Below are 57,671 nucleotides of genomic sequence, written 5' to 3'. Positions count from 1 at the left end.
TCGCGTACAGGGCATCAGCGCTCGCAGAATCACCCACCGCAAACTTCAGGTAGCGGGTATCAGACACGGTCGAACCGTCAGACAGCTCAGCGCTCGCGGTAACCTTCAGCAGGTACTCGCCGGGGGCGGTGAACACCCAGTTCGCGTGGGTGTGAGTGTTCTTCTCAACCCACAGCTTCTGCGGCTCACTCTTGGTCGAGGACCACAGCACCTGCGGTGCCGAGAAGTTACCGTTCTCCAGGTACAGGCTGAACGTGCCGGGACCACTCACCTGCTCCAGGGTCAGGTTCACGCCGCGGTTCAGCTTGGACACCAGCTGCGGATCCTGAGTGTTCCAACCCGGCCAGATCACGCCCTTAGTTTCGGTCTGCGGAATCACGTACACCTTAGAGCCGGCGGGTGCGCCCACGAAGGAGTAGCGCGGGTCGTTCGGCACCTCAAGGATCGCCTTATCGCTGCCGCGGTAGATGACCTCGTCCAGGCTGCGCCAGACGGGGGTTTCGCCGTGGTCGTCGTGGAGCATGAGCTCAAACTTGCCGTTGTTGAAACGAGGACCCATATCCACGTGACCGGCAGAAATTTCGGTGCGGCCGGATGCGACCGGCTGCTCCGCCGACAGGGTCTGGGTGAGGGCGCGCTCGCCGCGGCTGAGGTTGCTGTCGCTCGGCTGAGTTGAGGCACTCTCGGTGGTTGCCTCAGCGGTTGCCGGGGTGGTCTCCGCGTGTGCCACACCCAGGGGTGCGAGCATGAGGCTGGCGCCCAGAGCCAGGGTGGGTAGGGCGCGGCTACGTGAGGAGCGGGAGGGGGTGGTTGAGTTCATCATGAGGACTTCCTTGGATCATGACCGAAACGGTGTGTGAAAGATTGTCTATATGCTGATACGGCTATATGAGCTTGTGGGGAGCTTAAAACCGGGTTATGAGGTGCTTGCCTCCGAGCAGCTAGCACCCGAAGAATCGCCGCCAGAACTAGCCCCCGAGCACAGCGCAATCGTGTGAGCATTCGCCAACATCATCTGCGCGTAGTGAGGAGCCTGTGCATCCAGAGTGTCCGAGTAGAGCACCCCGGTACGCACCTGAGCTTCCCGAGCCAGCTCCGTCAGAACCGGTGAACGCATCGCCGTGGACTTGTCCAGATAAATCGCTGGAACCTTCAAATCCTCGACCGTGCGACGCAGACGCTGACGCTGCTGAATACTCGGCTCGCCGCTGGCGCTGGCACTCACAAAACCGGCAATGTGCAACCCGTAGGTGCTCGCCAGGTAGCGGTAGCCGTCGTGCGTGGTGACCAGGTTGCGTGCCGACTCCGGCAGACCCCCGTACACCTGACGCAGCTGAGCGTCCAGGGCGTCAAGCTCCTTCATGACCTGCTCGGTGCGGGTCGCGTACTCGCTCGCACCCTCCGGATCGGCGGAGGTGAGCGCGTCACGAATGACCTGCACGCTCGCCTTCGCGTTCGGTACCGAATGCCAAATGTGCGGGTCAATCTCGCCGTGCACGTGCTTGCCCAGAACGGCCTGCGCCAGCAGGTACACCTGACCGCGATGCTCTGAAGCACCCGACCGCAGGAAACGGTAGCTACCGCCGGCGGGCACCTCCTGCAGGGTGCGGGAGGGGACCGCGACCACGGTGCGGTTCAGTTCGTACTCTACGGCACCCTGGGAGGAATCCGCGCGAAGCACGAGCCTGCCGTCGCCGGTACGTGCCGTAATATCGGCGTGACCTGCAGAAAGAACCTTGATGTCCGAAGCGGAAACGTTCTGTTCCTTCGCCAGACGGTCCACCAGCTGTTGCGGGTCACGACCGACCGCGCAGTACAGGGTGCCGCGCGAAGAACGCACCGACTCCGGCGCATTGACCGCGGTGGCGCTCAGCTCAATCGCGTACTCGCCGGCATCACTAAACGCCCACGACAGGTGCGTATGCGCCTGCAACGGAAGCTCCAGCGAACCCATATCGCCGGTACGGATCGCGGTGTCCCCCTCACGGGTGAGGTTCACGCCGCGTGCATGCGAATCGCACAGCATCTCCACCGCACCGAAGGTCTGCGTAATGAACGCCGCCAACTGCGCATTCGACGAATCGGTAGAGGTGCGCGCCCGCACGCTGTGCACCTCAAAGCGCATGCCCGCATCCGAAGAATCGGCGGGGGCAGATTCGTTCTGCCCGCCCTCTTCAACGCGCAAACCCAGCCAGATGGAGTCCAGGGAGGCATCCTCAACAATGGCTTCCAGCTTGCCGCCGTACTGCTCAATCTTCTCCGCAACCGCCACGGACACAACGCCGGCGGGCAGGTTCGCCTCAACCATTTTGCTGAGCTTACGCTGCTCCAGCAGCAGACCGTTCGTCAGGGCGCAGCGGGCGTAGGCGACATCGCGGATATCGCGCAGGCTCGGCTCATACGAGTGCGGGTCAGCACCGGCGGGCACCAGGGAGTGCACGCTGGCGCGCTCCCCGGCAATCTGCTGAGCCAAGTCCGCCAGGATCGGGGTCGTGGCGACCACGCGCATCCGGTCGGAGGAGACGTTCACGGTGCTGGCGCATCCGCTCAGTGCGAAGGCACCAGCCCCCACCCCCGCACCCACCGCAATGCGGGAGGCGAGGGTGAGGGCGGTACGCCGACTATAAGCGTGTGTGCGGTTGCCGGTATGCCCGCTATGCGGTGTCACCGCTGCGGCCCTTTCGGCGTGCCGAACGCAGAATCATGGCACCGAGCGCCAGAGCGAGAACCGAGGTGCTGACCATGAACGGGTCGATGACCACACCGGTGTTCGGCAGCTTACCCGCCGCGGCCGCCTTCTGGGCGGTGGCGAGCTCCTGGCTGGTCAAGGCGCAATCCTCGCCGGAGGCGGTCTTGCCGACGATGCGCACCTTGGATCCGTCGGGCTTGGTAACGATACCGGTGGCTTCGTCCACGGTGCCGTTGACGGGGTTCTTTGCGGTGCTCTTCTCGCCGCCGTTGTTGGCGCCGTTAGCGTTGCCGCCGTCCTGCTTGGTTTCTGCCGCACCCTGTGCGTTGTTGCTTGCCGGGGCGTTATCGGGGTTGCCGACGGTGAAGTGCAGAACCGATTCGCTGCTGACCTGCTGGCCGTTCTTCAGGCGTGCCGTCCAGCCGATGGTTACGGTGTAGCGACCCTCAGCGGTGAACACCCAGTTGCTGTGCTGGTGGGTGTTTGCGGGCACCTGGAAGGAGCCGCCGCTACGCGAATCGAAGACCTGCTGACCGGCGGAACCGAAGTTGCCGGAGAGGAAGGTGGACATGGTGCCGGGGCCCTCAAAACCGTTGAGGCTCATGGTGACGGGGCCGTCGAGCTGCTTGAGCAGTTCGGGGTCCTGGGTGCTCCAGCCGAGCCAGGGCACGCCCTGCTGCTGGGTTGCACCGATCATGTGCACGGGGGTGCCCGCCGGGGCGATGTTCTCCATGCCTGCGGGCAGGTTGATCTTCGCGGCGTCATTGAGCACGAACTCGAGGGCGCCGGGGGAGACGTGGCGGGCGGGGCTGGTGCGGTCGTCCTTCACGCTGCTGGTGAGGTTGCCGCCGTTGAGGATCGGGCCTACGTCGAAGTGGCCGTGGGTGACTTCTTCACGGCCGCTGTGCTCGGCGGTGTTGACCACGGCGAGGGTGGGGATGCTGGTCGGTGCCTGGGCTGCCTGGTTGCTCTGCTTGTTGTCCTTCTGAGCGTCCTTGGAGTCCTTAGAGTCCTTGGCATCTTCGGCGGGAACCTCGGTGGCGATGCACTGCTGGTTCAGGCTGCCGGGCAGACCGGAGGACAGCACACCGTTACCGGTAATGCCGCCGCCATTGCTGGGCGCGCTGATGTTCTGGGCGTTGGAGCCCTTCACGCTGGATCCCTTCGCGCTGGTGGCGTTGCTGTCCTTGTTTTCACCCTTGTCAGAGCCGTTATTGGTGTTGTCGGTGCCGCTGATGGCGGTTACACCGGATCCGCCCTGGGATGCCTGCTCACCATTCGCCGCCGCCTTCGCACCGTTCGGGTCGGTCACCTGTGCGGCGTTCTGACCGTTCACGGATCCATCCACGCGGCGAATACCGGTGGATGCGCTCGCCTCAGCAGATGCACTCGCCTCAGCACTTGCGGAGGTAGATGCGCTGGGGCTGCTGGTGGCGCTCTCGGTAGCGGTGGAGGTCGCCTCGGGGGTAGTGGTCGCCTCGCTCGTGGCGTCCTTGGTTGCTTCCTTTGCGGCGTTCTGCGCGTTCAGGAGCTTGAAGCCTTCCTCAGCGTTAGTGCCCACGGCGATGGTGTAGGTCGCCTCGGAGCTGACCGGGGTGCCGTCGGCAAGGGTTGCGGTGGCGCGGAACGTCAGCTGGTAGATGCCTGCGCGGGTGAATGCCCAGCTGAGGTGCTCGTGACCGCCAGCGGTGATGGTGTGCGGTGCGAGCTGGTCGTTGGTGCTGAAGACGCGCGGGTTGTCGCGGCCGGATTCGGTGAAGACTTCGGCACGGCCGCCTTCGGGTACGCTGCTACGCACGAGTTCAAGGTTGATGGTGTTGTCCTTGAGCGCGCCGGGGCGGATTCCTTCCGCGCCGAGGCCGGGGTAGAGCAGGCCGCGGGTGCGGGTGGAGGGAATGTAGAAGATGTCGGTGCCTTCGGGGGCAATGTAGTCGTAGCCTGCTACGACCTTGGTGTGTGCATCCTCGACGTCGGGCAGGTGGAAGACGGTGCGGGCGGGGTTGAATCGTCCCTGCTGGCCGGGGCCGGTGTCTGCGAGGGTGGCGAGGGTGAACTGGTTGCCGTCGAGGAATGCGTTGAGCATTTCGGTGTGTACGCCCGCGATGACGTAGTCACCTTCGTAGTTGACGTAGGCGCGCGACTCGGTACCTGCCTGGGTGCCGGTCTGGTTTTCCTGCGCCTGTGCGGCGGTGAAGGTGCCGACCTGGGGGAGGGCGAGGGGTGCCCCGAGTGCGAGGGTGCATCCGAGGGTGGTTGCGCTGAGTAGGCTCAGGGGTTTGGTGCGTCCTTGCATGGTGGCTCCTTGGATGACTGCTCGTTGGCTGGCGCGTTGCCCGTTGCTTTCGGGGCTTGCCCGGTGCTGGGCCCGGCGGCCTGTTGCCGGTTTCTCCCCTGCGTCCGGGGTGCGCTCTGCCGTGTTTTTCTCTTTGTGGATGTACGTGGTGTGCGTTTTTGGGCGCGCCTCGGCGCACACGTGTTTCTGGGAATCACTATACTCACTTAGGTTCTAAATGACAATTATTTGCAAAAGAGCTACCCTAGGAAATAGAAAAATGAGAAAGGTTGTCATGAACTCTCAGAAGCAGACCCAACGACGGGTCACCACACACACACCCGCACTCTTCATCCCCGGCGGCAAGCCCGCCCTCCGCCGCGCAGCCGCATTCCTCTCCGCCGCAGCACTGCTCGCGCTCGCCGGTGCAGCCCCCTCCCTGCCCGCCGCAGCAGGCCCCGACGACGGCAAAATCGTCACCACCAAGGGCCACGTTGACGCCCCCAAGGCATACTGGGACGAGCAGAACGGCACCTTCGTCCTCATGAACGAGGCGAACCCCTACAAGACCGGTGCAGACACCTACGAACTGGACAAGACCGTCAACTGGGTCGGCAAGGGCTACAGCACCAGGGACGGCAAGTCGCAGTACACCATGACCCTGGGCGACTCGCCCTCCCTGGCGTTCCTCGGCGAACCCGGCCAGACCCTCTACATGGCACCGCACCTGACCTACGGCAACCAGGACCCCATCTGGGCTGGCCTGGGCGCTTCCACGAAGGTGCCCACCGAGCGTTTCCGTGACGGCGTGTTCGCTACCGACATTCTCTCCGTTGAGGGCCCCGGCCGTATGGAGCTCTTCCGCTACAACCCGGACGACGCCCCCGCCGACGTGTACCGCATGCTCTCCAGCAGCTCGACCGGCTGGCACTCCTGGCTGCTCGACAAAGGTAGCCACACCCACAACACCACGACCTTCACCCGCCCCGGCCGCTACGTGGTCACCTACCGCACCGTGGCGCGCTCCACCGACGGCCGCATCATTAGCTCCAAGCCGTCGAAGCTGGTCTGGCAGGTTGGTGGCATGCAGCCCGTGCTCGGTGACGGCACCCCCACCGCCGTGCCCACCGTCGACCGCTACAACGCGGCACCCGTCGGTGACCTGGACGCCGCAAAGTACGTGCTGTCCGTGGCACCGCACCGCCTGGACGCCGACCCGGCTAAGAACAAGGACGCCGACGACAAGCTCAGCGACATCACCTTCACCGCCGCGAACAAGAACCTCAAGGGCACCCTGACCCTGTACAACAACGGCTACTTCCTGACCGACCTGCCGGTCGTGAACGGTACCGCCACCTGGTCTGAAATGCTCGGTAGCGAGGGTTCCCAGCTGCAGGCTGTCTTCACCCCCGACACCTCCGATGCGAACAGCGCGGAGGCGTCCCGCTGGATCTCGCACAAGCTCACCTACGAGCCCGGCAAGGCTGAGAGCGTGTACAGCGATGACGGTAACGGTTCCTGGCCCGAAGAAATCCCGGATCAGGCGAACACCGTACTCAGCACCCAGCAGTACACGCCGACCAGCATGGACTACGACGTGACCGTCACCCCGAACGGCAACGGCTTCAGCACCGTTGAGGTCCGCTTCAAGGACCCGAAGGTGCGTGGCTTCATGCGCGGCGGCTTCTACGCCCAGGATGACCCGGTCTACCCGTACCTCGACCTGGAAGGCTCCGTCGAGGATGGCGTGGCACGCTTTACCTTCCGTGACGAGTCGTTCTACAAGGGCACGGCTCTGCGCGTGAAGATGCTGACCCACCCGGATATGAACGCTTCCGCCTCCACCACTGAGGTTGCGGCGAACTACGAGCCGGGCACCAAGTACACTGCGCACGGTGCGTTGGCTCCGGATAGTGCACCCATTAGCGATGCGCCGAAGCCTGCTCCGGTGGATCCGTCGCCGAGCGCTGAGCCTACCGTCGCGCCGACTGAAGCTCCTAGCGCTGAGCCGAGCGAGGCTCCTTCCGAGGCACCCAGCGAGGCTCCTTCCGCTGAGCCCAGCACCGTTCCGTCGGTGTCCCCCAGCGAGGTTCCGACCGTGCCCGCGGTGCCGACCGCCTCCGCAGAACCGAGCGTGCCTGCTCCGGCGCCCTCCACTCCGGCACCCTCCAGCCCCGCGCCCGCGAACCCGACCCCGAGCGCCCCTGCTCCGACTAGCCCGGCACCGTCTGCACAGCCGTCCACCCCCGGAACCCCCGGTAACCAGTGCGTGCCTGGCCAGATTGACGGCCGCACCAAGATCTCGCACGGCCACCTGGACATCCAGGCGACCCTGAAGGACCGCCAGCTGTCCGTGGGTCTGCGTGATGACAGCGGCATCATTGACGCTGATTCGACCGTGCGCCCGCTCGATTCGGTCGTGTGGACTGTCAGCGAGAACGCCCGCCGTGTGCGTACCGAACGTATGGCTGATGAGAAGCTGAACTTCATGGGCCCGGTCGGCACCGCCTTCTACGGCCTGCCGCAGACCCAGCAGAGCGGCCTGCCCTGGCCCGGCTACAACACGCAGGACATTGACTACTCGCAGCTGCGCGGCCCGGTGCGCCTGCACGTGGTGCCGAAGGTCATGCCTGAGGGTGCGCGCTTCGGCATGTTCACTGAGTCGCTGAACGGTGCGGATGTACTGCTGGATTCGACGACTGGCAAGACCACAATCGACATTGATTACGCGACGCACGCGCATGCGAACTGGGTGTTCTCTGAGCCCGGCCAGTACATGTTTGATGTGCACTATTCCGCGACTCTGGCTGATGGTACTGAGGTGAACAGCCCGGTGCAGCAGCTTGCGGTTGCTGTGGGTAAGAAGGCGTCGGATGCGTGCTCGTTTGAGACTGCCGTGCCGAAGGACCCGAATGCGGCTAAGGACGACTTTAGTGGTGTGCGCCGTGTGGATTCGGCAACCCCGGGCGGTACCGCTGGTGCTAACCAGCCCGGCTCCGCGCAGTCTGGTGCCGCGCAGGGTGGTCAGTCCGGTCAGGCTGGTGCTTCTGGCGCTGCCGGTGATGTGAACGCGCAGGGCTCCTCTGAGGGTTCGGCTGATGGTTCTGCTGGCGGCGTGTACCCGGGCGGTATCTCCGGCGGCGGTACTGGTGGCGGCTCCCTGGGTCAGTCTGGTGTGTCTGCTGCGTCGGGTGGCGTGAGCTCCCAGCAGGGCGGCCTGGCACGTACTGGTTTCGGTGCGGTGTCTGTGGCTGTGGGCGGCGCACTGGTGCTTGGTGCCGGCACTGCGATGGTGCTGCGTTCTCGCCGCCGCGCTTCTTAGCGCTCGCCGCGTGAGGACACGCTGATACGATAAAGCCCCCGCGGCTGAGAGGATGACTCTCGGCTACGGGGGCTTTCTCTATTCGGTGCTCCAGGAGTTATCTGGACGATTCAGATGCGTAGTGCTCACTAAAGATATGGTTGAGGGGCGCTCGCAGGCACGGCGGCTGCCGCGTGTGTGCGAACGCCCCTCCGTCTCGAAATGAGGCTTTTATCGGACCATATAAATGGGTTTACTTGTCCATTTCGTAGACCCAGCCGCCAGCGTTGCAGTAACGCTTACCGTCCTTCTCAGTGATGTAGTAGCCGGGCTCGTGGTTCTCGCACTTCTGGATAACCTCACGGGCCTCTCGGTTAGACTTCTCAAGGTTCGCCGCACGAATCTGGAAGAAAGCAAAGGTCGCAATATATGCCACCAGAACCAGCACAAGAGCGGTAATCGCCATGCCCTTACCCTTGCCGGTGCCGTTCTTAACCATGACCAGAGCGATCACAGCGAAAATAATGGTCGGGATGGTCAGGAACGAACCAATGACAAAGATGCCGGTCAGGGCGGAGATAATGCCCAGGACTAGTGCGGTTACTGCCGCCCACTTCTTTTTCGGTGCCTCGACGGGTGCGCCGTATGCGGGCTGTGCGGCGGGTGCCTGCTGGGTGAACTGCGGCTGCTGCGGTGCAGCCGGCTGCGGGGTGTTTTCAGACATGAAAGTCCTCATTTCGTGTGTGGTTGGTGAATATCCGGAAGCGCACCACCTGCAGGTGGCGTACCTTTCCCAAGGATACTCTATGTGCTTGAAAGCTCTGACAAGTTGAATTGTCGAGTACTTTGATGGTCTATGGGTTAGGTGGCTAAAAAGTTAACTCGGTGCAAGGCTCGGGTGAAGACTGGGCGACCATTCACCGGCAGGTGGTGACGGCGCTCAGGTGAGTAGCCGCTGGCATAGAGAAAGCCCCTGGGCTGAGAGATAAGCTCTCAGCCCAGGGGCTTTCTCTATGCAGTGCTACATGTCAACGTCGGCGAGGCCGGTGACTTTCTCTTTTTCCCTGAAGTACGGGACTGTATCAGGGCCACTATCTAGAGCATCCACCCGAGCAACATCACTCGGATTATTCATGTCAGGCCAGCGGTCGTTCTCAATCCTGAACCGCACAATCGCCATTAGACGATAATTCTTGTGGATAATCGGAGAGAAAGCAGCAATCAGCTTCCCAGACTTGCTATAGAAAGAGACGAGGTCCTGACTATCTACAGCAAGTGCCTTATAGTATTCGATTCCGTCAATAGCGTTGACCGGGTACACGGTTGTACGCGCCGACCACATACGCTGCTCAATACCTTCAGGGGAGATCTTCACATAGGCAACATGGACATACCAGGCGTACAGCATGAACATAATTGACATAAGTATCCCACCCAGTTCATACCAAAAACCTGGAGACCCCTCCTCAACAAGATGGAGAAAGAAACCAAGACACGGGAACCCAGGGGTAAATATTGTTAGAAGAGCCTCTGCCTGATTAACCCGTCGGATATACGCGCCTTGGCGGCGGCGCTCCATATCCTTCCAGCGCTGAATCTCATAGTTGGTAATGATGTAGAGCGTCCCGGTTACCGAGATGAAGGCCAGGATGCCCCAGATAATAATCAGGAAAATGCGCATGACGGGTTCTCGTTTCGTGTGGTTGGTGAATATCCGGAAGCGCACCACCGGCAGGTGGCGTACCTTCCCCAAGGATACCCCGGTGCGTGAATCGTCCTAGACCGTGCGCTTTGGCGCACAAGGCTCCTCAACCCGCGGGGCTCCACGGTTTAGCTGGCTGCAGGTTCAGCCTCCGGGTCCTCCTCATCTTCCTTCTCGGGGATAGCAACACCCACGGTCACGTACCTCTTCACCAGCAGGTACGAGGCGATCACCGGCACCACATACACCAGCGACAACCCGCTACCGGACTGCACAACATCAACGGCAAGACGGACCGCCGCCAAACATCCACCCAAACCCACCAGGGCTACGCAGAAGCCACGCAACACGCCATACCCGGCAGTGCCCTCCTCAAAGGTCGACGCCCACAGCTTGAACAGGGTGCGGCGCACAAAAATCAGGAAGACCGGCACCAGGCACAGCACCACCGAAACACCCACAGGCTCATAACCGGCAGTAGCGAACGAAACCACCGGAATAACCAGGCAGAAGAGCACCATCAGGGCGCTCACACCCAGCACCACCGCGCGCACATACCGGTTGATGCGCTCCATACGGTGTTGGTTAGGGATCTCGTCGTTCGGCTGCGCGGCATTGTAGAAGAACAGCAGCAGAACCAGTGCGGACGCCGCCACATACCAGGGCGCGAAATTGATGCCGTCCACCTGCGGGGTGGAGGCAACCTGCGGGACACCCACCAGGGAGAGAGCAGTGAGCAGAACGATCGCGGCAACGCAGAACGTGCCCACCGTCAGCAGAAAGTAATGGTACGCGCCGCCGTTCTTTGCATCCTGCACACCGTGCTCACGCGTGCCGTCAATCATCACGACGGAAAACAGCATCGCGGAGATGGATAGGATGCTCCACGCGTACTCGCCCGTCATGACGGGGACAAGCAGGAGGAGCAGGGACGCAGAGAACAGAATCCACAGGAGTACTCGCTGCAGTGTGGGTGAGGACGCGATGGCCTCTCCAATAAAGTCGATAATAAATTCGCCGATAAAGCTCACGGTGGGATCCTTTCTGCGGGGGTGGGGTTACTCTTTGATCTCTTCAAAGCGGAGGACGCTGAAGTCGAATTCATCGTTGCGGGTTAGCAGAGACTTATATGCCCTGTATTTCTTGCCCGTCTTGAAGTTCTGGAGGTAGGGGTAGATACGTTCTCCATCGGGGGCGTTCGATGTTGTGATGATTCCGCACTCTTCCGTTTCGAATTCACCGGATATTGAGTAGGGGTCCTCATGTTCAACGATTTCTACTGACGTAACAGTGCAGATAGTGGAGTCGTTGTACGGATTGACATAAGAAATGAAATATAAGGATGCGGGAAATGCCAGAAGGCACAACATCAGTAGGATTCTCTCGCAGTCACGCCAAATATCGCTAGCCTTTGAACGAAGAAAATTCTTGAAAGCGACTTTCTTTGTGGGCTTCTTCGTGATAATAGATTTTTTCTTTGGGTAACCATTTTTCTTTGAACTGTTTCTTTTCTTTGAAACATTCTTTTTCCTTGGGGAGTTCTTTTTCACTGCTTTTCACCTTCTTTCTGGGCTAGAGGCTGTTGCTCTGTGATATCTTCAAAGCGGGTTGCCTCAAAGAGCTGCACTCATGGTGTGTACGTCCTTGTGCGGTAGTGGTTGGTGAATCATGCTCGCTACGGCGAGGTGGCGGGCACATCCTTAGCCTATCGCACGGTATCTGACCAGAAGGTTAACTCGACGCAATGCTCGGGTGAAGACTGGGCGACCATTCATCAGAGGGCCGGGCCCTGTGTGTGACCACCCGATTTCCTGAGATGCCCCGAGGGGGAGCCTACCCCTCCTGAATTGTTGAAGGTGAAGGGTGGCGCGAAATGGTTTGCCGATTTCATATGGAAAGCCCCGGACGGTGCGAGTTGAAAACTCGCACCACCCGAGGCTTTATTTAGGGCTCATGAGCTGGTTATTCTTTGATTTCTTCAAAGCGGATGGCAGTGAAGCCTGTTTCATCGTTACGGGTATCGAAGGACTTATAGGCCCTATATTTCTTACCCGCCTCAATGCTGTTGAGGTAGGGGTAGATACGTTCCCCATCGGGAGCGTGCCACATCGTGATAGTTCCGCACTCTTCCGTCTCAAAGACACCGGAGATTGCGTAAGGGTCCTCGTGCTCAATAATTTCAACCGACTCGATAGTGCATATTTCAGAGTCATTATTCGGGTTGTAATGAGTCATGAAATATAAAAAACCAAATACGGCGATAACACCTACACAAAATATGATGGCTTCACGGTCATACCAAATATCTCTTCCTTTTCTGCGAAGATACTCTTTGAAGGTAACTTTATTCTTCTTTTTCTTTGAACTATTCCTTTTCTTCGAAACATTATTTTTCACCGTGAATCACCTCTTTCCAGTGTAGAAATTTACAGCTTCACTAACTCATTCTTTTTCGCGGCGTGTCTCCTCACGCGCCTGCTGACGCTCCAACCTACGCGCCTCATTACGAGCAGCCCGGCGGCGGTGCTTCTGACGCTCACTCTTCGTCTGCCCAACGATGTACTTCGTTTCGCACAAGTCATAAAACTGGGCATAAATATCGCGCGAAGAACCATACATCCCCACCACGTTCATCACATCCAGGCCGTCCTCCTCAGCCCAACGCCCGTGATCGTCACGGTACAGCACCTGCGCCATGAGAATCGTCGCATCAAACTGATACGGGTCAAAACTACAAGTGCGCTTACCCATCTCAGTGCTGCCAATACGCAAGAACCCGTTCTTGCCGTTGTTCTCCACATGGGCAAACGTGATGGAGGGGTAGGTGAAAGTGCGTTCCTTCCACCGCCAATTACGCCACCGCACATGATCCTCACGCAGTTCAAGGTAGAAGGCGTAGCAGTGGTTTAGAGGGATGGCACCCAGCAGACCAAGAGACACGACGCTAAAAATGAGGCCAGAAATTGCAACAGTAAATTGTTCTGTTCCTGGTTGCTCATCCCCGAGGCCAAGAGACAGCCAAATAAGCGGCATACCAACAAACCCGAGAATAGTTACAAGCCAGAAGAAGATATATGCCAGGATGGGCCTCTTCTGCCTCTTATTCAGGGTGGGTTTGCCGAGCTTAATGCGGTAGCCCGGTATCAGGGCGACGATAAGCCCCCAAAGGGTTCCGGTTTCAGCAGCGTTCATAGTGTGTACGTCCTTGTGCGGTAGTGGTTGGTGAATCGTGCTCGCTACGGCGAGGTGGCGGGCACATCCTTAGCCTATCGCACGGTATCTGACCAGAAGGTTAACTCGACGCAATGCTCCGGTGAAGACTCGGCAACCACTCTGCAGATAACCCGAATCTGGGCTTAACCACCCAATTTCCTCGGCTACTCTGAGAACGAACCCGCACCCTCCGCATCGTTGCCGGAAGGCTGCCGGTCACCGATAAAACAGAAAGGGTAGTTGACCACCATGATGATGAACTACACCATGATTGCCCTCTGGGGCGTAGTAAATGTCCTACAGATGTACAAGATGGTCCGGTCCATCATTGTCTACGAAATCAACCGACGCCGAGACAAGAAGCTGTACGCCAAAAACATTTACATTACTCGAAGCGACCGCTCCGAAATAATTGTGCTTGCCGTCGCGCTTCCCATGACCCCTGCTCTGATGTTTATGGTGCATCTGCTGGGCGATATAGGATTCCATTTTCTATATGATGTCGGAGCTTTCCTCTTCACGTGCTTTCTTCTATATGTCTTTAACGAAACCGCTGGTTCTTACACTAAAATCTCGCCGGAAGGATTCGAAGAGGACAATGGGCACGACAATAAAACCTTCTACCCGCTCAACGCGATCGATAAGGTCACGTATACGCAGAGTTCCGACAGTGAAATTTCAGACTCCGTCTCCTTCGACACGAAATCGGGTAAGCGCATTGCGCGTTTCGGGCCCATCTATGAGGGCTACCCCCTCCTCGCAATGACCCGATTCAGGATCGAAAACGACCGCTGGCCAGACATTGGCAACCCCGAGGACACCGCCCAGATTAATGCCTGGGCGAACCGCCGCTCTACCCTCCGGTACTTCCGCTACGGCAAGATTTCTGGCCTCGCCGAAGTAGACATGTAACCCGCAATTCAGCCCGTATTGAGTGCGTGCCCGGCGTGTTTCTCAACCAATATTTCCGCAATTTTTCTGCCAGAAAAACGTGGACTAGCCCGCATGGTCTAACCCTCAACTAGAAGGTGCACTCTGCACGTAAAAACATTAACGTTGAGGCTTACAATAAAAAAGGTTTAACGCACAGCGGCACGCCGTGCGCACACCACGTCACTTCACAGAAACACCGACCCCGAAAGGCACACCATGGCCACCAAGAAGCCCGCACGCCTCACCCGCCGCGCAGCACTCGCCGCCGCAGGCGCAGGCGCAGCAACCGCCCTCGGCGCACTGCTCACCCCCGCACAGGCAACCACCTACCGCCCCACCGTGCGCCGCACCCCCTACAACGGCTACTACTCGCACCGTTACGGCCGCCGCGGCCGCATCGTTATCAGCGACTACTACGGTAGCTCCTACAGCCACTACTACTATTACGGCGGCTAAAGAATCCCAAGCCCAATAAACATATACTGGAAGACGGCACTACACTCACGTAGTGCCGTCTTCCCGTTAGATGCCGCAGGCATCACCCGCACCACGGTGCGGAAAATGCACCACAGATAGAGAGAACCCATGAAGAACGTAACCCGCCGATCCGCCCTCGGCCTGCTCGCAGCAACCGGCGGCGCAACCCTCCTCGCAGCCTGCGGCGCTCAGCCCCAGGCAACCAGCGGCAACGCATCTGCTTCCGCGTCGACTTCTAAGACCGCACGCACCGACTACTCCGGCGTTGCAACCCTCGACGGCTACACCTCCAAGCCTTCCGACTACCAGCCCGCAACCCGCACCGAGCCGTCCAAGAACGCCCCCGTGCCCGTGAAGCCCGCCGTTGCCAACGAGAACAGCGTCGAGGGTCTGTACCAGTCCATCGCATTCTTCGGCGCAGCCATTGAATACTACATGCGCACCGGCAAGACCGAACCCCTGCGTGAATGCGCGGTTGACAACTCCGAGCTGAAGAACATGCTCGAACCCGAAGAAGGCACCCTGGGTGCTGGCCTGCAGCAGGGCAAGATTTGGATGCAGGACCCGTCCGTCACCATCACCATGCTCACCGCACAGCCCGAGCGTGATGGCGACGCCTACAACTGGAATATCCGCCTGACCATGGACAGCGGTGAGTTCATCGCAAGCAAGGACCGTGTGGAGAACGCTTCCTCCGATTCGGACCGTAAGAACGATGTGGAGCGCACCCTGCACGGTGTCTACGAGAACGGTGCGTGGAAGCTGACCGGTATGCGTACTTCTTCCTCTTCGTCCTCGGCTTCTGCTTCCTAAAAGCTTCAGCCTAGAAGCGCGTAGCTTCTACACCTAAAAGGCGCCCGCTCCGTGGAATAAACCCACGAGGCGGGCGCCTCTCTCATGCGGTGAAGGACCTACCCTGCTTTTACCTATGCAGAAGCAAGCTTCGCCTCAAGCTCCTTCACAATCTTCGCGTGTTCCTTCTCAGAGATAGAAACCTTGAAGAAGAAGGCGAGGAACGAGCACACAATAATGGCCAGCGGCACATAGAAAGCAGCCGTGTTGAACGTCTGAATGTTCTGCGCGGTGAGGCTATTAGGACCAGTGCCACGTAGACCAGAGCCAAGTTCTGCGGGAAAAGAATGAACAGAATGTAGGCGGCAATCATCACGCCTTCCGGCATTCTTAAAGGGACCAAACAAAGATGTATACGAGAGGAAGGAAGACATGTCTTCCACCGAACAAACGACTCCCGTAGTCTCCTCCCAGTCACCCTCAGCAGCGTGGCTTGATGACCCCACTGTGTACGCTGTCAACAGGGAAGCAGCGCACTCCGACCATCACTCCTCAAACCCCCAGCAGAGCCTCAACGGCACGTGGGCTGTCCGCACTGCATGGGCCTCAGAAATTGATGTCACCACCGCAGAATTCGCCGCCCCCGCCCTCGACGAAAGCGACTACCAGAGCATCCCCGTCCCCGCCACCCTGGAAACTGAGGGACTCTGGCGCCCCGCCTACGTCAACATCCAGATGCCCTGGGACGGCCACGAAAACCCCGAAGCTCCTCACATCCCCGAGAAGAACCACGTAGCCCTCTACCGCAAGCACTTCACCCTGGAGGGCGACCTCAAGAAGATGCTGAGCGAATCAGGCCGCATCACGCTCGCCTTCGAAGGCTTCGCAACCGCAATTTACGTGTGGGTCGACGGCATCTTCGTTGGTTACGCAGAAGACGGTTACACCACCACCTCCTTCGACATCACCGATATCGTCAGCAAGGGCGCAGAAGGCAACCACACCCTGACCGTCGCATGCTACGAATACTCGAGCGCTTCATGGCTGGAAGGCCAGGACTCGTGGCGTTTCCACGGCCTCTTCCGCGCTGTGAACCTGGTAGCCCGCCCCGCAGTCAGCATCGCCTCCCTCACCGTTGAAGCAGACTACGATGCACCCACCGGCGAAGCACACCTGGACGCTCTCGTCACCCTCAATGGTGAAGAAATCAAGGCGTACACCCTGCAGGCCAGCGTCCTTGACGGCACCCAGGTCATCTGGTCTGGTACCGTCGCCGCCGAAGACGCATCCGTGCGCATCTCCTCCGATGCTCTCGAGGGCATTTCCCCCTGGTCGGCTGAATCGCCCTCTCTCTACACGCTGACGGTGGACCTGCTCCACGACGGCAAGACGGTAGAATCCACCAGCCAGCGCGTCGGATTCCGTCGCTTCCGCATCGAGAACGGAATCATGACCCTCAACGGTCACCGAGTCCTCTTCAAGGGTGTCAACCGCCACGAGTTCCACCCGCGTACCGGCCGCGTCCTGACCGTTGAAGACATGACTTCAGAGATTCTCTTCTGCAAGCAGCACAACATCAACGCTATCCGCACCAGCCACTACCCCAACGATTCACGCTTCTACGCCCTGGCCGACGAATACGGTATCTACCTGGTCGACGAAGCAAACCTGGAAACTCACGGCTCCTGGTGCACCCCCGGTGACATCCCCACCCCCGAGACCACGATCCCCGGCTCCCGCATGGAATGGGAAGGCGCCTGCGTTGACCGCGTAGAATCCATGATGCGCCGCGACTACAACCACCCCTCCGTAGTGATCTGGTCGCTCGGTAACGAAGCATACGGCGGCGAAGTATTCCGCTCCATGTACCGCCGAGTCCACGAACTGGACCCCAACCGCCCCGTACACTACGAAGGCATCACCTGGCACCGCGAATTTGATGACGTCACTGACATCGAATCCGGTATGTACACCCACACCGATGTCGTCGAAAAGTACCTGTCGAACGACCCCCAGAAGCCCTTCATCATGTGCGAATACATGCACGCAATGGGCAACTCGGTCGGCGCTATCGACGAATACGTCGCACTGGAACGCTACCCCCACTACCAGGGCGGTTTCATCTGGGACATGATCGACCAGGCACTCTGGCACCCCGGTGAGAACGAAGGCGCCCCCGAATACCTCGCCTACGGTGGCGCATTCGGCGAACGCCCCTGCGACTACGAATTCTCCGGTGACGGTATCCTCTTCGCAGACCGCAAGGTAAGCCCCAAGGCTGCTGAGGTGAAGGCAGTGTACTCCAACCTGCGCATCACCCCCGACCAGAAGGGCGTGACGGTCGTCAACGACAACCTTTTCACCTCCACCGCAGACTACACCTTCAAGGTTAGCCTGCTGGTCAACGGCGTTCCTCAGTGGCAGGAAGACTACTTCTTCGACGTAGCCCCGGAATCCACCCACGAGCTGGCAATTCCCTGGCCCCTGGAAAAATACGCTGCCGACAACGCAGAAGTAACCCTGGACGTCAGCCTCGTGCTCACTGAAGACGCCGCATGGGCTCCTGCAGGACACGAAATTGCCTTCGGTCAGTACGTCATCCCCGCATCGCAGGCTGAAGCAAAGACCACTGAAGACGCAGCAGATGCGACGGTGACCGTCGGCCGCTGGAACGTCGGTCTGCGCAACAACCAGGCTGAAGTTATTCTGTCCCGCACTCAGGGCGGCATCGTCTCCTGGGTACACAACGGCACCGAGCATGTTATTCGCCCCCCGAAGCTCACCACCTTCAGGCCCCTGACCGACAACGACCGCGGCGCCGGACACGGTTTCGAACGCGCCCAGTGGACCGTTGCAGGCCGCTACGCCCGTTGCGCTAACGTTGCTGTCGAGCAGCCCAGCGATGACAGCGTGGCAGTGACCTACACCTACGAGCTGGCAACCCCCGCTCACACCGCTGTTACGGTCCGCTACGAAGCACAGAGCACCGGCAACGTGCGAGTAACCATCGACTACCCCGGCGAGAAGGACGCACCGTCCCTGCCCGCATTCGGTCTGGAATGGGCACTGCCCGGCGAGTTCTCGCACCTGCGTTACTACGGTCTCGGCCCCGGCGACTCCTACCCCGACCGTTGCAGCGGCGTCCGCCTGGGCGTGTGGGAAAGCACCCCCGAGCAGGACTACGCACCGTACCTGGTACCTCAGGAAAGTGGCAACCACATGGGTGTCCGTTGGGCTGAAGTGACGAACGACAGCAACCACGGCTTCCGTGTCCGCCAGCTGCAGACTGCCGGTGACGGCCTGCACGTATCGCTCCTGCCCTACTCCTCCTACCAGATTGAGGAAGCTTCCTACCAGTGGGAGCTGCCCGAGAACAACCGCACCTACCTGCGTATCCTGGCAGGTCAGCTCGGCGTTGGTGGAGACGACTCGTGGGGCTCGCCGGTACACAGCCAGTACCACATCGATGCAACCGAGCCGCTGCACATGGACATTGCGCTAGAAATTATCTAACGCAACGCTCAGCACAGTAGCAGTAGATGCCTACCTTCGTGTAGCGTCCGCAGTTCTCTAGAAAAGAGGTGCCCGCCTCGTGGTTTTTAAGCCACGAGGCGGACGCCTTTCTTATATGCGCAATAAAGCATATACCCTTATCGGGATGCTACCAGATGCGCACGCGCTCCTCCGGAGCCAGGTACAGTGCATCGCCCTCAGAGACACCAAACGCCTCATAGAACTCGTCAATATTGCGCACCACACCGTTCACACGGAACTCATCCGGCGAATGCGGATCCACCGAAATCATCACCTCAGCATGCTGCGGGCGGGACTTCGTGCACCAGCCGCGAGCATTCGAGAAGAAGAAACGCTGAATACCGGTCATACCGTCAATCACCGGTGCGTCATCCAGCGACTCAATGCCCTGCTTCTTCAAAGCCAGACGGTACGCCTTCAACGCAATCGACATGCCAGCCAGGTCGCCAATGTTCTCGCCCAGAGTCAGCTCACCGTTCACGTGGAACTTCGGGTCCAGACCCACCGGAACGTACGCGTTGTACTGCTCCACCAGCGCGGAGGTACGCTCCTTGAACTTCGCGTAATCCTCCTCAGTCCACCAGCTCTCCAGCTTGCCGTCACCGTCATAGCGGGAACCCTGATCGTCAAAACCGTGACCAATCTCGTGGCCAATAATCATGCCGATATTGCCGTAGTTCGCCGCATCATCAGCATCCGGGTTGAAGTACGGCGGCTGCAGAATCGCTGCCGGGAACACAATCTCATTCGCCGGCGGCATGTAGTACGCGTTCACGGTCTGCGGAGTCATCAGCCACTCCGACTTATCCACCGGCTGACCCTTACGGGCAATCAGCCAGTCAGCATCAAACGCACCGGTACGGCGCAGATTCTCGAACAGGTCACCGGGCACGAGCTCCAGGGCGGAGAAGTCACGCCACTTATCGGGGTAACCAATCTTGGTGACGAACTTCGACAGCTTCTCCAGCGCCTTCTGGCGGGTTGCCTCGGTCATCCAGTCCAGCGACTCGATAGACTCGCGGTACGCCTCCAGGAGGTTACCGACCAGAACCAGCATCTTCTCCTTGTGCGAGGGCGGGAAGTGCACAGCCACGTACTCCTGGCCAATCTCCTCACCCAGAGCCTTCTCGACAGCGCCCACGCCGCGCTTCCAGCGCTCACGAATCTGCTGGGTGCCGGAAAGGGTCTTGCCGTAGAAGTTGAAGCTCTCCTGAACCAGCTCGTCGTACATGAACGGCGCACGTGAACGCAGAACAGTCCACACAGCCCACAGCTTCCAGCTCATCAGCGGGATGGAGGTGAACAGCTTCGCCGCACCCTCAAAGAAGGACGGCTGAGCCACAATAACCTGACCCAGGGTCTCCGGGTCAGCCCCCAGAGCCAGCAGCCACTGCGAGAATGGGAAGCCGGGGAACTTCTCGTCCAGGTCGGTCGCCTGGTACGGGTTGTAGGTCGCCTCAGCGTCGCGGTTCTCCACGACGTTCCAGTGCAGACGAGCCAGCTCAGACTCGTGAGTGAACACCAGCTGAGCCGCCTGCTCCGGGGTGAGACCGAAGCCCTCCGCCAGACCGGTCAGCTGGAACATGCGGGCAATATGCTCAACATACGCCGCACATGCAGCCTCGTGCTTCTCTTCACGGTAGTAGGATTCATCCGGCAGGCCCAGACCCGACTGGTACAGGAAGAACGTGTAATTCTTCGGGTCCTTCGGGTCGTTGCTGGTGTACCAGGCGAACAGCTGAGGCAGGCCCGCACGAGACAGCAACGCCAGGGTCACAGCCAGGTGGGAGGGGGTTGCCGAGTTCAGAATCGGGGCGATTTCCTTCAGCAGCGGCTCCAGGCCGTCCGCCTCAATCTTCTCAACATCCATGAAGGAACTGTAGAGTGCGCCAATACGGGACTCCGGCTGCTCCTTCGCGATCTTCTCCACCAGCTCACGCACGTGCTTCTCTGCGTTATCGCGGAGGGTGTACAGGCCGCCGTCCTTGGGGCGGTCCGCCGGGATTTCGTGAGTGGCAAGCCACTTACCGTTGACGTGGCGGAAGAAATCGTCGCCCGGCTTGACGGTTTCATCCACCCATTCTTTAGTGATTCCAGAGTTAGTAGTCATGGTTCCATTCTATGTTCTTACGCCCCCAAGCCACAGGATGACCGGCACGGCACCAGATGCTGACTCGCCGGTGCAGGCGCTTCTCAGGGGCATTTTGCCGCTCCTCAGCGGGCTTACACGGACGGCAGAGAAGGTGGTAGCCCCTCCAGGATGCAGAAAACCCGCCCGCACGGTCACACAACCGTACAAGCGGGTTCGCATCTACCCCCGAACAGTTAAGCAGTTCAGGAAAGAAGAATCACTATTCGCTTAAGCCTGAGCCGCCAGCTTCTCTGCGCGCTCAGCCATCAGACGCTTCTCAGCACCATTAACCAGCCAGAGGAACAGAACCGCCAGACCCGAGCACACAATCATGAAGACGAACGCGGTGCTCCAACCCCAGTGGTCAACAATAATGCCGATACCGGCAGACGCCAGGGTCGCACCCAGCGCGTAACCGAACAGGCCGGTGAAGCCCGCAGCGGTACCCGCAACGTGCGAGGGAGACAGGTCAATAGCCTGCAGACCAATCAGCATAACCGGGCCGTAAATCAGGCCACCAATCAGAGCCAACGCAACGTACGCAATCCACAGCGGCGCATCCGAAGAAGGCAGCCAGTACAGCAGAATCGCGCCAACGGTCGCAATCAGGAACAGGATACCCGCGGGGGAGCGGCGACCCTTGAACATGCGGTCAGAAACGTAACCGCACAGGACGGTGCCACCAATACCGGCAAGCTCCAGAATCGAGAAGCCCGCAATACCACCCTCAAGGGAAGCGTGGCGCACATCGTGCAGGTACTTCGGCGCCCACACCAGCACGCCGTAACGAAGGGTGTACACGAACACGTTCGCCAGAGCCAGGTACACCATGGTCGAGTTGGTCAGCACGTGCTTACGGATGGTGGTCCAAGTGGATTCTGCACGATCCTCAGCGGTGGACTCAACCTTGTGCGGGTCGTTGCGGTACACGTCAACGGTGGGCAGACCCTCAGCCTCGGGGTTATCACGGATCAGCAGCCACGCCACGAACGCCAGAACGAAGCTGATAACAGCCGGGAACCAGAAGGCAACTTCCCAGGTCTTGCCGAACATGGAGAAGCCCCACGCAACCAGCAGACCGGACAGCGCACCACCAACGTTGTGAGCGGTGTTCCACCAGGAAACCTTCGTGCCGCGCTCGCTGGTGGAGAACCAGTTCACGAGCACACGACCCGAGGGAGGCCAACCCATACCCTGGAAGATGCCGTTGAAGACCATGATGGTCGCCATGATGGAGGCGATAGCAGCAGCGTAGCCCGTCGCGCCCGCGCCTTCACCCATGTAACCGGTCAGCGCCAGCAGGATGTTTGCAACACCCGAGAGCACCAGACCGATGGGCAGGAACAAACGCGCGTTCGAGCGGTCAGAAATCATTGCGGTGAAGAACTTGCTGAAGCCGTAAGCGAGCAGCAGTGCGGTGGACAGCGCACCAATTGCTGCGTTGCTGAAGCCAAGTTCCTTGGTCAGAATCGGGGTGACCAGCGGGACGTTGTTACGAATCAGGTAGAAGGTCGCGTAACCGATAAAGATACCCATGAAGACCTGTAGGCGCATGCGCGGGTACTTCGCATTAACTTCTGCTTCGCTGAGCTGGGGCTTGGGTGCCGGAATAGCGAGCCAGCGGGGTGTAGAACCCTTCTTCTTCTTCTTTGATGAAGTGGTAGTAGTCATGCTGGAATTCTAAAAACGGCGGCTTATAAAAATGCTAATCCGCTGGAAATGTTTTCAGTAGAATGTTCACTATGGTGAACGGATATTCGGAGCGATTATTCTATTAATACTGTTTTTAACCTGGAATTACGGGGAAGTGCTAAATCTGTGTGATGTATATCTGTCTACTGGGCAACAGTGCCACAAGTGCTGCGGTGAATATAAATACTTTCCTTGTTGAGTAAGTATGTGTTTTGGTCAGACCACACTTAAATTTAGAGTAATTTATACCCTAAGTTCAAAAAGAAAACCACTTGGACGCCACTAAATCGGCGCCCAAAAACAGCACAGAAAAGCCCGCCCGCACGGTGCAGAAGAAAAACCGTACGGGCGGGCCTGTTATCTATCCCCAAAAGCTCGGCATACAGTCGGTACGCATACCGGCACGAAGCCGAACAGCCGCCACCTGCCGCAGGTTACCGCGAGCAAACCATCATCCGGTTAACCCGCAGCAGGTAGCGGAACCAATAGGCGCCTCCTAGAGGGATGCGCGAATCGCCTTGGTGGCATCTACCAGGTGACGCAGAGACTGCTTGGTCTCCTCGTAATCACGAGTCTTCAGACCGCAGTCCGGGTTCACCCACAGGTCAGCAATGGTGCCGTAACCAATCGCAGCCTTCAGCAGGGACTCAATCTCATCCTGCGAAGGAACACGCGGGGAGTGGATGTCCCACACGCCCGGGCCCAGACCGGAAACGAAGCTCTCCGGAATGTCAGCCAGCAGCTCCATGTGCGAACGAGCCGCCTCGATGCTGGTCACGTCAGCGTTCAGAGCGTTAATCGAGTCGATAATCTCGTTGAACTCCGAGTAGCACAGGTGGGTGTGAATCTGGGTAGAGTCCTTCACGCCGCTGGTTGCCAGGCGGAAGGAGTTCACCGACCAGTCCAGGTACTGCGGCTGCTCGTCGCGGCGCAGGGGCAGCAGCTCACGCAGAGCCGGCTCGTCCACCTGAATGATGCGGATGCCCGCCTCCTCCAGGTCGGCAATCTCGTCGGCAAGAGCCAGAGCCACCTGGTTAGCGGTCTCACGGCGCGGCTGGTCGTCACGCACGAAGGACCACGCCAGAATCGTCACCGGGCCGGTGAGCATGCCCTTGACGGGCTTGTCGCTCAGCGACTGTGCGTGGGAGCTCCACGGAACGGTGAACGCCTCACCGCGCAGACCCTCACCGTGACGCTTCACGTCACCGAACAGGATCGAGGGGCGGGTGCAACGCGAACCGTAGGACTGAACCCAGCCGTGGCGGGTGGTTGCGAAACCGTCGAAGTTCTCAGCGAAGTACTGAACCATGTCGTTACGCTCAGCCTCACCGTGAACCAGCACGTCCAGACCCAGCTCCTCCTGCAGTGCGATAACCGAGGCGATCTCGTCACGCAGGAAGCCGTTCAGCTCCTCAGCGGAAATCTTGCCCGCACGAGCCTCCGCACGATGGCGGCGAATCTCAGCGGTCTGCGGGAAGGAGCCAATGGTGGTGGTCGGCAGCTTCGGCAGGTTCAGGTCAGCCTGAGCCGCGCGGCGAACGTCAATGGTCGGGCGGTCGAAGTCCTCGGGAGTCACAGCTGCGGCGCGGGCACGGATCTCGTCGTTGTGCTTGCGCGGGTCAGCGGCGAAGCGAGCCAGCGCCTCGTCAGCAGCCTTCAGCTCCGGCTCAACTGCCGCCTCACCCTCAGCCAGGCCACGAGCCAGCAGAGCAATCTCAGCGACCTTCTGATCGGCGAATGCCAGGCCGTCCACGGGAACCTCGGCGGGGTCTTCCAGAGCCAGGTCGTGCGGCACATGCTGCAGGGAAGTAGAGGAAGCCACAGACACGGCACCCTCGGATGCGCCGGGCAGCGCCTCCAGAGTCTTCAGTGCGGCACGAACATCAGCACGCCACACGTTACGGCCGTTCACAACACCGGCAACCAGGTGCACACCAGCGGCAGAAACGGACTCAAGCTCAGCCTTCGAGTACACGCCGTGCACCAGGTCAAGGTGCAGAGCCTCAATGCCGGTACCCAGCAGTGCCGGCAGGTTCTCACGCAGAGAACCGTAGGGGCTGGTCACCAGAATCTGCGGGCGCTTCTCGCCGGCAGCGAGGGCACGGTAGGTGCGCTCAGCCAGCTGCGCAACCTTCGCGTTGTCGGCACGGTCCACGGTCAGGCCCGGCTCGTCCAGCTGAACCCACTCAACACCGCGCTCAGCCAGCTGCTCCAGCACCTGAGCGTAAGCGGCAACGAACTCATCCAGACGGTCGATGGGTGCGAAGTCCTCAGCGGAACCCTGCTCAGCCTTAGCGCCCAGCAGCAGGGTCAGCGGGCCAACAATCTGCGGGCGAACCTTCACGCCAGCCTGCTTTGCCACCTCAAGCTGCTCGTCAATAGCCTCAAGGTTCAGCTTAATCTCGGTGCCGGCACCAATCTCGGGCACCAGGTAGTGGTAGTTGGTGTCGAACCACTTAGTCATCTCCAGCGGAGGCAGAGTCTCGGTACCGCGCGCCAGTGCGAAGTAGCCGGGCAGATCCAGCAGACCGCGTGCATCCTTAGCCTCAGCCAGACGCTCGGGAACCAGGGTGAACAGGCGAACCACGTCAAGCACCTGGTCGTAGTAGGAGAAGGTCGCCGGAATCGAGTAGTTATCAGCCTTCAGACCCGCAGCGGTCACGCGCTCGAAGTAGGTGCGCTGCACGTCAGCGGCGGTGTCCTGCAGCTCCTGCAGGGTTGCCTTACCCTTCCAGAAAGCCTCCTGAGCCTTCTTCAGCTCGCGGAAGCGGCCCACGCGGGGGTAGCCAACAATGGTTGCGGCGGGGAATGCGGTGTTCGACATAATATTTTTTCCTTTACTGGGGATAGATGTGGGAGTCGGTTCCGGCGTTTTACCACCCGACTGTGGGTGATGAAACGGAGGACTCAACAACTCCCGGAATATTTGTGGGGGAGACAATGGGAACGCATCCGACAAGGAGCGTTACGGGTTGGGTTAGGCGTATTCCAGTTCGCTCAGCGGCTGAGAGAAACGGTTGCTGTATCGGGGTAGGTCCAGCTGATCCAGAACGTCCAGCACCGCCGCATGCTCGTTGAAGGTGAAGAAGTGCAGGCCCGGTGCGCCCGCATCCATCACAGCGCGGCACTGGTTCAGCGCGTAATCCACGCCGATGCGGTGCAACTCTGTGTTGCTGGTCGCCGTCTCTAGGGCGTAGGCGAGGTCCGTCGGGACTTCCATGCCCGCCATCTGGCAAAGATTCTGCAGGCGCTTCAGCGAGGTTACCGGCATGATGCCCGGAATAATCGGAATATCTACGCCTGCCAGGTGCGCCGAATCGACCAGGGCGCTGTAGCGCTCATCCTCAAAGAACACCTGAGTGATCGCGAAATCCGCGCCGGCACGCTGCTTCGACAGCAGAATCTCAATATCCTGCAGCAGGGATGCGGACTCGGGGTGCTTCTGCGGGTACGCCGCCACACCGATGGACACCTTACCCGCCGCCAGGTGGGCGAAATCTTCGCGTTCCACGCGGCGAATCAGCTCGACCAGGTAGCGGGCGAAGGGAAGCTCAGAAACCTGACCTTCCTGCACGTCACCGCGCAGCGCCAGGAAACCGCGCACGCCCAGACCCAGAATCAGGCGGACCGCACGCTCCAGCTCGTGCACCGAGTGGCCTGCACAAATCAGGTGTGCCAGGGGGGTGAGGGAGGTTTCGTGCACCAGGTAGTCGAGCAGCGCCAGCGTCTTCTGACGGCGCTTCGCGTCACCGGAATAGGTGACCGAAACGTAGTCGGGGTTGGTACCCTCAAGCTCCGCAATGGTGCGAATCAGCGACTCACAGCTTGCGTGTGAGCGCGGAGGGAACAGCTCAAAAGAAAGAGCCGGGTGAACTGTCGTCATGACCATCCTTCGTGTTCACCCGATAGATACACACCGTAAGGGTGCGCGAATTCTTCTGCAGGATGCGCGCCACCGGTTGCGGGTGCGCATCATCAAGGGGTGCCGAAGGGTATTCTTCTCTATCGGTTCTGGCGGGAGCACCTTGTCCGCACCCTGCACCGTGACGGTGGGGGATACTGGCGAGGTTGCTGCGACGTCGACGAGCCAGATCTCTCGGTCGCTCTTGATAGATAACGCCTTCACTTTACCCACCGCCTCCGAGGGCGTGCAAGGGGTGCGGCGGTTGATGTCCTAATATTTCTGGACATGACATTGGGGCGAAATATGAACTTAATATGACCGACTATGACGAAGGGCGGCTGGGGGCGTTGTGGGTAGGGCTGTCGGCTGACCCCTGGATGCCCGGAACTATCGCAGATACGTCTGCTTAATATTCTTGGACACGCACGAATATATGTGTTTTGAATTTCATTGAGGGGTAGGGTAGCTAGTGAGGCACGGGTAGTGTTTCAATGTCCGCTCATCGAGGAGTTTCAGGGCTCAAAGATGAGTTCAATATGACTTTGTGAGCGTGGTGAGAATGAAAAAGCTATTTTCTTCTATACTCTGGTCCTTCCGCCTAGCCTGGAAAACCTGTCCCACAACCCTGGTGAGCGTCGCCCTATCGCTAGCCGTCATTGCCTGCATTCCCTTGAGTCAGTCCCTGCTGATTGGTAATACAGTATCAGCCTTGAGCGGTTCAAATGGTGGCGCGGCCTGGATTTATATCGTTGCTCTTGCCCTTGTTGTCGGAATTAATATCATTGCTAAACGCTGGGTCATAAGTAACATGCTCATCCTCAAATCAAAGGTGAACTATCGGGTTCACTGCATGTTAAATAACAGGTTATCTACATTTCCGTTATCTGATATAGGTAGCACAAAATCACAGGAAGATATACGTGCTGCTAGAGAGGCAATATCGAAACAGGAATTGCAGGTTCACACCATGTCAGTTATGACACTGGTGAGTGCCTTCGCAATGGTGTTACTTCTCTGTCTTAATATCGCGAACGTCAGCATTGTGGCAGCAATTTTTGCGGCACTGTGTTCACTACCCCTATCTATTGCAATGGTAATCCTCGCTAAACGTGATTACGCTATATACACCCTAATGTACGAGGACTATCGGGTAGAGAACTACTATCTAGACAATCTGATGGCTCAGAGTCGAGCCCAAGAACTTCACCTCATGAGAGCCTCCCGATTTTTCTCGCAACGCGTAGCGTCCTGGCGACGCCGGGCGGCCGGTAGGGAATTGAGCCTTGAAAGTGTTAGAGGAATCATCTCCATAGTTGCAGGGCTACTCTGCTCTGTCTTACTTTTTGCGTCCCTGTACTTCCTTGTGGATTCAGGCGCCAATATATCGTATGTGGCCGGATCGCTGATTGGAATCATTGCCTGTGTTGATGCGACCCAAGAGGTGGGATATTCATTTGGTCAGATTATTAATGGAGCATTATCTGTTCAGCAATTCCGAAGGGTATGCGACTCTGATACTTACGACCATGTTTCTGAGATAAAAACTTCTAACCCTAACCATGAAAATATTTCAAAAATTATATGCAAAGATGTATCCGTTCAGTATGAGGGCTCGTCGTCTTTTGCGCTTAAAGATATTAATCTTGAGCTGATGAATAATCAAATGATTGCAGTAGTTGGTGCCTCGGGCGCGGGAAAAACAACGCTAATAAATGCAATTCTTGGAATTACACCAATTGCCCAGGGGAGCATAACGTATAAGGGTGCTTCTTCTGAGAGTAAATACAACATGTTGGCAAATGTGGGTTTGGTGAGTCAAGACTACGGCCGTTATGAACTGACTGTGCGTGAAAATCTTCTTCTGGGTTTGTCGCAGGAGGCGGTTGAGCGTCTTGGTGATGCTGATTTGTGGTCGGCTTTGTCGGTGGCTTGTGCTGATGATTTTGTGCGTGGTCTTGAGGGTGGTTTGGATGCTCAGTTGGGTGAGTCGTTTGGTGGTGTTGGTCTTTCGGGTGGTCAGTGGCAGCGTTTGGCGTTGGCGCGTGTGGTTCTTCGGGATGCGCCGGTGTGGGTGTTGGATGAGCCGACTAGTGCTGTGGATGCTGAGACTGAGGAGGAGATTTTTGCTCGGTTGAAGGTGGCTGCTGTTGGGCGTTTGGTGGTGTTGGTGTCTCATCGTGCGTGGACGTTGCGTGGTGTTGATTCTGTGGTGGTGTTGGATGGTGGGTGTGTGGTGGAGCAAGGAACCTACCGGGAGCTACTGAAGGCAGAGGGAAAGTTTATGGAAATTTTCAAAAATCAGATCTCTGAAGATTCTGCAGGGCGCAAAACTTCCGCTGAAAGGGACTATAAAGATGCGTAAGATTATGGCTAATACTGTTTGGTCCGTGGTTTATGCTTTCAGAAATCACCCCGTATGGACCGTTTCCTATCTAGCGTCTGTTGTGTGCCTATCACTATTCCCTGCTCTGCAGATGGAGGCTGTCACTAGACTTGTTGAGCATTTGGGCCAGAGCCAGGATGAAGTGCTCCCGCTAGCGCTGGGGGTTAGTTTTGTGCTGGCAGGATACATTGCCCTGGGACAAGCATCAGACTCTCTGCGTATGATTCTAAATTCTCGAATGTCAAGTACGGGTATTCAGAACGTATCTTCTCGTCTGGCGACTTGTTCCTCTCAGGAAATCGCGAGTGGTGATTATGCTCGCTCATCAAGGGCAGCTCATGAAGCTGTGACAGGGGGGAGTCTAGGATCTCAAGTTTCCACTATGGGTGCTCTGATATTCATCATTTTTTCGACGGGAGCCCTTAGTTATTCCGTAGGAAAGATCAATGTATATGCTTCACTCTGCATGCTTGCAGGCATGATTCCTGTTGCCTTGATGTCACATCTCTATTCGAGTAAAAATGCTGAGGCAATGGAAAAAATATATTCATATAGCTACAACGCATGGCATAGCACTAACCAGATTGCACAAATAACTACTGCTCGTGAGCTTGCAATTCTTAATGCTCGTTCATTCTTTGCGCGTCGCGCTAATCAAGAACGGAAAAAATCCGGTGAGGAGGAAATTGGCCTAGCTCGTTACATCCTCAGAATATATACAATTGTTGGTTTTATAAGCGCTGCATTGCTAGCTTTAGCCCTTATTTTTCTAGCGGCCTCGGTGCCGGCTCCCGGTGCTCTTGCTGGAGCTGTTATAGGTATTACCTCGGCTATAGTCTCGCTTGGCTCGATGGGAAGCGACCTTAGCTCGATGGCAGCGGGGTCAAACGCAATTGATATATATCGAAAGTTTATTTCTAGCGCACAGCCCAAGCAGAAAAATTCGGTTGCCGATACCTACCTCGAGATTTCCAGCGTTTCCATTAGGAATCTTGCTATCCAGTATCCAAAAGCTGATTCTTTAGCTCTTAAAAACATCAATCTCACTTTTGGTCCCGGGCAGATGATTGGTATTGTCGGGCCCAGCGGATCGGGAAAGACAACCCTAGTAAATGCACTCATGGGTATGCTTAAGCCCTCCAAAGGAGACATCCTAATCGGAGATAAGTCGGTACAGGACATATCACCTGATGATTTATTGGCAAATGTGGGTTTGGTGAGTCAAGACTACGGCCGTTATGAACTGACTGTGCGTGAAAATCTTCTTCTGGGTTTGTCGCAGGAGGCGGTTGAGCGTCTTGGTGATGCTGATTTGTGGTCGGCTTTGTCGGTGGCTTGTGCTGATGATTTTGTGCGTGGTCTTGAGGGTGGTTTGGATGCTCAGTTGGGTGAGTCGTTTGGTGGTGTTGGTCTTTCGGGTGGTCAGTGGCAGCGTTTGGCGTTGGCGCGTGTGGTTCTTCGGGATGCGCCGGTGTGGGTGTTGGATGAGCCGACTAGTGCTGTGGATGCTGAGACTGAGGAGGAGATTTTTGCTCGGTTGAAGGTGGCTGCTGTTGGGCGTTTGGTGGTGTTGGTGTCTCATCGTGCGTGGACGTTGCGTGGTGTTGATTCTGTGGTGGTGTTGGATGGTGGGTGTGTGGTGGAGCAAGGAACCTACCGCGACCTAACGACCGACCCCACATCACGCTTCAGGAAGCTCTTCGCCTCCCAACTGGAGGGAAAATAACCTCGTAACATACCCGCACAACGTAGAGTTAAAAACATGGAACGTATTGAATCTCCCGTCTACCGCAGGCTCGGCAACTCCGGCCTCGTCGTACCCAGCGTCGGCATCGGCTGCAACAACCTCGGCCGCCCCGGCACCCCCACCCGCACCCAAGAAGGCACCAACGAAGTCATCGCCGCCGCAGTCGACGCCGGCATCAGCTTCTTCGACATCGCCGACCTCTACGGCGCCGAACCCGGCCTCTCAGAAACCATGTTCGGCACCGCCCTCACCCAGCTCGGCCTCGATCGCGACGAACTGACCATCGTCACCAAATTCGGTCTGCCCGTCGGCGACCTCAACGGCAACGACCGCAACGCCCGCGGATCCCGCCGCTACATCATGCGCGCCGTCGAAGGGTCCCTCCGCCGCCTCGGCACCGACTACATTGACCTGTACTTCTACCACAGCCCCGACCCCAACACCCCCATCGAAGAAACCCTCAGCGCCCTCGACCAGCTCGTACGCGACGGTAAGGTCCGCTACCTGGGCCACTCCAACTTCTCCGGCTGGCAGCTCGCCCACGCCGAACACTGCGCCCGTGAACTCGGCACCGAACGGTTCATCGTCGCTGAAAACCACTACAACCTGCTCGACCGCCGCGCAGAACTCGAAATCCTGCCCGCCGCACGGCACTTCGGCATGGGTGTGCTGCCGTACTTCCCGCTCGCTAACGGCCTGCTGACCGGCAAGTACCGCCGCGACAACATTCCCGCCGGTTCGCGCCTGTCCCACTCCAAGAAGAACGTGCTCGACGCCGCCAACTGGGACCAGCTCGAAGCCTTCCACACCTTCTGCACCGAGCGCGGCATTACCGAGGTGCAGGCGGCGTTCTCCTGGCTCGCACAGCAGTCGCCGGTCACCTCCGTCATTGCCGGTGCGACCAGCGCCGAGCAGGTGCGCGCCAACGCACAGGCGGCGTGCCTGCGCTTCGACGCTGAGGACCTCGCCGCCCTGGACGCCATCTTCCCGGCACCCGAGAAGATCGCGCTGTTCTAAACTCCGGCTCCCTCTCAAAGGGACACTCAGGCGGTCGCACGTGTCGGCCGTAATATACGCTGAAAAATGTCCGTGGTGAGAAATAAATATCACCCGCCGCACGTTTTCGCTAGGATTAGGTGAGGTGTGTCTAACCTGACGCACCTCACCTAGCCCACTGACAGTGCTGAAGAACCACCAATGTCGGTGTAATCTCACCTAACCCCTCGGCATAAAGGACACCATGAGCGCACAGAGCACCGCCTCCACCCTGCCCCCTCTGGGCACCGGGAAGCACAGTCGATACCTCGGCATCATTGCACTCATCGCCACCTTCGGCGGTCTGCTCTTCGGCTACGACACCGGAGTGATCAACGGCGCGCTCGAACCCATGAGCCGCGAACTCGGCATGGACTCCACCGCCCAAGGCTGGGTCACCGGATCGCTCGCCTTCGCCGCCGCTATCGGCGCACTCGGATGCGGCCGCATCTCTGACCGGTTCGGCCGCCGAACCACCATCATTGGGCTCTCTACCATCTTCTTCATTGGTGCCCTGGCGTGCGTCTTCGCACCCAACGTCGCCGTGCTCATCATCGGGCGCACCCTGCTCGGCCTGGCGGTCGGTGGCGCCTCCGCCGTGGTGCCCGTGTTCCTCGCAGAGCTCGCACCCTACGAAATTCGAGGCTCCCTCTCCGGCCGCAATGAGCTCATGGTCGTGGGCGGTCAGCTTGCCGCGTTCATCGTGAACGCCCTCATCGGCAACGTATGGGGCGAGCACGACGGCGTGTGGCGCTGGATGTTCGCCATCTGCACCCTACCCGCCATCGGCCTGTTCGTCGGTATGCTGCGAGTGCCCGAGTCGCCGCGCTGGCTGCTGCGCGTCGGCAAGCGTGAGCAGGCACTGGCGGTTATGAAGCGTATTCGCTCCACCGAACGTGCAGAGGCTGAGATTGCCGACATCGAGCGCACCCTGCAGGCGGAGGCGACCACCTCCCAGAACACCGCGGTGGGTAAGGAAAGCGTGGGCGTGCGTGGCTGGTTCGTGCGCATCCTGCTCGTCGGTATTCTGGTCGGCGCGGGCCAGCAGCTGACCGGCATCAACTCGATCATGTACTACGGCATTAAGGTGCTCAAGGAAGCTGGTTTCAGCGAATCCGCGGCGCTCATCGCGAATATTGCTCCGGGTACGATTGCGGTGCTCGGCTCGATCCTGTCGCTGCGCCTGATGGAGCGTGTGCCGCGCCGCGTCATGGTCATTACCGGCTATAGTTCGACCGCGTTTTTCCACGTGCTGATTGCGGGCGCATCCATGCTGCTGCCCGCCGATAATGCGGCGCGCCCCTGGATTCTGCTGGTGCTCATCGTCTGCTTTGTGGGCGCGATGCAGACCTGCCTGAACGTGTCGACGTGGGTGATTATGAGTGAGCTGTTCCCGCTGCGTGTGCGTGCGGCGGGTATGGGCATTTCGGCGTTTAGCGGCTGGATGATGAATGGTGTGCTGTCGCTGGCGTTCCCCGTGATTCTGGGTGCGGTCGGTCTGACTGGCTCCTTCATCGGCTTTGCCGTGGTGAACGTGGTCATTGCGCTGCTGATGTTCCGCAACCTGCCGGAGACTCGCGGCGTGAGCCTGGAGCAGGTGGAGCGCGGCGTGATGGACGGCAGTATCTACCCCTCCGCAGGCAAGCGCTAAACCTCGGCGGTTTTTAGGCAAGAATGAGGCGGGCGGCCCCTCCCAGGTGGAGGTGCCGCCCGCCTCGCAATATGCGTTGAAAGACTAGTCTGCAGGGTTTTCTGTGAGGAACTCGTCGAGGCCGATGCGGTAGCCGTCATCTTCGGCGCGTGCCTTGCGAAGAGCCTCAATGTCGAGGAGCTCTTCGTACTCTTCCAGCAGCTTCAAATCTTCGTAGGAGATGAGCGCGGCAACAGTCTTACCATTGCGGCTGATGAGGGGACGTTCGCCGGAGAACACGGCTTCGTTGACTTTGGTTCCGAGGTTGTCGCGGAGTTCTTTAAGAGTCGTGACATTGGAACGAGTCCGGTGAGTGGTGACAGTCATGACTGGTTCCTTTCTGGGGTTTATGCGTTAGCTCCGAGGATAGTTCCTGTGTAGGTTCCAGCCAGGGGGCTACTTATATAGTTTATATAGTACTACAATGTAAAGTATGTAAAAAGTGTACACTTTTTCTGCTAAGGTTGAGGTTAAGATTTAAAGCTCTGCCTGAAGGATGCAGATGACTGCAAACCATCTCTCAAACCCCGCGTACCGGGTCGAATTGACGCGCAAAGCAGCGAAAGAACTGAAGAAAATCCAACGAGAAGACCGGGCAGTCTTCGAGAAAATTATCGCCTGCCTCCGGTCCCTTGGCGATGACCCCTATATGGCGGGAGTCAAGAAGCTACAGGGCGAAGAAGGGTAGAGGGCGCGAGTAGGAAATTACCGCATCCTGTACACCATTGATAACGGTGCGGTTGTTGTTGAGGTCTTCCGAGTTGGTCATCGGCGAGAAGTCTATCGTGGCCTGTAGAGTGAATGCGGCGTGATGGGTTGTAGTGCTGCCGCGACCGCACTGTTCGTTGAATGAGAAGCAAGGAACCCCTACCCTGCGCCACCAATCCATAAATGATAGGGTCAAAGAACAAGTAATGGATTCACGTGCTGAAATGCACGCCCGACCCTGCCCCACACGCATCGCCCGGACGCCCGCATCCAGCACGCCACAACTCTATAACGAACACGGGTGAACAATGACTGAGAACGTACACAACGACTGGGACCTCCGAAGCGAAGAGGTCCAGAAGGACCAGGTAGCTGCCTACGACGCAATGCGCCGCCGTTGCCCCGTCGCCCACGACGAATTCATGGGCTACTCCGTCTTCAAAAACGCCGACGTACAGCACGTACTCGACCACCCCGAAATCTACTCCAACGTCGTCTCCACCCGCCACATCGCCGTCCCCAACGGCATGGACGCACCCGAACACACCACCTTCCGCGCGGTCAACGACAAGTACTTCACTCCCGAACGCCTCGAAAAGTTCGCACCCGTCATCCGCGACGCTGTGAAGAGCCTCATCGCAGAACTGCCCCGTGGCGAAGAAGTAGACGTCATGCAGGGCTTCGGTCAGGCATACGCAATGCGCGTGCAGAACGCCTTCATGGGCTGGCCCGCATGCCTCGAACAGCCCCTCACCGAATGGATCGAAAAGAACCGCGTCGCCACCCTGCGCCGCGACCGCGAAGAAATCGCTAAGGTCGCCCTCGAATTCGACGGCTACATCCGTCAGCTGCTCGACGAACGCCGCGAGGACGCTGCCGCCGGCAACCCCAAGGACGTCACCGCCGAACTGCTCACCGACACCGTGCAGCTGCCCGGCGAAGAACCCCGCACCATGACCGACGAAGAAATCGTCAGCCTCATCCGCAACTGGACTGTGGGCGAGCTGTCCACCGTCTCCGCAACCGTAGGCGTATTCGTCAACTTCCTGGCACGCAACCGCGCCGAGCAGGACCGCCTGCGCGCATCCCTCGCCGACGGCAACGCACTCGACGACCGCAGCGAAATCGCCCTCGCCGTCGAAGAAATCATGCGACTCGAAGACACCCTCGTCACCAACCGCCGCATCACCACTCAGGACACTGAACTCGGCGGCCGCACCCTGCCCGCCGGCTCCCGCGTGACCATCAACTGGGCAAGCGCCAACCGCGACGAGGATGCCTTCGAAGACGCCCTCACCTACAACCCGCACCGCGACCAGTCTCGCAACCTCGTGTACGGCGACGGCATCCACGTCTGCCCCGGCGCGCCCCTGGCACGCCTGGAACTGCGCATCCTGCTCGAGGAGCTACTGCGCGGCACCGAGTCCATTGAGATTGCGGACGAGAGCGAGAAGCCCGCAACCGTGAACGCCGTGTACCCGGTCTCCGGCTACTCGGTCGTGCGCGCCATCTTCAACTAGGCACGCTCCAGCTCTAAAAAGGGCGAGGCGCCGAACCCCGAGAATGGGGGTCGGCGCCTCGCGCTGTTAAGAGTAAATATAAGAGTGAATAGTAGGGGAGCGGTGGCTCGTTTAGCCACGCACTATAGATAAAACGGAATATTCCCAGACGGCTATATAGCCTAGTGGGTTATCCAAAAATGAATTTAGCGGCCGGAACTCGTTGCCGAAGGCTTCGCCGAAGATTCCGCAGAACCGCTCGCAGACGGACGAGCCGAAGCACTCGCAGAAGCCTCCGCCGCAGCCGACGCCGACTCCTCCGGGGACAGAGCCGTACCATCCGCATGAACACCAGCCATCGCCGGAGTCACACCATTCACGAAGCTCAACTTCGCCTGCTTGAACTGGTACTCGGGAGAGCAGGTCAGCTTATACTTCGAATTCGCCAGCTCGCGAATCGACTTCACATAATTCTGAGTCTCCTCATACGGGGGAACACCGCCGTACTTCTCCACAGAACCCGGACCCGCGTTATAACCGGCGAGAACCACATCCTGCAACTCATCCTCATTGGAGGCGTACTTCGCCAAACGAGTACGCAACTCAGCCAAGTAGCGTGCCTGCGCCGCAATCGCATCGTGCGGGTTCAGAACATTACCGCCATTGCCGAAGCTGTAGTGGCCGCCGCTCCACGCGTCATCAGTGAACTGTGCAATACCCTTAGCGCCCTGGTGGGACTCAACGCCCACACGCCAGTGGCTCTCGGTCTCAATCTGCGCCGCCAGCACGCCGGGGCGGAAACCCGACACCTTAGAGCCCTCCTCAAAATCGGATCGGAGAGCCGCCGGAGCATACGAAAGCTCCGTCATACCGCAATAGTCGTCATAGGTGGCTGCCAAGCCGGCAACACCGCCACCCAGAAGGACCGCAGAGGCAATAATCTGCCAATGCGCAAGAACCCCGGCGAGAAAGCGAAGCGGGAAAGCTTTACGCTGCCGAGGAGAAATTTGTTGATCCGCCGGAACGGAAATGTGGTTGGAGGCGCTCGTAGCGTTACGCTCGGAAGGGGCGCCCGAAGTGCTATCTGCCATTCCTATAGACTAGCGCACCATCGCCGTTTATGGTGAAAACACTCCCCTCCGTTGAGGTGAAAACCATAGTCAGAGAGTTCTTGGCGCGTCTTTACCGGAGTCAACATCAAGTGCAGGTACAGACTCCGTGCACGTGAAGGATGACCCCACCCGGTACACCTTTGACAGGGAGCACCAGGCGGGGCCAATCCATGATGGGGAGCTTCAGGAGCCTCTAACGGTTCGTCACCACGATCTTGCCGGCGGCACCGCGTTCCATCTCCGAGAAGGAGTGATTCACGAACACGTAGGTGCCAGACTCCAAGAACTGCATCTCCACGAAGCCACCCTGAGCGGGCGCCAAATCGAGTGCCTGGCTGTGGCCGTCACGGCTACCGAACGCATCCGCGCCGCGGCGCATCAGGTAGCCGCCCTCCTTGTAGACGGTGTCGAATTGCGAACCGACCACGTGGAAGCTCGTGCCGTGGTTCGGGCCCGCAGCCATTACCCAAACACGGATACGCTCGCCCTTCTTCACCTGCAGCGGCTTCGCCTTGTACTGGGTTGCGTGGCCGTTGAACATGGTCAGCGTGGGGGTGCCCGCCGCGATCAGTTCCGGCGAGTTCTCCGCCAGCTTGTTACCGTCGGAGGCGGTCTTGCCGGTGTCGTGCAGGTACGCCTCGCCCTGAACCATCACGTACTCGTGATCTACCGGGTCAAGGTCCGCCGGGTCGATAATGACCGCGCCGTACATGCCCTGGGTCATGTGCAGGCTCAGCGGGGCGGTGCCGCAGTGGTACAGCCAGATACCGGCGCCCTTCGCCTCAAAACGGTAGACGAGACGCTCACCAGGGGCGATGGTCTTCATCGTGTTATCGGGGGAGACCATGCCCGCGTGGAAGTCCAGCGAGTGGCCCATCGTGCCGTTATTGATGAGTGTAATTTCAAAAATGTCGCCGACCTTGCCGCGCAGAATCGGTGCCATGTTCTGCCCGTTGAACGTCCACATGTGAACGGTCACGCCGGGCGCCACCTCGCGGTCGACTTCCTCAACTTCCAGGGTGACCTTGCGGACGGTCTTGCCGTTCACCTGCGTGGCGGTGTTCGGCGCCGGGATGTTCGGGTCGCGGTACTTGTAGCCGCTGCCGGGCGCTGCGGACATGTCAATCCTGCTGTTCGCAACGGTCATGAGGGTCGGGGCGTTACCCGACGCGGCGTGGTTGTGGGTGCCCGTAGAACCGTGGTTGTGGCCGCCCTGCGCCACCTGGTTTGCGGAGGCGCCGGTCGCCTTCACCTTGAACACCATGCCCAGGGAGCGGTGACCCGCCACGGAGCAGTAGCCTTCCTGGTCGGCGGTAATGACGCCGGCGTCAACGGTTTTCGTTTCGCCGGGGTTGATGGTGCCGGTGGTTGCGCCGTTGTCGAAGGTCAGGTCGTGGGTCATGCCCTCGTCGTCGTTGGTGACCTCGACGACCAGGCGGTTACCTGCGGGGACCTCTACCTCGGCGGGGGTGAAGCGGTAGTTGCTGGTCGCCTTCACCTGCACGGTGGTGGTCTGACCGGTCGCAGCCACAGAGCCCGCCGAGGAGAACGACGGCAGGTTCAACGCGGACGGGTTCACGGCGAAGCCCAGCAGGAACGCCATGGCAACCGCGAGTGCCGCCTGGAAGCTCTGCTTGGCGTGCGGGACGGGTTCGGGGGTGAGCGCCTCCTGGTTGAAGACGGGCTTCTCGCCGCGGGCGCGTGCCGCCATCATTTCCTTGCGGGTGTTCACGGACGCCTTCACGCCGCGCACCATGAGCGGAATGAACGCCATGAGCGCCAACGCACCCACGATAGCGACGGCAATCTTAATGGACTGGCCCACCATGGAGCTGGGCATCATGAAGATGAGCAGCGCCAGGTTCACGGCGGTTACGCGTGCCGCCGCGAAACGGCTGAACTCCTTGTTGGAGGCGCGCACCACCGCCGGGCCACCGCCCATACGCTGCGGCAGCAGGTAGCTCATCGCGCCGAGCAGCAGCTGCAGCAGGAAGCCGACCACAAAGATGGGGGTCACGGCGCGCATGTCCAGCTGCGCGAAGGGGACGGTCGCCACCAGGTAGGCGGTGGTCGCTACGCCAATAATCAGCCAGAGGAAGCCCATACCCACGCTCATGGGCGGGTACTCATTCGGGCGCTTGGTGCGCAGGGTACGCACCATCACCCAGGCGACAATCAGCAGGGCAACCAGGTAGACGACCAGACCCGCAGCAGCAAGCGGACGCATCCCTAAAATCGCGCCGACAACGGTCAACGCCAAGCCACCGCACATCAGGTACAGGGCGCGCAGGCTGTGGGTGAGCGCCTTATCCACCATCTTGGTACGCAGCATGGTCGGCCAGAACGTCACCAGCGTACCCACCGCGGTAATACCGACGAAGCCGAGCACGTTCACTGCCTCGTGCGCGAGCAGGAACTGCGAATGCAGGGTGCCGGACAGGTTCGGGTAGGCAATCATGCCGCCAAACGCCGCACCGAGGGGCAGCAGCAACGCCGCAACAATGTAGAAGCGAATGGTCACACCGAACCGCGACGGCAGAGCCTGACGCACCTGCTTCAGCAGGTAGATGCCGTGCCAGGCGACCATCGACCCGACAATGAGGGCGCCCACCACCGTGGCGGCGTAGAGGCCGGGCACGCTCAGCTGACCGACCATGCCGATCATGAGCACGAGAATACCGGCGTTCAGAATGAAGATTCGGCGCACCTGGGTTCCGCGGTGCTCGTCAGGAATCTTGATTTTCATGAGCGCTTCGGTGAAGTGCTGCGACCAAATCAGGATCGAGTTCGTAATCAGGCCGAGGGTGACAATGTGCACCATCAGCCAGCCGCTATTCGGGATAAACCTGTGCAGCAGAAGTACGCCGACAAGGGTAAACATCCAGTGGGAGACGGGCTTGGAGGCGCGACGATGCCACGTACCGCGACCGGATGCGCGGCGTGCAATCTCTTCGGGGGTGAGGTTTGCGCCGGGCACATCAGCCGGGCGCGCGCCAATGCTCAGGCCGGAGGAGCCGCCTCCGGAGACGTTTGCGGGCTTGCCGCTCGTGTTCTCGCCTTCGGGTGGGGTGCCGAGATGTTCACTCACGTGATCACTGCTTTCACTGCTGGTTGTTCGTGGACGTCGGTGTGCGGGTCGGCACCCGGTACCCCTGCGTTGGGGCGGGTGCCAATAAGCCCATTATATTGCCCGGATAGTACCAATTTTGAAGACATGACGTGCATATGAAGGCAGCTCATATCGTGATAGTTGTGCTTGTGTGCTCGAGCGGTTCTTCCCCTGCGAATCTCCCCCTGTGATTCTTCTCCCCAATGCATCCTTCACAGGTGCGCGCGATAAACTATTAGGATTCCAAAATCAGATGCCCGCCCACCCTACGCGCGCATCCGCCGGCACCAAGGTAAGGACAAACACCTCGTGACAAGGACTGACTCCACCACCCCCATCTGGGGAAAAATCGCTATTGTGGCACTCATCCTCATTGTTGGCGGTGGATACGTCATCAAAATGCTCACCAACCCCTTCAGCGGTATGGACTTCTCCATCTACCGTCTGGGTGCGATGACCATTTTTGATAACGAGGGCTTCACCCAGGACCTGTACTCCCCGACCCTGAACGATCACGGCGTCATCAAGCCGCCGTTCACGTACCCGCCGTTCGCGGCGATGCTGTTCTTGCCGTTCGCTTTTATTCCGCTGGAAGTTGGCAAGGTCATTATGGTGGTCGGTTCGGCTGTGGTGGCGTGGTGGATTTCCACGATCATTTACAACTACGTGAATGCGCGCGGTCGCGAACTGCCCCTGCAGCAGTACTTTGGTCGTGCGGGCACGATTGCGGTGCTGACTATTCTGGTGGTTTCGGCGGGGCCGTGGCAGCGCACCCTGGACCTGATTCAGATTAACCCGTTCATTACGGCGCTGATTCTTGCCGATTTTGTGCGCCCAGCAACCCGCGTGCCGCGCGGCGTGCTGATTGGTATTGCGGGCGGCGTGAAGCTGACCCCGCTCGTGTTTGGTCTGATTCTGCTGGTCCGCCGCGACTGGAAGGGCATCGCGACCCTGGGTGCAACGTTCTTCGGCACCATTGCGCTGGGTTTTATTCTGATGCCTAAGGACGCGCTGGAGTTCTGGTTCTCTGCGCTGACGAACCCCTCCCGTGTGGGTGGCCTGAACTTTGTGGATAACGTCTCGATTCAGGGTTGGCTGCTGCACTTCGGTCTCTCTGAGAGCGCCGCGAAGCCCGTCTACTACGCCCTGGCGCTGGTCACGATTGTGCTGACTGCCGCGCTGCTGTACCAGCTGGAACGCTGCGGTGCCGCGCTGGCGCAGGTGGCGGTGACCGCCTCCTTGATGGTGGCGCTGTCGCCGATTAGCTGGTCGCACCACAACGTGCTGCTGCCCCTGCTGGCTGCCGTGTTCATCATGGATGCGTTCCCCACCTATTTTGCGGTTCAGCCGGCGTGGCTGCGGGTGACAGCGACCGTGTTCGCGGTGGTTGCCGTGCTGGGCCTGTACCTGTCGCCGATTAGGATTGCGTCCTGGTTCCACGGTAGCGCTGATGGTTTGGAACAGCTGGCCCCGGGCGCGTTGGCGGTTTCGGCTATTCCCGCGTTCTGCCTATGGGTGACGATGACGCTCTGGTCGGTTGCCGCCCTGAGCGCGCCGGTGCGTGGCGCGAAGGTTGAGCCCGTGCAGTACGGTTCCGTGCGTAGCGACGCGCCCCTGGGCTGGTGGGGCGCTCGCGCCCTGGTGACCGAGAGCGCCGAGTCTGTGCGCGCCGCCGCTTCCCGTGAGGCAACCGCGTGAGCCGCGACAAGAATCACGAGAAGAACGCCGAGGCGGCTGCGCCTATAATCCCGTGGGCTTCGGCTGGCTCTACTACTGCACCGGTTGCGGAACTGGCTGCTGAAAGCGCTGTAGAAAGCGCGGAGCCTGCCGCAGAGCCCACAAAACCTGCGCGTCGCAGCTTCTTTGACCGCATCCCCGGCATGCGCAGCGGTGCTCTCTGGGCGCACCTGCTGTTCATCCTGGTTGCCCTCTACGCCTTCGACTACGTGACGCACGCGGCGGCTGACGATATTTACGTGTACCGCCTGGGTGCTGTCTCCCTGGCGGATGGCCCCGAGGGGTTGCAACTGTACAGCTTCCGCACGCGCGGCCTGCCATTCACCTACCCGCCATTTGCGGCGCTGCTCTTCTACCCGCTCGCGTTCCTCACCGAACCGCAGAGCATGCTGCTGATTACCGCCATTATTTGCGCGCTCAGCTACTGGTGCGCGTACCTGCTGTACTCCTATGCGCGGAGCCGCTCGTGGCGTCTGCCGTTACAGAAGCACCTGGGTCATTGGGGCATGGTGTCGCTGATTGCGGCGCTGATTTGGATGTGCGGCCCGTGGCGTTTGACCACGCATTTTGGGCAGATTAACGCCATTATTTTGGCGCTGATTCTTGCCGATTTTATGCGCCCGGCAACCCGCGTTCCGCGAGGTGTGCTACTGGGTATTGCGGCGGGTATTAAGCTGACCCCGCTCGCGTTCGGTCTGCTTCTGCTCATGCGTAAGGACTGGAAAGGCATTGCGACTCTGGGTGCGAGCTTCGCCGCGACCGTGGGTATCGGCTTCCTGGTGATTCGTGAGGAGTCGCTGACGTTCTGGTTCCACGCGGTGCATGACACTTCGCGTGTGGGCTGGTTCAGCTACTTCGATAACGTGTCGATTATGGGTACGCTGACCCACGCGGGCCTGCAGCATCACCTGACGGCTACCGCCCTGTCGGTGGTGCAGGTGGCGTTGACCCTGCTGATTGTGCTGGTTACGGCGGTTCTGCTGGTTCCGCTGGTTCGTGCCCGCGCGCTCATGGCGCAGCTGGCGCTGACCGCGTTCATGATGCTACAGATTTCGCCGATTAGCTGGTCGCACCACAACACCTGGTACCCGCTGATGCTCGCCGCCGTGGTCATGGAAATCTTCCCGCTCATGTACCAGCGGGTCAGCTCCTTCGTCTTCACGCTGGCTGTTATCTTGGCGACTGCGGCGCTGGTGGGCATGTACATTTCGCCGTTCTGGATTGTGCTGGCGTTCTCCCCGCACTTCAACGCGGATCAGATTCTGATGGTGCCGGAAGGCTCCCTGGGCCTGATGGCTGGCACCATGCCGTACCAGCTGATGTACCTGTTTATTCTGGTGACGTTCTTTGTGTACCTGGCGAATCGTCAGCTGGTGGAGCGTGCAGCACACGCCGCGGGCGCCGAACTGGCGGAGGTGAAGTACTCCTGCTAAGGTAACGGGCGCCTCCAGCAGGTGCACAGCTTTCACCGGGTATAAAAGTATCCCCCGCACCCATGACGGGTGCGGGGGATACTTTTATGCCCAGCCTACTGACCTAGTCAGTCACGCTGTTAGTTAGTGCCGATGCTCCAAGTAATGTTGGAGTCGGTACGAACCTGCATGTAGCTCTTGTTGCTCTGAACCCACTGCATGCTGCTCTTCACGGTCGGAATGGTCGAGGAGAAGAACGGGTCGTTCTTGGTCGCGTTCAGAACGGTGAAGCCGCGGGTGGTCGGGCCGCTGGTCTGGAACTCCATGGTTGCCTCGGTGCCTTCGTAGGTGAAAGCGTAGAAGTTCATGGTGCTCTGGAACTTCTCACCCTTCTTGTAGTGGGGTGCGGAGTCTGCATCGTAGACGCGGATGGTCCATTCGCCCTTACCGGTCAGCTCCAGCTTGCGGGTGGGGGTGGAGTGGCCGCTCGCGTCAATCCATGCGGTGCCCTTGAGCTCCTTGCCGTCGCGGGTGGAGTCGATAACGCTCACACCCGAGGCGATGTTGCCCTTATCGTCACGGCTGGTGATGAAGGCGTTGACCACACCGTCTGCGGGCTTGAACTCGTAGTAGAGCAGGCCTGCGGACACATCGCCCTTGATCTTCTCAATGTCGATGGTGTCCTTGTTGTCGGCGACGGTCTTCTTGTATTCCTTGAACTCACCCTCGGGCATCTTTGCTTCAGCAGCAGCGATGGGTGCTGCGGAAGAAGCGGAAGTACCTGCTGCCGCGCTCTCAGATGCGGGCGCTGCGGAAGAAGCCTCAGAGGATGCCGCCGCGGAGGATGCCTCAGCGGAAGTAGCCGCCGCGCTCGATGCTGCCGCAGAATCGGAGGTGGGGTTCGAGCCGCCACGCGGAATCAGCATGACAATCGCCAGGATGATAACAATCAGCAGAGCCAACGCACCACCGATAACACCCCAAATCTTGGTGCCGGAGAACAGACCCTTCTTCTCGGAGTCGTCCTCGCCCTGACCTGCGGGCTCGGTGACGTAGGGGTTGCTCAGAGCCACGGTTGCCTGGTCCTGATCGGACACCTGACCCGCGTAGGGCTGAGCGTTGTACGGCTGACCCTGGTAGGGGTTGTTCTGGTACTGGCCGCCCTGGACGTTCTGGCCGTCCTGGAAGCCCTGGCCCTGGTACTGGCCACCCTGGAAGTTCTGGCCCTGGAAGCCTTCACCCTGGAAACCATCAGCCTGGTTCGGCTGGAAGCCGTTCGGCGCCTGACCCGCCGGGATGAACTGTGCGTTCTGGCCGCCCTGCGCGTTCTGACCGGGCTGTACATTCTGGCCGGGCTGTTCCGAGAGGTTCACGGTACGCTCGGACAGGTTGACGGTGCGCTCGGTTTCGGGGGTGTGGAACTCAACGAGCGGGGAGCTCTCAATAGTGTGGGGAGCCTCTTCGACGGAGGCGGGAGCATTAGCTGCGGGAGCTTCAGCGACCGGTTCAGCTGCCGTCGGTGCCTCGGGGGCAACCTCGGCGACGGGCTCAACAACAACGGGCTCTGCAACAGGTTCGGAAACGACCGGCTCAGAAGCGGCGGGCTCGGACAGTGCGGGCTCAGCAACCGGAGCCTCAACAACGTGCGCCTCAACGGGCTGCTCGGAAGCAACCTGCTCAGCAACAACAGGCTCGACAACCGGCGCTACGGGAGCCTCAGCAGCGGGCTCTGCAACAACAGTCTCTTCAGCCGCAGCTTCTTCAACTGCGGAAGACTGGAATGCGAGAACCTGCTCGGGCAGAGCGGTGCCGGTCAGCGGAACCTGAGTCAGGTGACGCATCGGCTTGGGCTCGGAGGACTCCTCAGCGGACTCAGCCGCGGGTGCCTCTACCTGCTGTGCCTCAGCCTGGGGTGCCTCAACGTGGGCCGCCTCAGCCTGGGGTGCTGCCACCTCCGGAACCTCGACGACCTGCTCACCTTCGAGCTCAGCGGCGAGCTGCTCCAGGTCAACGTCCTCAACGGTCAGCGGTGCCGCGACCTCGGCGGGCTGCTCAGCTTCAACAGCAGGCTCAGCAACTACGGGCTCAGCAACCTGCTCAGCCGGAGCCGCCTCGGCAGCGGGCTCCTCGGGAATCAGCGGCTCAATAGTAGCCTCTTCAACCTGAATGGGTTCAGGCTCGGGTTCTTCGACCCACAGCTGCCAACCTTCAGGAACGGGACCCCACGCGGGGTCGGGGCGCCACGTAGGAGTGGGGACCCATCCAGCAGGAGGAGCGGGCCAGTTGGGCGGCGGATTGAAGACGAGTGCCATAAGAAAGCAGCCTTTCTGGTGCTGAAAAAACACCCCGGAAGAGCGGTCATCAGCGACTATGTATATGAGCGTATTGTCGCTACAAATTATGGCATAGGTTCAGAAAATGAACCCCGTGAATGGTGGGTTTTTAGCCTTATTCACGGCTTTTTCAATGGTTTTGGAACATTCCGTATCAATCAGTACTTGAAGGTTGCCGCATGCCCGGTCACCATCGACCCCGCGGAGGCTAGGATTAAAGAATGAACACGACACCGCCTCCCGCACCCCCGCAGGTAGCCACCGGAACCCCCGCTGCTCCTGCGCCTGTTGCAGGTCTTGCCTACCACCGCCTCTCCCACGCCGACCCGAAATCCCGCTGGTTCTCACCCCTGCTGGAAGGTCTGCTCGGCGTCACCGTATTTATTGGCCTCAACCTAATCATTTCAGTTGCCCTGGCTGTGGCGATTATGGGTTCGGGACTTTCCCTCCAGGATGTAGCTACGAACCGCTCCGTCATTATGGAACACCCGGCGCTGTTCGCCCTGACCTTCCTCTCCCTGATCGCCATTGTGCCTTCGCTCTTTCTGGCGCGCCTGGTCGTGGGCCCGAAGCCCTGGGGTTTGATCCATTCGGTGGCGGGCCGTCTGCGCCGCTCACTGCTACTTCCGTACCTGGGTTTGAGCTTCGCTGTCTATGGCATCTACTACGCCGTGATGCTGGCGTTGAGCGGTGAGAGCCTGCCCGAATACCGCTATTTTCAACCTCCACAGGTTGAATTTTGGGTTTATGTGGCGATGATGCTGCTCCTGGTGCCCGTGCAGTGCTACGCCGAAGAGCTCGCCTACCGTGGCTTCATGATGCAGATGCTGGGCCGCTGGCTCCGCACCCCCTGGCTGCCGATTGTGCTGCCAGCCGTGCTGTTCATGCTCTCCCACGCCTACGACCCCTGGGGTCAGAGCACGATTCTCGCGATGGGTATTTACGCGGGTTTCCTCTGCTGGTACACCGGCGGTCTGGAAGCCTCCATCAGCCTGCACGTGGCAAATAACGTGATCCTGATGTTGCTGTCCATGGTGGCTGGTCTGGATCCGTTCGCCTCCGAGGGTGTGACCCCCGTGGATGCGCTCCAGGGTATCGTTCTGGAAGGCGTGTACGTGGTGCTCGCCTGCCTGATCTTCAATGCGCGCGCTCGCCGCGGCGAGGTTTCACGTGAAACACAACCGCTCAAGGTTGATAAATAGGCTATTTGGCGGGTTGTTCTAGCTCAGCTACCCCGGCCCGCCCGCCCCGCTCCATTCGAGCCTCACCAGGGCTCATACTTCACGCCGCGTGGACTACCAGCCCCGGTCACCCCATCAACACCCAAGAAAAGGTAGGGTTAAACCATGACTGTTGATGCTGTAAAAAATATTGAAGACCTCGCCGCATTCGTGGTGGAGTCGCCGGTCTCTTACCTCGCCGCGCGCACGGTAGCGCGCCGCCTGCAAGCAGCAGGCTTCACCGAGCTTGTAGAGACCGAAGCATGGGACCCGCAGATCGCAACCGGCCGCCACTTCGTCGTCCGCGACGGTGCGATTATCGCCTGGGCTGGCGGCGCGAAGGCGCAGAAGGCAAGCGGCTACCGCGTGCTGGGTGCACACACTGACTCGCCCTCCCTGAAGATCAAGCCCTCCTCCTCCATTACCACGAAGGGCTGGCACCAGATTGCTGTTGAGAACTACGGCGGCGCACTGCTGAACTCCTTCCTCGATCGCGAGCTGTGCGTGGCGGGCCGCCTCACCGTCCTTGAGGGCGGGGAGCTGAAGGACCGCCTGGTGCGCACCGGCCCGATTGCGCGCATCCCGCAGCTGGCGCCGCACCTGGACCACAAGCGGAACGAACTGGTGCTGGACAAGCAGTTCAACATGTACCCCGTGTGGGGCGTGGACCCGGCGGAGAATGACGTGCTCGGCTACATGGCGAAGCACGTGATTGACGGCGAGCCGGTCGACCCAGAAAGCATTGTGGGTTACGACCTGCTGTTCGCTGATTCGCAGCCGCCGCGCCGCTTCGGTGCGGATCAGGAGCTGTTCGCATCGGGTCGCCTGGATAACCTGTCTTCGGTGCATGCGGGTTTGACCGCCCTGGAGCGTTACGTTGCCGATAATGCGGATGAGCACGCTACCGAGACTGTGATGCTTGCGGCGTTTGACCATGAGGAGCTTGGTTCGGAGTCGCGTAGTGGTGCGGCTGGCCCGTTCCTGGAGGATATTCTGGTGCGCCTGTCCGCTGCGCGCGGTGAGAGCACGGAGGAGTACCGCCGTTCGGTGGCGGCGTCGTTCTGCCTGTCGGCTGATGCCGGTCACCTGGTGCACCCGAACTATCAGGGTCACCACGACCCAACCGTGCAGCCGCTGCCCGGTGGTGGTCCGCTGCTGAAGATTAACGCGAACCAGCGTTATGCGACGGATTCGGTGGGTGCTGGCGTGTTTGCTGCGGCGTGCGCGAAGGCTGGTGTGCCGTATCAGGAGTTCGTGTCGAATAACAATATGCCGTGTGGTTCGACGATTGGCCCGATTACGGCGACTCGCCTGGGTATGCGCACTGTGGATGTGGGTATTGGTTTGCTGTCGATGCATTCGATGCGCGAGATGTGCCATGTGGACGATATGGCGTACATGACGCGCGCGGTGGAAGGCTTCTTCCGCCTCTAAATTGAATCCCGCTGAGGTATGAACAGCTGGGGAGTGGGCGCCGGGAACGTAAGGTTCCCGGCGCCCTTATTTTTTAAAAATTTTTCAAAATTTTTCGGGGGGGGGGAGCTGTTTACCTCTTGAATAGGGTCTATGTGTGCTGTAAAGTAACCCACAATACGTTATACACGTGTTGCAGACTACTTGTTTTTGAGAAGTTTTCACCAATGATGGTGCGCCATCAGCTCGTCACCGGCGTAGCGAGCGAACCCCAACATGAAAGGCGGTTCCCATGTTCTTCGATATTTCTCTGATCCCGCTGGCGGTTTTGATCCTTGTGGGTCAACTGAAAAAAGCACCACCAAGGTTGCTAAACAACCCTAGCTATCAAAAGGAGAGGGAGCAGGTGCTAAAGCATCGGCGCATCCTGGATACGCTCGGCGTGGGTTTTGCTCTTGCCCTGATGATTATTCAGTGGGGTAACCCCGCGTTATCGCTTGCCTTTCAGGCGTTCGTTATTTGGTTGATTCCCAGCCAGCTGTATGATCTCTGGCAGAAGTTCAATGTGTCGCGTGGGGTACTCTTCGCGTGTGCTATCGCGCTGATTGTTATTGAGTTTGGGTTGGCGCTCCTACCCTAACCTGAGCCGTATAACAGTTGTGGCGGTGACCGAATAACGGTCACCGCCACAACTATTTTTAAACAGACTCAGATTAGACGGGGTTCGATTAGACAGGGTTGTCGGGGCTGGGCAGGGTTACCACCTCAGACCAGCGAGTATCCTTAGCAGCCGCACGGTTCGCGTCGCTCTTCTGCTTCACATCGGCTGGCGCCTGCTGCGCCCACAACTCAAAAGCAACAATGTAGTTCTCGGGGTAATTTGCCGCGAGCAGCTCCTGTCGGGTCGGGAAGTACTCCTTACCCTCTCGAATATCGACGTAGTTGCTTGCCTTGTAGGGGTCTGCGTTCTGGATGTCAGTGCGCGGGCCGGAGGCTACCTTTCCGCTTGCCACGTTATTGTCATCGATAGCGCGTACCCATGCTGCGGCGTAGGCGTGATCGGCCTTGTTCTTCTCGTACAGTGCCAGGCACTCGGCTCCTGCTGATTCAGCTTCGGCGCGGGTGGGGAAGTTCGCCTGGTTGCGCACAACATGCCGCGCGGAGACGTAGGAGGGGAGTGCCGTTCCGCGGTCGGCGCTGATGGCTTCCTGCTGCTTGAGGGTTTCAGCTTTCGCGGTTTCGTCAGGTTCAAGGCAGGGGGCGGTTGCCTTCTTCGCCGCGGAAGAGGAAGCGGACCCGGTGGCGCTTGAAGCTGACGGGGAGGAAGCCACGGCCGTATTCGAGGGTGCCGGAGTGCTGGATGCCGTGCTGGTGGAGCTACCGCAGGAGGCAAGAAGCAGGGGGAGAATCGCCAGTGCGGCACTGCATCGTAGACCGCTGGAATGTAACGAAAGAAAAACAGGGGTGTGGGTCATGAGACCACCTCACAAGTGGGATGGAACGATATATTGCGTCTAAACATACCGAATATTTGATACATGGTCAATGGAAAATGTCACCTTAGTTTAAAACCAACACTCTAGACGCAAGATGTGCAACCCAGTAGTCTTAAAGTTCTGACCTGCTTAAATATGTGGTAGATGGGGTAAGAGTGCGGAGGCTTTGCGGGTCGCCTACCTATCCCAGTATTGGCTTTGAGGCTTAATGGATACGAAAAACAACATTGAGGCTATGCGTTCGGTGTTCCGCTACTAGCTTTTTATGCTACTGAAAGGAAATGGCATCATGAATTCTACTTATAAGATGTTCGCCGTAAATGAGAAAATAATTTTGTATATCTTATTTCTCATTGTATTGCAATTTTTCTATATTTTCCCAACTGCCCTGTATGCAGATTTCTATAGATTTGTATCGCCATGTGATAGGTGGCAAAGTGCATATTTCGACTATATACCCTTCTTTGTGGTGGGAGTTGTATCAGCTAGCTTATGGCAGACTTTTAGTATGTGGCTGGGTGTAAAGCTTCGTATAGGAATTTTTTGGATCGCATCGCTATATTTAGTTTTTAAAATGTATGGGACTTATGAAATTTTAAAAGGCAATATCTTAAGTTCATGTAAAGTCCCTACAGAATATATGCATGGAATATTGTGGCCATATGATCTACAGGCATTCATTCTCTGGGGTCCCGATATTATCTCATGCGTTATTTTTATAGCAGTTTTTATTGCATGTTCTAAGCGTAGCTACTGGATACCAACCCTCGCAGCTATAGCCGCATTTGTTGTGCAGTGCGTCATCTTGGTACTGCTCTGGGAATACGTTAGGGGACTTATCTATTTCCTCCTGCAGTAGCGTTGGGCTGTTGAGGTTGCAGGCTTTGACGGAGCTGGAGGTTGCACCATCGGCACCCTAACCGTGCTCCTCCGGGCATGTTGGCTTCTGCTGATTATCGGGCAAATAGCAATACCTGACGCTGGTGTTTTAGTGACATGTTTACTTCAAGAGCCCGGTGGCTTCCGTATTTACGCAAGTCAAGGCGCTGAATAAACTTGTTTGTCGATTTTCCTCCGAGGTGTTGGATTTTAAAAAATAAACATATTTTTCTCTTGACCATGTATCAAAACCGCCCGTATAGTGAGGGTCAAATCGATATGTTCCAGCCCACAATGAGGTGACATTATGGCCCTGAAATCCAGGACCCCCAACCCCCGCTATAACGCACTGCGATACGGTGCCGCTCTCTCAATCCTGCCCCTGTTCCTTGCCGCCTGCGGTGGTGCAAACACCGCGGCAAGCAGCACCTCCTCACCCTCCACGGCGAGCACCTCAGCAACGGCAAGCACCACGCCCACCGTCAGCTGCTCCTCATACTCCGCCGAAGCTACCGCCTCAGCAGAAGCCGCCAAGCCCGTCCCGCGCACCGATGAACAGTACCCCGCGTACATCCAGTACCGGAACATCCTCGCAGACGGCGCCCACATCATTGAGCCCAGCGAAATCGACAGCAAATGCCACGCCGCACTCAAAGCAGGGCGCAGCACCCTCCCCGAATACGTTCAAAACATCGATGCCTACAACGCTCACCCCAGCGTCGGAGTCACCGACCCCTTCGCCGGTAGCGAGTACCGAGACATCAAGAACCGCAACGAATTCATCCCCCACCGCGCAGACCTGGAAGAAGCCGCCTACCCCGAGATGATTATTCGTCTCTACGAAAAGTGGTACGAGGCAGCCCCCGCAGACATCAAGACGATCAGCGACGCGAACCGTGCACGATTCCTCGCCACGAGCGCCTACCAGCAATGGAAGGCCCAGCCCCAAATCCCCAGCAGCTCCCGCCCATAAACCCACTCACGCATAAGCCCGCGCAAAAAGAGTTGTGGCGGTGACCGAACAACGGTCACCGCCACAACTCTTTAAAGGCTCATTACCGGGCTTATTTTTTTTGGGGGCTACTTGCCCTTCACCTCGCATGCCAGAGCCAGCAGCTCCTCATGCACCGTCGTATCGCCCGTAACCTCCGGGTGGAAAGAAATACCGATTAGGTTGCCCGAACGCACACCCACAATCTTCCCCTCATGACGAGCCGTCACCTGCACACCCTCACCAGTGCCAGTCACAATCGGCGCACGAATAAATGCCGTATCAATAACCACCTCATCACCGGCAGGGGTCAGCCACGGCAGGCGCACCTCCGCAGAATCAACCTGCGAACCAAACGCGTTACGACCCACCGAAACATCCAGGACACCCAGCGACTGCTGACCCGGCGCCGGATCATCAATACGCTTCGACAGCATAATCAGGCCCGCGCACGTACCCAGGGTCGGCAGGCCCGAAGAAATCGCCTCAATCAGCGGCTCCCGCACACCAAAAATACGGGTCAGACGGTCAATCGTCGACGACTCACCACCCGGCAGAACCAGCGCATCCAGCCCTTCAAGCTGCTCACCGGTACGCACCCAACGCACCTGCGCGCCCAAGGACTCCAGCATCTCCGCGTGCTCACTCACGCCGCCCTGCAACGCCAAAACACCAACCGTCAAACCCTCACCCGGCAAAACACCGGTAGGCTGAACCTTCTCAACCATCACCGCTCCCTTCACAAAACAACAAACACAACAAACACAAGGAGGGTGGGACCCGCCTCAGCGAACCCCACCCCCTCATCAAACACTCACCCCGAATGCGGGGTGCGCGCACGAATTACCAGCCGCGCTCCGCCAGGCGGTGCGGTGCCGGAATGTCAGCAACGTTAATGCCGACCATAGCCTCACCCAGGCCGCGAGAAGCCTCAGCAACCTTCTCCGGGTCATTGTAGAAAGCAGTAGCCTTCACAATAGCCTTCGCACGAGCAACCGGGTCGCCCGACTTGAAAATACCGGAACCAACGAACACGCCGTCAGCACCCAGCTGCATCATCATTGCAGCGTCAGCGGGGGTAGCCACGCCACCAGCGGTGAACATCACCACGGGCAGCTTACCGGTCTGAGCAACCTCACGAACCAGCTCGTACGGTGCAGCCAGTTCCTTAGCCTTCACGTACAGCTCGTCGGGCATGGTGTTGTACAGGCCCTGCAGCTCAGCAATCTGACGCTTAATGGTGCGGATGTGCTTAGTCGCCTCAGAGACGTCACCGGTGCCAGCCTCGCCCTTCGAACGGATCATAGCGGCACCCTCGGTGATACGGCGCAGAGCCTCACCCAGGTTGGTAGCACCGCACACGAAAGGCACCTTGAACTGGTGCTTATCAATGTGGTTCACGTAGTCAGCGGGAGAAAGAACCTCAGACTCGTCAATGTAGTCGACCTTCAGGGTCTCCAGAATCTGAGCCTCAACGAAGTGGCCGATGCGTGCCTTCGCCATGACCGGAATCGAAACAGCATCAATGATGCCCTCAATCATGTCCGGGTCAGACATACGAGCCACGCCGCCCTGCGCACGAATATCCGCGGGAACGCGCTCGAGAGCCATGACGGCAACAGCGCCAGCATCTTCAGCGATCTTAGCCTGTTCGGGGGTGACGACGTCCATGATGACGCCGCCCTTGAGCATGTCGGCCAGGCCGCGCTTAACAAGCGGGCTGCCGGTTACGGTGTTGTTATCAGTCATGACCTTATCTTCTCACGTTCTGAGTGTTCGCGCGCACTCACAGGGGCGGATTTTCTGTTCTCTGACACAGTACGACCCGAAGTTCACGTCAGAACGACACAAAACGTCATGAAAGGTGCCCGCACCCACGAATTGGACAGCCCCGCCAGCGAGCCCAGGGAATAAAACCGCCGGTATACTATTTAACCCACTAGAACCCTGCACACGGGCACCGCGGGTAGGCGCTCACCACGTCGTAAACGCCACCTAGAACAAAAGCCCGCAGGGCAACCATCAACACATTTCACAGACCATGTAGCGCACCAGGAACTGCGCCCGGGCACACCCAAGCAGCACCCGAGCGTCCAGTACCCCTGTGCCCAAGAAAAGGAACAGCATGCTCGAAGTCGTTATCGCACTATCCCTCGCTGTCCTCGTAGGCAGCGCAATCGCACACAAAACACGGATCACCCCCGCCATTGTGCTGATTTTCATTGGCCTGGCTATCGGCATTATGCCCGCCCACGAACTGCACGAAGTCCAGAGTATCGGCCTGCCGCCGCACGTCATCCTCGAAATCTTCCTGCCCATCATGCTCTTCTGGGAAGCCCGCCACACCTCATGGCGTGAGGCGCGCGCTCGTCTGCGCGGCATTCTGCTCTCGGGCACGGTGCTCGTAATTTTCACGGCGTTCGTTATCGCCTGGGTGCTTCACACATTTATGGGCGTCTACCTGTGGCATGTGGCGCTGATTATCGGTGTGGCGCTCGCCCCCACCGATGCTGTGGCCGTGGCAACGCTCAACGGCAAACTCCCCAAATCTTCCATCACCACCCTTAAAGCGGAAGCACTCATTAACGACGGCACCACCCTAGTTCTTTTCGCACTCGCCCTGCAGCTTGCGGGTGGTCATGAACTTACCCTGGGGACTGCATCCGGAATGTTCTTCTTCTCGTTCCTGATTGGAACTCTCGTTGGCCTGGCCGTCGGATGGGGTGTAGATAAGCTGCGTGCGCACATCGGCAACCCCATGAACTTCAGCGTGTTCATGTTTACCGTGCCGTTTATTGCTTTCTTCCTGGCTGAAGAGATCGAGCCTTTTGAGGGCATGAAAGGTTCCGGAGTGGTGGCTGTGGTGGTCGCCGCTTTCTACCTGACCTATCGCGGACCGGATACCATCAAACCCCAAAACCGTTTCTACGGTCTGCCCATCTGGTCGTTTGTCTCCTATGTCATGAACGGTGCGCTCTTCGTGCTCGTGGGTGTTCAGCTGCCCAGCGCCACAGCGCCTGTGGATGATGTTCTTCGTGAATACAACTATGCGTGGGCTTTGACGTTCGCCGTGATTGTGGTGGCATGGCTTGTTTCCATTGCGGCGCGTTTTATTTTCCTGCACGTCTCGATCGGTATTATTCGTGCCCTTGACCGTTCAGAAAAGCAGAAGCAGCTGCGCACAACTTTCCGTGGCCGTGTAGTGAGTACCTTTGCGGGACTGCGCGGCGGTGTTTCCCTCGCGGTGGCTCTCTCCGTGCCGACTGATGTTCCCGCGCGTGACTTTATTATCTTTGTTGTTGCGGGCGTGGTTCTGCTGTCGATGGTGGTTCAGGGGATGCTCCTGCCGCTCGTTATTAGGTGGGCGAAAATTCCGGTTGATACCACCGAAGAAGATGAGATTAATGAAGCAATCCGCACGATCATTGCCGAGTCCTTCGACTCTGTGGCTGAGATCGGCCAGGAAATTGGTGCACCACAGTGGATTATCGACCGCATTGCCGACGAACAGATGTACAACGCGAGTATACACCGCAACCTGCACGCCGTTCGTAAAGACGGTGCGAATGCGCCGGAAGAAGCCCGCCGCATTATTGAAGCGGGCGACCTTGAGAAAGAGCTGCGCCTGCGGCATTTGGAGAAGCAACGCAGCGTGCTCAAGCGCCTGCGTAATGAGCGCATAATCGACACGAATGTGCTCCACGCGATTCAGGAAATCCTGGATATTGAGGAGGTTCGCGTGCTTGGTCCGGTTGAGCTCGAATAGCTCACACTCCTACATGCGATACGTATGAGGCGAGGCGCCCCACCCCGAACAGCGGGGGAGGGGCGCCTCGTTACTTTTTTGTCTAAACCCCTAGCCCAACCACTACGTGGAAACGGTACAATACACTAGCCCGTTTTTTGTGCGGACCACGCTTCTTACCGCGCACCGGACACAACACAGACTAGAACCACAGGAACCTATGACGTCCCACCAGACTGAAAACAACGCACCCAAAAATAGCGCACCCAACACCGCACCCAACAGCAACGCACCCGCCGCAGGACACCGCCCGCACGGCCCGCACGGCGTAAGCGAAGACCCGCAGAACATCTACCTGCTTAAAGAAGCACCCATCCTCAAGGCGCTCCTCTCCCTCGGCGTGCCCATGGCACTCGGCCTCGCCATCACCAGCATCTACAACGTGGTGAACTCCTACTTCGTCGGCCACTACGGCGGCACCGAAGACCTCGCCGCCACCAGCTACGGCGTGCCCGTCTTCGGCGTCATCATGGCGATCGCAGGCCTGTTCGGCCTGGGCTCCTCAACCCTCGCCTCCCGCAAGCTCGGTGAAGGCCAGCCCGCCCACGAAATTCACCGCGTCACCTCCTTCGCCCTCTACTCGGCGCTCGGTGCCGGTATCGTCGCGGCGGCTATCGGCTTCATCCTCGCCGACCCGATCACCAGCATCATGGGTGCATCCGGCGGCTCCTACGAACCGACCCGCATCTACGTGCACCTCATGTTCCTCGGCGCGCCCCTCGCTATCGGCATGTTCACCCTCGAACAGCTCGTCCGATCCGAAGGCTACGCCAAGCAGTCCATGTACGGCATCATCGTTGGCACCGTCGTCACCTGCATCTTCGACGTGCTGTTCATCGCCATCATGGGCATGGGCGTCGCCGGTGCCGGTTGGGCGATGCTGCTGGCGAACGGCGCATCCATGCTGTACTACCTGCTGTTCCTGATGCGTCAGAGCGAGAACTTCTCCGCGAACATCCGCGACTTCTCCCTCGATCCCGCCATCATCAAGCCCGTGGTCGCGGTCGGTGCCGCCGAGCTCATTCAGAGCCTCAACCTGATCTTCGCCGCCCTGCTGCTGAACAACCTCGCCGCCTCCTACGGTGACGACACCGTGGCAGCGTTCGGCTTGGCAATGCGCCTGAACATGGTGCCCGAAATGCTGTGCATGGGCCTGTGCATGGGCGGTATCCCGCTGTACGCCTACGCGTACGGTGCCCGCAACGGCGCCCGCGTGAAGGAGGCGCTGCGCACCGCAACGATCCTGTCCGTGGCGACCTCCGCAATCATCACCATTCCGGTGCTGATTTTCCGCCGTGAACTGCTCGCCGTGGTTGGCGACGCAAGCCTTGTCGACACCGGTGAAGAGGTTATGATCGCGCTCATGCTCGCCGCCGTGTTCAACGCGGTCAGCATCGTGTTTGTGTCTTGGTTCCAGGCGGCCGGTAAGGGCGGCCCGGCAATGCTGATGACCCTCGGTATTGCTCTGCTGTTCTTCCCCGCCGTGTACTTCGGCAACATGTGGTTCGGCTTTAAGGGTCTGACCTGGGCGTTCCCCTTCACCCAGGTGCTCGCCTGCGCGTTGGGCCTGGTGCTGTTCCTCGCCACGGGTGGCGCGAAGGTACCGCCCGCTGAAGCTGAGGTTGAGGCTGAAGGTTCTGAGGATTCGGACGTTCAGGCTGCCCAGGTTTCTGGCGCACAGCCCGAACAGAAGGCATAGTCCTCGGTCTGCAAAAGCATAGTAAAAGCCCCGAACTCCCACCAAAGGAGTTTGGGGCTTTTACGTTAGGTCATTTGCCGGTTGAGGCGCTAGTTCTTCCACCAGGAATCAAAAATCGTCACCGGAGTAGTGCGCTTATGGCGGCTACGCAGGTAAATCTGCTCCAGCTTCGCAGCTGCCGCCTCATCGATTTCCTTACCCTCCAGGTAGTCATCAATCTGCGGGTAGGTCAGACCCAGCTCATCCTCATCGGTACGGCCGGGCACGCCGTCCAGCAGGTCAGCCGTCGGCGGCTTAGCCCACAGACGCTCAGACGCACCCAGCACCCGCAGCAGCAGCTGGTTCTGGCGCTTGTTCAGGCCGTACAGCGGTAGCAGGTCCGCGCCGCCGTCACCGAACTTCGTGAAGAAACCCGTAATGGACTCCGCCGCATGGTCGGTACCCACCACCAGGTAGCCGGGGCCGCCAGCCACCGCGTACTGGGCAATCATGCGGGCGCGCGCCTTCACATTACCCTTGTTGAAGTCGCTGATCTGCTCGCCGGTCGCGGCAGTGTAGGCGGTGTCGAAGCCGTCGACAGCCTCCGCAATGTTGAAGGTCAGGGAGCGGGTGGGCTGGATGAAACGCAGCGCCTCCTGCGCGTCCTCTTCGTCGTGTTGCACACGGTAGGGCAGGCGCACCGCCACGAACTCGGCGGTGCGGCCGCGCTCGTTGAGGCGGTCCACCGCCAGCTGGCAGAGGCGACCCGCCAGAGTGGAGTCGA

General features: G+C 59.0%; 41 protein-coding genes, 1 pseudogene and 1 riboswitch (2 of these 43 running past the window's edge). Of the genes and pseudogenes, 20 read left to right on the top strand and 22 right to left on the bottom strand.

Annotated features, from left to right (window positions below; all coding sequences use genetic code 11):
- The 3 genes from O3649_RS05935 to O3649_RS05925 form a co-directional block, all read right to left on the bottom strand.
- Window positions 1-823, bottom strand: partial view of a TIGR03773 family transporter-associated surface protein gene (locus tag O3649_RS05935; RefSeq protein ID WP_371573268.1) — the 5' portion only. Its footprint begins 269 nt before the window's first position; the window shows 823 of its 1,092 coding nt (coding positions 1-823); it begins with the start codon at window positions 821-823; its stop codon lies off the left edge, out of view.
- Window positions 824-916: 93 nt separating this feature from the next.
- A complete protein-coding gene (locus tag O3649_RS05930; protein ID WP_371573266.1) occupies window positions 917-2,668 on the bottom strand; it encodes an anchored repeat ABC transporter, substrate-binding protein in 1,752 nt (583 codons plus the stop codon).
- Window positions 2,655-4,982, bottom strand: coding sequence for a TIGR03773 family transporter-associated surface protein (locus O3649_RS05925; RefSeq protein ID WP_371573264.1), 2,328 nt, complete (start codon window positions 4,980-4,982; stop codon window positions 2,655-2,657). The genes O3649_RS05930 and O3649_RS05925 overlap by 14 nt, the downstream gene beginning before the upstream one ends.
- A 274-nt stretch (window positions 4,983-5,256) precedes the next feature.
- Between O3649_RS05925 and O3649_RS05920 the strand changes: the two genes are divergently transcribed.
- Window positions 5,257-8,283: a choice-of-anchor M domain-containing protein gene (locus O3649_RS05920; protein ID WP_294632692.1), complete on the top strand. Its 3,027-nt coding sequence runs from the start codon at window positions 5,257-5,259 to the stop codon at window positions 8,281-8,283.
- A gap of 232 nt (window positions 8,284-8,515) precedes the next feature.
- Here the strand turns inward: O3649_RS05920 and O3649_RS05915 are convergent, their stop codons facing one another.
- From O3649_RS05915 to O3649_RS05890, 6 genes are all read right to left on the bottom strand, one after another.
- A complete protein-coding gene (locus O3649_RS05915; RefSeq protein ID WP_070629339.1) occupies window positions 8,516-8,986 on the bottom strand; it encodes a DUF4190 domain-containing protein in 471 nt (156 codons plus the stop codon).
- Between the two features lie 297 nt (window positions 8,987-9,283).
- Window positions 9,284-9,943, bottom strand: coding sequence for a hypothetical protein (locus tag O3649_RS05910; protein ID WP_070629338.1), 660 nt, complete (start codon window positions 9,941-9,943; stop codon window positions 9,284-9,286).
- 149 nt (window positions 9,944-10,092) lie between these two features.
- A complete protein-coding gene (locus O3649_RS05905; RefSeq protein WP_371573260.1) occupies window positions 10,093-10,995 on the bottom strand; it encodes a hypothetical protein in 903 nt (300 codons plus the stop codon).
- 27 nt (window positions 10,996-11,022) lie between these two features.
- Window positions 11,023-11,514: a hypothetical protein gene (locus tag O3649_RS05900; RefSeq protein WP_371573258.1), complete on the bottom strand. Its 492-nt coding sequence runs from the start codon at window positions 11,512-11,514 to the stop codon at window positions 11,023-11,025.
- A 412-nt stretch (window positions 11,515-11,926) separates the two neighbouring features.
- Window positions 11,927-12,361 (bottom strand): hypothetical protein, encoded by a 435-nt coding sequence (locus O3649_RS05895; protein WP_005508043.1) that lies wholly within the window; start codon window positions 12,359-12,361, stop codon window positions 11,927-11,929.
- A 45-nt stretch (window positions 12,362-12,406) separates the two neighbouring features.
- A complete protein-coding gene (locus tag O3649_RS05890) occupies window positions 12,407-13,156 on the bottom strand; it encodes an ECF transporter S component (protein WP_371573256.1) in 750 nt (249 codons plus the stop codon).
- A gap of 270 nt (window positions 13,157-13,426) precedes the next feature.
- Here O3649_RS05890 and O3649_RS05885 point away from each other — a divergent pair, with 270 nt between their 5' ends.
- The 3 genes from O3649_RS05885 to O3649_RS05875 all read left to right on the top strand — a co-directional run bounded on the left by O3649_RS05885 (window position 13,427) and on the right by O3649_RS05875 (window position 15,400).
- Window positions 13,427-14,089 carry a hypothetical protein gene (locus O3649_RS05885; RefSeq protein WP_314364866.1) on the top strand — a complete coding sequence of 221 codons (663 nt, stop codon included), beginning with the start codon at window positions 13,427-13,429 and terminating at the stop codon, window positions 14,087-14,089.
- A 237-nt stretch (window positions 14,090-14,326) separates the two neighbouring features.
- Window positions 14,327-14,566, top strand: coding sequence for a hypothetical protein (locus O3649_RS05880; protein ID WP_005507323.1), 240 nt, complete (start codon window positions 14,327-14,329; stop codon window positions 14,564-14,566).
- Between the two features lie 129 nt (window positions 14,567-14,695).
- On the top strand, window positions 14,696-15,400 hold the full coding sequence (locus tag O3649_RS05875; RefSeq protein ID WP_070614783.1) for a DUF6318 family protein: 705 nt from the start codon (window positions 14,696-14,698) through the stop codon (window positions 15,398-15,400).
- Between the two features lie 113 nt (window positions 15,401-15,513).
- Here O3649_RS05875 and O3649_RS05870 read toward each other — a convergent pair whose 3' ends face one another.
- Window positions 15,514-15,813, bottom strand: coding sequence for a hypothetical protein (locus O3649_RS05870; protein ID WP_371573252.1), 300 nt, complete (start codon window positions 15,811-15,813; stop codon window positions 15,514-15,516).
- Here O3649_RS05870 and O3649_RS05865 point away from each other — a divergent pair.
- Entirely contained in the window at window positions 15,812-18,892 is a 3,081-nt protein-coding gene (locus tag O3649_RS05865) for a glycoside hydrolase family 2 TIM barrel-domain containing protein (protein ID WP_371573250.1), read from the top strand. The genes O3649_RS05870 and O3649_RS05865 overlap by 2 nt on opposite strands.
- A 148-nt stretch (window positions 18,893-19,040) precedes the next feature.
- On the opposite strand, the gene O3649_RS05860 is transcribed toward O3649_RS05865, so the two are convergent.
- From O3649_RS05860 to O3649_RS05845, 4 genes are all read right to left on the bottom strand, one after another.
- Window positions 19,041-21,023 carry a M13 family metallopeptidase gene (locus tag O3649_RS05860; protein WP_371573248.1) on the bottom strand — a complete coding sequence of 661 codons (1,983 nt, stop codon included), beginning with the start codon at window positions 21,021-21,023 and terminating at the stop codon, window positions 19,041-19,043.
- 249 nt (window positions 21,024-21,272) lie between these two features.
- Window positions 21,273-22,715 (bottom strand): MFS transporter, encoded by a 1,443-nt coding sequence (locus O3649_RS05855; protein ID WP_070629323.1) that lies wholly within the window; start codon window positions 22,713-22,715, stop codon window positions 21,273-21,275.
- A gap of 517 nt (window positions 22,716-23,232) precedes the next feature.
- The gene (gene metE / locus O3649_RS05850; RefSeq protein ID WP_371573246.1) at window positions 23,233-25,560 is read right to left on the bottom strand and encodes a 5-methyltetrahydropteroyltriglutamate--homocysteine S-methyltransferase; all 2,328 of its coding nucleotides are present in this window, start codon (window positions 25,558-25,560) and stop codon (window positions 23,233-23,235) included.
- Window positions 25,561-25,713: 153 nt separating this feature from the next.
- Complete coding sequence (locus O3649_RS05845; protein ID WP_371573244.1) at window positions 25,714-26,619, bottom strand: methylenetetrahydrofolate reductase; 906 nt, start codon at window positions 26,617-26,619, stop codon at window positions 25,714-25,716.
- Between the two features lie 116 nt (window positions 26,620-26,735).
- Window positions 26,736-26,852: riboswitch (SAM riboswitch) on the bottom strand.
- A 347-nt stretch (window positions 26,853-27,199) separates the two neighbouring features.
- Here O3649_RS05845 and O3649_RS05840 point away from each other — a divergent pair.
- The 4 genes from O3649_RS05840 to O3649_RS05825 all read left to right on the top strand — a co-directional run bounded on the left by O3649_RS05840 (window position 27,200) and on the right by O3649_RS05825 (window position 33,456).
- Window positions 27,200-29,002, top strand: coding sequence for an ABC transporter ATP-binding protein (locus tag O3649_RS05840; protein ID WP_371573242.1), 1,803 nt, complete (start codon window positions 27,200-27,202; stop codon window positions 29,000-29,002).
- Window positions 29,003-29,006: 4 nt separating this feature from the next.
- Window positions 29,007-30,749: an ABC transporter ATP-binding protein gene (locus O3649_RS05835; protein ID WP_371573240.1), complete on the top strand. Its 1,743-nt coding sequence runs from the start codon at window positions 29,007-29,009 to the stop codon at window positions 30,747-30,749.
- A gap of 36 nt (window positions 30,750-30,785) precedes the next feature.
- Window positions 30,786-31,787 (top strand): aldo/keto reductase, encoded by a 1,002-nt coding sequence (locus O3649_RS05830; RefSeq protein WP_005509045.1) that lies wholly within the window; start codon window positions 30,786-30,788, stop codon window positions 31,785-31,787.
- Between the two features lie 223 nt (window positions 31,788-32,010).
- Window positions 32,011-33,456 (top strand): sugar porter family MFS transporter, encoded by a 1,446-nt coding sequence (locus tag O3649_RS05825; protein WP_371573238.1) that lies wholly within the window; start codon window positions 32,011-32,013, stop codon window positions 33,454-33,456.
- Window positions 33,457-33,540: 84 nt separating this feature from the next.
- Here O3649_RS05825 and O3649_RS05820 read toward each other — a convergent pair whose 3' ends face one another.
- The gene (locus tag O3649_RS05820; RefSeq protein ID WP_314075450.1) at window positions 33,541-33,822 is read right to left on the bottom strand and encodes a type II toxin-antitoxin system prevent-host-death family antitoxin; all 282 of its coding nucleotides are present in this window, start codon (window positions 33,820-33,822) and stop codon (window positions 33,541-33,543) included.
- Window positions 33,823-33,997: 175 nt separating this feature from the next.
- On the opposite strand from O3649_RS05820, the gene O3649_RS05815 reads away from it, so the two are divergent.
- From O3649_RS05815 to O3649_RS05805, 3 genes and pseudogenes are all read left to right on the top strand, one after another.
- Window positions 33,998-34,183 carry a type II toxin-antitoxin system RelE/ParE family toxin gene (locus O3649_RS05815; RefSeq protein WP_371573236.1) on the top strand — a complete coding sequence of 62 codons (186 nt, stop codon included), beginning with the start codon at window positions 33,998-34,000 and terminating at the stop codon, window positions 34,181-34,183.
- A gap of 12 nt (window positions 34,184-34,195) precedes the next feature.
- Window positions 34,196-34,291 (top strand): annotated as a pseudogene (locus O3649_RS05810) (type II toxin-antitoxin system RelE/ParE family toxin); the annotation flags it as partial.
- 220 nt (window positions 34,292-34,511) lie between these two features.
- Window positions 34,512-35,723, top strand: coding sequence for a cytochrome P450 (locus tag O3649_RS05805; protein WP_005507311.1), 1,212 nt, complete (start codon window positions 34,512-34,514; stop codon window positions 35,721-35,723).
- Window positions 35,724-35,908: 185 nt separating this feature from the next.
- Here the strand turns inward: O3649_RS05805 and O3649_RS05800 are convergent, their stop codons facing one another.
- Both O3649_RS05800 and O3649_RS05795 read right to left on the bottom strand, forming a co-directional pair.
- Window positions 35,909-36,793, bottom strand: a complete 885-nt coding sequence (locus O3649_RS05800) for a lytic transglycosylase domain-containing protein (protein ID WP_371573234.1) — start codon at window positions 36,791-36,793, stop codon at window positions 35,909-35,911.
- A gap of 214 nt (window positions 36,794-37,007) precedes the next feature.
- Window positions 37,008-39,902, bottom strand: a complete 2,895-nt coding sequence (locus tag O3649_RS05795) for a multicopper oxidase domain-containing protein (protein ID WP_371573232.1) — start codon at window positions 39,900-39,902, stop codon at window positions 37,008-37,010.
- A 330-nt stretch (window positions 39,903-40,232) separates the two neighbouring features.
- On the opposite strand from O3649_RS05795, the gene O3649_RS05790 reads away from it, so the two are divergent.
- Together O3649_RS05790 and O3649_RS05785 are read left to right on the top strand one after the other, a co-directional pair.
- Window positions 40,233-41,621, top strand: a complete 1,389-nt coding sequence (locus O3649_RS05790) for a glycosyltransferase 87 family protein (RefSeq protein WP_371573230.1) — start codon at window positions 40,233-40,235, stop codon at window positions 41,619-41,621.
- Entirely contained in the window at window positions 41,618-43,093 is a 1,476-nt protein-coding gene (locus O3649_RS05785; RefSeq protein WP_371573228.1) for a glycosyltransferase 87 family protein, read from the top strand. Before O3649_RS05790 ends, O3649_RS05785 begins: the two co-directional genes overlap by 4 nt.
- A 119-nt stretch (window positions 43,094-43,212) precedes the next feature.
- Here the strand turns inward: O3649_RS05785 and O3649_RS05780 are convergent, their stop codons facing one another.
- Complete coding sequence (locus tag O3649_RS05780; RefSeq protein ID WP_371573226.1) at window positions 43,213-45,384, bottom strand: hypothetical protein; 2,172 nt, start codon at window positions 45,382-45,384, stop codon at window positions 43,213-43,215.
- Between the two features lie 242 nt (window positions 45,385-45,626).
- Between O3649_RS05780 and O3649_RS05775 the strand changes: the two genes are divergently transcribed.
- The 3 genes from O3649_RS05775 (at window position 45,627) to O3649_RS05765 (ending at window position 48,678) form a co-directional block, all read left to right on the top strand.
- On the top strand, window positions 45,627-46,607 hold the full coding sequence (locus O3649_RS05775) for a lysostaphin resistance A-like protein (protein ID WP_371573224.1): 981 nt from the start codon (window positions 45,627-45,629) through the stop codon (window positions 46,605-46,607).
- Between the two features lie 144 nt (window positions 46,608-46,751).
- A complete protein-coding gene (locus O3649_RS05770) occupies window positions 46,752-48,059 on the top strand; it encodes a M18 family aminopeptidase (RefSeq protein ID WP_371573222.1) in 1,308 nt (435 codons plus the stop codon).
- Window positions 48,060-48,330: 271 nt separating this feature from the next.
- The gene (locus O3649_RS05765; RefSeq protein ID WP_070541686.1) at window positions 48,331-48,678 is read left to right on the top strand and encodes a hypothetical protein; all 348 of its coding nucleotides are present in this window, start codon (window positions 48,331-48,333) and stop codon (window positions 48,676-48,678) included.
- An 88-nt stretch (window positions 48,679-48,766) separates the two neighbouring features.
- Here the strand turns inward: O3649_RS05765 and O3649_RS05760 are convergent, their stop codons facing one another.
- Window positions 48,767-49,513 carry a hypothetical protein gene (locus tag O3649_RS05760; protein WP_371573220.1) on the bottom strand — a complete coding sequence of 249 codons (747 nt, stop codon included), beginning with the start codon at window positions 49,511-49,513 and terminating at the stop codon, window positions 48,767-48,769.
- A 1,207-nt stretch (window positions 49,514-50,720) separates the two neighbouring features.
- On the opposite strand from O3649_RS05760, the gene O3649_RS05755 reads away from it, so the two are divergent.
- A complete protein-coding gene (locus O3649_RS05755) occupies window positions 50,721-51,386 on the top strand; it encodes a hypothetical protein (RefSeq protein WP_070687205.1) in 666 nt (221 codons plus the stop codon).
- Window positions 51,387-51,493: 107 nt separating this feature from the next.
- On the opposite strand, the gene pdxT is transcribed toward O3649_RS05755, so the two are convergent.
- Both pdxT and pdxS read right to left on the bottom strand, forming a co-directional pair.
- Window positions 51,494-52,132: a pyridoxal 5'-phosphate synthase glutaminase subunit PdxT gene (pdxT, locus tag O3649_RS05750; RefSeq protein WP_049343521.1), complete on the bottom strand. Its 639-nt coding sequence runs from the start codon at window positions 52,130-52,132 to the stop codon at window positions 51,494-51,496.
- 115 nt (window positions 52,133-52,247) lie between these two features.
- Complete coding sequence (gene pdxS, locus O3649_RS05745; protein WP_005507298.1) at window positions 52,248-53,153, bottom strand: pyridoxal 5'-phosphate synthase lyase subunit PdxS; 906 nt, start codon at window positions 53,151-53,153, stop codon at window positions 52,248-52,250.
- A 376-nt stretch (window positions 53,154-53,529) separates the two neighbouring features.
- On the opposite strand from pdxS, the gene O3649_RS05740 reads away from it, so the two are divergent.
- Both O3649_RS05740 and O3649_RS05735 read left to right on the top strand, forming a co-directional pair.
- Window positions 53,530-55,170: a Na+/H+ antiporter gene (locus tag O3649_RS05740; protein WP_371573218.1), complete on the top strand. Its 1,641-nt coding sequence runs from the start codon at window positions 53,530-53,532 to the stop codon at window positions 55,168-55,170.
- Between the two features lie 199 nt (window positions 55,171-55,369).
- Entirely contained in the window at window positions 55,370-56,908 is a 1,539-nt protein-coding gene (locus O3649_RS05735; RefSeq protein ID WP_371573216.1) for an MATE family efflux transporter, read from the top strand.
- An 89-nt stretch (window positions 56,909-56,997) separates the two neighbouring features.
- On the opposite strand, the gene nadE is transcribed toward O3649_RS05735, so the two are convergent.
- On the bottom strand, window positions 56,998-57,671 hold the 3' portion of the coding sequence (gene nadE, locus O3649_RS05730; RefSeq protein WP_070629280.1) for an ammonia-dependent NAD(+) synthetase. It continues 160 nt past the right edge of the window; the window shows 674 of its 834 coding nt (coding positions 161-834); its start codon lies off the right edge, out of view; it ends in the stop codon at window positions 56,998-57,000.

The sequence above is a fragment of the Rothia sp. 27098_8_29 genome (assembly GCF_041432785.1).
GTDB lineage: Bacteria > Actinomycetota > Actinomycetes > Actinomycetales > Micrococcaceae > Rothia > Rothia mucilaginosa.
Note: the sequence above shows the minus strand (reverse complement) of the source record. Positions and strands in the feature narration are given on the sequence as shown.

What these genes read in the sequence shown, in the direction of transcription:
- O3649_RS05885 (WP_314364866.1), top strand. Translation starts at nt 13,427, where the DNA reads ATGATGATGAACTACACCATGATTGCCCTCTGGGGCGTAGTAAATGTC.
- O3649_RS05855 (WP_070629323.1), bottom strand. Translation starts at nt 22,715, where the DNA reads ATGACTACTACCACTTCATCAAAGAAGAAGAAGAAGGGTTCTACACCC.
- pdxT (WP_049343521.1), bottom strand. Translation starts at nt 52,132, where the DNA reads ATGGTTGAGAAGGTTCAGCCTACCGGTGTTTTGCCGGGTGAGGGTTTG.
- O3649_RS05820 (WP_314075450.1), bottom strand. Translation starts at nt 33,822, where the DNA reads ATGACTGTCACCACTCACCGGACTCGTTCCAATGTCACGACTCTTAAA.
- O3649_RS05860 (WP_371573248.1), bottom strand. Translation starts at nt 21,023, where the DNA reads ATGACTACTAACTCTGGAATCACTAAAGAATGGGTGGATGAAACCGTC.
- O3649_RS05915 (WP_070629339.1), bottom strand. Translation starts at nt 8,986, where the DNA reads ATGTCTGAAAACACCCCGCAGCCGGCTGCACCGCAGCAGCCGCAGTTC.
- O3649_RS05780 (WP_371573226.1), bottom strand. Translation starts at nt 45,384, where the DNA reads ATGGCACTCGTCTTCAATCCGCCGCCCAACTGGCCCGCTCCTCCTGCT.
- pdxS (WP_005507298.1), bottom strand. Translation starts at nt 53,153, where the DNA reads ATGACTGATAACAACACCGTAACCGGCAGCCCGCTTGTTAAGCGCGGC.
- O3649_RS05815 (WP_371573236.1), top strand. Translation starts at nt 33,998, where the DNA reads ATGACTGCAAACCATCTCTCAAACCCCGCGTACCGGGTCGAATTGACG.
- O3649_RS05890 (WP_371573256.1), bottom strand. Translation starts at nt 13,156, where the DNA reads ATGAACGCTGCTGAAACCGGAACCCTTTGGGGGCTTATCGTCGCCCTG.
- O3649_RS05775 (WP_371573224.1), top strand. Translation starts at nt 45,627, where the DNA reads ATGAACACGACACCGCCTCCCGCACCCCCGCAGGTAGCCACCGGAACC.
- O3649_RS05800 (WP_371573234.1), bottom strand. Translation starts at nt 36,793, where the DNA reads ATGGCAGATAGCACTTCGGGCGCCCCTTCCGAGCGTAACGCTACGAGC.
- O3649_RS05840 (WP_371573242.1), top strand. Translation starts at nt 27,200, where the DNA reads ATGAAAAAGCTATTTTCTTCTATACTCTGGTCCTTCCGCCTAGCCTGG.
- O3649_RS05925 (WP_371573264.1), bottom strand. Translation starts at nt 4,982, where the DNA reads ATGCAAGGACGCACCAAACCCCTGAGCCTACTCAGCGCAACCACCCTC.
- O3649_RS05880 (WP_005507323.1), top strand. Translation starts at nt 14,327, where the DNA reads ATGGCCACCAAGAAGCCCGCACGCCTCACCCGCCGCGCAGCACTCGCC.
- O3649_RS05920 (WP_294632692.1), top strand. Translation starts at nt 5,257, where the DNA reads ATGAACTCTCAGAAGCAGACCCAACGACGGGTCACCACACACACACCC.
- O3649_RS05805 (WP_005507311.1), top strand. Translation starts at nt 34,512, where the DNA reads ATGACTGAGAACGTACACAACGACTGGGACCTCCGAAGCGAAGAGGTC.
- O3649_RS05875 (WP_070614783.1), top strand. Translation starts at nt 14,696, where the DNA reads ATGAAGAACGTAACCCGCCGATCCGCCCTCGGCCTGCTCGCAGCAACC.
- O3649_RS05755 (WP_070687205.1), top strand. Translation starts at nt 50,721, where the DNA reads ATGGCCCTGAAATCCAGGACCCCCAACCCCCGCTATAACGCACTGCGA.
- O3649_RS05825 (WP_371573238.1), top strand. Translation starts at nt 32,011, where the DNA reads ATGAGCGCACAGAGCACCGCCTCCACCCTGCCCCCTCTGGGCACCGGG.
- O3649_RS05845 (WP_371573244.1), bottom strand. Translation starts at nt 26,619, where the DNA reads ATGACGACAGTTCACCCGGCTCTTTCTTTTGAGCTGTTCCCTCCGCGC.
- O3649_RS05830 (WP_005509045.1), top strand. Translation starts at nt 30,786, where the DNA reads ATGGAACGTATTGAATCTCCCGTCTACCGCAGGCTCGGCAACTCCGGC.
- O3649_RS05760 (WP_371573220.1), bottom strand. Translation starts at nt 49,513, where the DNA reads ATGACCCACACCCCTGTTTTTCTTTCGTTACATTCCAGCGGTCTACGA.
- O3649_RS05740 (WP_371573218.1), top strand. Translation starts at nt 53,530, where the DNA reads ATGCTCGAAGTCGTTATCGCACTATCCCTCGCTGTCCTCGTAGGCAGC.
- O3649_RS05765 (WP_070541686.1), top strand. Translation starts at nt 48,331, where the DNA reads ATGTTCTTCGATATTTCTCTGATCCCGCTGGCGGTTTTGATCCTTGTG.
- O3649_RS05865 (WP_371573250.1), top strand. Translation starts at nt 15,812, where the DNA reads ATGTCTTCCACCGAACAAACGACTCCCGTAGTCTCCTCCCAGTCACCC.
- O3649_RS05910 (WP_070629338.1), bottom strand. Translation starts at nt 9,943, where the DNA reads ATGCGCATTTTCCTGATTATTATCTGGGGCATCCTGGCCTTCATCTCG.
- O3649_RS05770 (WP_371573222.1), top strand. Translation starts at nt 46,752, where the DNA reads ATGACTGTTGATGCTGTAAAAAATATTGAAGACCTCGCCGCATTCGTG.
- O3649_RS05835 (WP_371573240.1), top strand. Translation starts at nt 29,007, where the DNA reads ATGGCTAATACTGTTTGGTCCGTGGTTTATGCTTTCAGAAATCACCCC.
- O3649_RS05870 (WP_371573252.1), bottom strand. Translation starts at nt 15,813, where the DNA reads ATGTCTTCCTTCCTCTCGTATACATCTTTGTTTGGTCCCTTTAAGAAT.
- metE (WP_371573246.1), bottom strand. Translation starts at nt 25,560, where the DNA reads ATGTCGAACACCGCATTCCCCGCCGCAACCATTGTTGGCTACCCCCGC.
- O3649_RS05735 (WP_371573216.1), top strand. Translation starts at nt 55,370, where the DNA reads ATGACGTCCCACCAGACTGAAAACAACGCACCCAAAAATAGCGCACCC.